We start from the raw sequence: 57,671 nt of genomic DNA, 5'->3' as shown, positions 1-57,671 counted from the left end.
GAGCGTGTCCCAGCCGCCGGGGGCGTAGCCGCAGCCGAACTGGCGGGCGGCGTTGTGGTCGAAGTTGCGGTCGGTGAGGTACTTACGCGCGGCTTCCGCGCCGGGCTCGCCGAGCTGGGAGACGTAGAACTCGTGCGCGGCGGCATTGGCGGCGACCAGGCGGGAGCGGGTGCCGCGGTCGCGCTGCACGGAGGTGCCGCCACCCTCGTAGTTGATCTTGTAGCCGATGCGGTCGGCCAGCTGCTCGACCGCCTCGACGAAACCGACGTGCTCGATCTTCTGCAGGAAGGCGAAGGCGTCGCCACCCTCACCGCAGCCGAAGCAGTGGAAGACGCCGTGATTGGGGCGCACGTGGAAGGACGGGGACTTCTCGTCGTGGAAGGGGCACAGGCCCTTCATGGAGTCGGCGCCGGCGCGCTTGAGAGTGACGTACTCACCCACGACATCCTCGATCCGGACACGTTCACGAATCGCCGCGATATCGCGGTCAGGAAGTCGGCCTGCCACGGAGCGAGTCTAGCGCTCCCCCACCTCTCCGCGATTCGGCGCACAATCCCGCCTCCCCGAAACTTCAGCGCACAATCCCGCCTCCCCGAAACTTCAGCGCACAACTAGGAGCCGTTGCCGGTTCCACACGCGTGCCGGCGGTCAGATACTACGAAAATTTCGGACGTACCCGACGAGTTACCCCACTCGCAGCGAGATCAGTTGTCCCGTCCCCAACGACCAACTATAGAACCGGGGTGCGAGGATCTACCGGGTGCTCAGCCTCTATCACGACGCCCGGACGCCGGTGCACGACGTGCCCGCCGGGGTGAAAGTGCTGGTGCTGGCGGTCGCGGGGACGGCGTTGTTCTTCGTGCCGTCGATCGTGTGGGTGGCGCTCGCGCTGGCGGTGGTGCTGGGTTTGTATGCGGTCGCGCGGATTCCGTGGCGGACGACCGGGCGGCAGGCACTCGGGCTGGCACCGTTTCTGGCGTTGATCGTGGTCGCGCAGGTGATCTTCACCGGCTGGCACACCGCCATCCTGGTCGGCGAGCGACTGCTCACGCTGGTCCTGCTGGCCAATCTGGTGACGCTCACCACACGCACCTCGGCCATGGTCGAGACCATCGAACGGGCGCTCGGTCCGCTGCGGCCGCTGGGCGTCCGTCCCGAGCGCGTGGGCCTGCTGGTCGCCATGACCATCCGATTCATCCCCGTCATCCGTGACCAGGCCGAACTCGTCCGCTCGGCGCAGCGCGCCCGTGGCATCGAGCGCAGCACGGTCTTCCTGGTTCCGCTACTGATCCGCACACTCCGCATGGCCGACGGGGTCGGCGAGGCGCTGGACGCCCGCGGCCTGGACTGAAGAGTCCGAACCGGGGCCATTTAGGATGCCTCGGTGCGTAGTAGGGATTTGGCGCAGATCGCGCTGTTCGCGGCAATCATGGTGGTGTTGGGATTCTTCCCGCTCGTTCAGCTGCCGGGAGCCTTCGCGCCCTTCACTTCGCAAACCCTCGGCGTCATTCTGGCGGGGTCGATTCTGGGCGCCAAGCGCGGTGCGCTGGCCATCCTGCTGTTCGATGTGCTGGTCTTCGCCGGCCTGCCGGTGCTGCCGGGCGGACGCGGCGGGCTGTCGGTGATCATGGGCCCGACGGGTGGCTTCGTGATCGCCTATCCGATCGGCGCACTGGTGATCGGGCTGCTCACCGAACGCCTGTGGCGGTACTACAACCTGCCCATCGCCCTGCTGATCAACTTCCTGGGCGGCGCGATCGTGCTGTACGTCATCGGCATTCCGTGGATGGCCGCCGCCGCGCACATCGCCCTGGGCAAGGCGATCACCACCTCGGTGGCGTTCCTGCCCGGCGACGTGTTCAAGACCGTGGTCGGCTCGCTGGCCGCGGTGGCGGTCCGCAAGGCGTATCCGATGATTCCGGCGCGGGCATGATCGAACTCGACGGCGTCTCGCATCGGTTCGGGGAGCGCGCGGTGCTGCGCGACCTCCATCTGCGCCTGGGCGAGAACCGGATTGCCGTCATCGGTTCCAACGGGTCCGGCAAGTCCACGTTCGCGCGGCTGCTCAACGGGCTGCAGGTGCCCACCGACGGCCGCGTGCGGGTCGACGGGCTCGATACCCGCAAGCAGGGCAGGGCCGTTCGCAAACTGGTCGGATTCGTCTTCCAGGATCCGGATGTGCAGATCGTCATGCCGACCGTCGCCGAGGATCTGGCCTTCGGGCTCAAGCACCACGGCGTCGCCAAATCCGAGATCCCGGACCGCGTCGCCGCGACCCTCGCCGAATACGGTCTCACCGAATTCCGCGACCACCCGGCGCATTTGCTCAGCGGCGGGCAGAAGCAGCTGCTCGCGATCGCCGCGGTGCTGTCGGTGGGACCGAAGTACGTGGTGTTCGACGAGCCCACCACGCTGCTCGACCTGCGCAACACCCGCCGCATCTCCCGTCTGCTGCACGAACTTCCGCAGCAGCTGATCGTGGTCTCACACGATCTGGACCTGCTCGCCGACTTCGACCGCGTGCTGGTCTTCGACGAGGGCCGCATCGTGGCCGACGGCCCGCCGGGCGAATGCATCGCGCACTATGTGGCCATGCACGCCGCGAACTGATCAGCGGGACCACCCGATTCGGAGCGAGTGCGGACGCGTCCCACGATGGGTCGGTTCACTCTTCGCGCCCGAACAGATGCCGCCGCACATGGGCATTGAGCCGTTGCCCCGGCCGCGAATTGAACGCCATGTGCACACTCACCCGCGGAATCTCCCCCTGCACCGGTGTCACCCGATGCCGTGATCGCCGCCCGGCGTGCAGCACCAGCGTCCCCGGCACGGTCGGCAGCATCTTCACCATGTGCCGGTGCCGCATGGGCAGCCCGCCCCCGCGCTCGATGAAAGCCCCGGGCAGCGGAATGTATTCGAGCGCCCCGCCCCGCTCCGGCGCGACGATGTGCAGCATCACCGTGTAATCGGACATGTCGTAGTGCCAGTCCTGCACATCCCCGTTCTCGTGGATCTGCACCGTCATGGCCCCCAGCTCGTCGGCCGAGCGGTAGGCCTGCTCCCCCACCAGGTGGGACACGAACTCCCGCAGTGGTTCCCAGTGGTAGAGCGCCTTCAGCGGCGAGGAATCCGGAATCCGGTCGCACGCGACCGTGTACTCGAACCGCATGGCGTCGCCCAGCCCGTCGGAGAGCACATCCGCGGCCATCTCGGTCACCGCGGCGGGGCGCAGGAATTCGGGCAGCACGGTGACACCGCTGACCAGGAAGTCCGCCTGCGCCCGCTCGATCACCTCGCGCAGCCGTGCCACCGACCTCCGGTCCAGCGGGTACCGATCCAGGTCGACTATGCCGTCCACCTCGCGGGTCATCGCGCCCCCTGCCGCCGGTTCCACCGGATTCAGGGTATCGCGGCGGCGACCCGTTCCAGGCGGCTCTCGGTATAGGACGCGATCTGGTCGACGATCACCCGCACCCGTGCGGTGTCGTCGCCGGCCGCCTCCCACCACGGCAGCAGGAGCCGGTCCAGCCCGTGCGGGGCGGCCTCCAGCAGCCGGTTGGCGACCAGCAGGATGCGTTCGCGCTGCCCGGCCTGGCGCACCCGGTGGATGGGGTCGGAGAGCACGTAGCGCAGCGCCATGGTCTTGAGCACCGCGACCTCGGCGGCGGCGATGCGCGGCACCTCCAGATCGGCGGTGTAGCGCGACAATTGGCGGCCGCCCCAGGCGGCGCGGGTGGCCTCGACCGCGGCGGTGGCGAAACGGCCCACCAGGTCGCTGGTCAGTCGTTTCAGGGCCACGGAGGCACGCAGGGAGCCGTCGTATTCGGCGGCGGCGGCGACCACCGGCATCTCCGAGAGCCGCTGCGCGGCGGCGACCAACTCCTCCAGCGCCAGCGAAGGATGCTGGCGCGCACCGAGTTCCGCGAGCGCGACCTGTTCGACCGGGTCGGCCAGCGCCCGCAGGTCGATGCGGCCCACGATCACCCCGTCCTCGACATCGTGCACGGAGTACGCGACATCGTCGGACCAGTCCATGATCTGCGATTCCAGGCACTGGCGGCGATCCGGCGCACCCTTGCGGACCCAGTCCAGGCGGTCCATGTCGATGCCGTACGCGCCGAACTTGGAGCGGGGACCCGTTCTGCCCCAGGGATATTTGATGACGGCGTCCAGTGCGGCCCGGGTCGGGTTGAGCCCGAAGCTGACGCCCTGATCGTCGATGACCTTCGGCTCCAGCCGGGTGAGGATGCGCAGGTTCTGCGCATTGCCCTCGAAACCGCCGTGCGCGTCGGCGAATTGGTCGAGCGCCTGCTCGCCATTGTGGCCGTAGGGCGGATGCCCGATGTCGTGCGCCATCCCGGCCAGATCCACCAGATCGGGATCACAGCCCAGGCTGTCGGCGATACTGCGGCCGATCTGGGCGACCTCCAGCGAATGGGTCAGCCGCGTGCGCGGAGTGTCCCCGTCACGCGGCCCCATCACCTGCGTCTTGTCCGCCAGCCGTCGCAGCGCCGCGGAATGCAGCACCCGCGCCCGATCCCGCGCGAATTCACTGCGCCGGGCCGGGCACGGCGACCAGCTCAGTCCCGCGGTCCGCTCGGTTTCGGGCACCATGCGCTCCCGATCGGCCTCGGAGTACACACCGTCATAGTCGATACGTGCGTTCATCGCTCACTGATCCGCCGTGTATTTGAAATCCGCCGAGAAATGGGTCAGCTGGTACCAGAGCAGGGCGAAGGTCTCCCGGAAGATGCCGTGCGCCTGCGATTCCCGGGTGTACACCGCCGGGCCGGTGCGGGTGGGCGCGGTCCAGGCGGACAGCCCGGCATCACGCATCATGGTGCGGGTGCGCAGCGAATGCCACGGGTCGCTGACCAGCACCACCGACGACTTGCCGCGCGCCCGTAGCGCTCTCGACACCGCCTCCACGCTCTGCAGGGTGTCGGAACCGGTTTCGACGGCCAGGATCCGATCCTCCGGCACGCCACGGTCTTTCAGGTAGTTCTTGCCCGACGCGGCCTCGGTGTAGTTGTCACCGACCTGCTTGCCGCCCACGGTGACGATCATGGGCGCGATCTGCTTGCGGAACAGCTTGTACGCCTGGTCGAGTCGCGCCTCGAACACCGAGGACGGCGTGCCGTCGTATTGAGCCGCGCCCAGCACCACGATGGCGTCGGCCGGGGAGTAGTCGTCGATGCGGGCCACCTGCCAGACCCGCACGGCGGTACCGCCCACCACCAGGACGCCCATGAGCAGCGAGCCGATCAGCAGTCGCCGGGCCCAGCGCAGCACACCGTGTCCGCCCGCGGGGTTGACGGAGGTGATGTCCCGGACCGGACAGTCCGGTTCGGTTGGGCGGTTCCGGAGTTTCACCAACCGCGTCGCCGCCACTCGGGCAACTGCGGGCGCTCCACTCCGAGGGTGGTGTCGGCGCCGTGGCCCGGGTACACCGCGGTGTCGTCCGGGTAGCGGCCGAAGAGTTTGGTCTCGACATCGCCGAGCAGCGAGGTGAACTGCTCGGGCGAGAGGGTGCGGCCCACGCCGCCCGGGAACAGCGAGTCGCCGGTGAAGAGGTGCGTGCGGCCGGCCCCGTCGGTGAGCGCCAGCGCGACCGAGCCGGGCGTGTGCCCGCGCAGGTGGATGGCCTCCAACTCCAGCTCACCGACCTGGACACGGTCGCCGTCCGCGAGCAGCCGGGCCGGGGTGACGGGCAGCGGGTCGGCGTCCAGCGCGTGGGCGGCGGTGGGAGTCTCGATCGCCTTCACGACATCCAGCAGCGCGATCCAGTGGTCCCGGTGCTGATGCGTGGTGACGATGAGTTCCACCCGGCCCGGCGCCTCCTGACCGATGAGCTCGAGAATCCGGTCCGCCTCATTGGCGGCATCGATGAGCAGCGTCGCGCCGGTGGCGGCGCACTGCACCAGATAGGTGTTGTTGTCCATGGCGCCCACCGACATTTTCACGATGCGCGCACCCGGCACCTCACGCTGCTGCGGGTTGGAGCCGGGCGAGACGTGTCCCGTGTAGGGCGAATCGATCGTGATCACTCCCCGATCGTAGTCATGGCCCTCGACACAGTGTGCAGAAGAAACCGACCCTCAGCGTTCCGGAGTTAGATTCGGAGCATGCGGCTATCGAAGCAGCTGTTCCTCCTCGTGATCGGCTTGCTCCTGGCCTCGGCCCTCGTCGGCGGGTGGGCCGCACCGGCCACGGCCGACGCGCCGCTGCGGTTGCCCGGCTATGTGACCGACAATGCCGGCGCGCTCGATCCGGGGCAGACCGCGGAACTGCAGCAGGCCATCGACTCGCTGTACTCGCGCGACCGCGAGCGGCTGTGGGTCGTCTACGTGCGCAATTTCAATGGGATGGACTCACATTCGTGGGGTGAGCAGACCGCGGGGCTGTCCGGGTTCGGGGATCGGGACGTGCTGCTGTCGGTGGCCGTGGACGATCGGGCCTACGCGTTCACGGGCACGCTGCCCAAGTCGGTCAGCGACAAGGACCTGGACAAGCTGCTGATCGACCAGGTCGAACCCAAGCTGCGGGCCGGGGATTGGGCCGGGGCCGGGCTGGCCACGGCGAGCGGGCTGTCGCACGCCATGAGCGGGTCCGGCGGTGTCGGTCTCGGGCCGCTGCTGATCCTGGCGCTGGTGGTGGTGCTGACGATGCTGGGTGTGTGGCTGTGGTCACGGCGGCGCAAGACGCGGCGCGAACGCGCGGTGATGGAGTCGGCTCGCAAGACCGATCCGACCGATACGGCGGCCTTGGAAGCCCTCCCCCTCGTGGTCCTGGACGCGCTGTCCAAGGAAACCCTCGTCGACACCGACAACGCCATTCGCACCAGCACCGAGGAATTGCGGCTGGCCACCGACGAATTCGGGACCACCGCCACCGCGCCGTTCACCGCCGCGCTCACGGGCGCGAAGAACGCGCTGGCCAAGGCCTTCTCGATCCGCCAGCAACTCGACGACGACATTCCCGAGACGCCCGACCAGCAGCAGCGCATGCTGGTCGAGCTGATCAGCAGCTGCGGCAGCGCGAATCGGGAACTCGACGCCAAGGTCGGTGAATTCGACGCCATGCGCGATCTGCTCATCAATGCCGGGGAGCGGCTGGACGCGCTGACCCGGGCCATGGTGGAGCTGACCGCGCGGCTGCCGAAATCGCAGGCCACGCTCGCTCAGCTGGTGGCCGGCCACCCGGCCTCGGTGCTCGCGCCCATCCGCGACAACGTGAGCATGGCGCAGGAGCGAATCGGGTTCGCGGAGAAGACGATCGAGGACGGCCGGGCCGCGGTCGCCAAACCCGTCGGCCAGCAGGGCGCGGCGGTCGCGGACATCCGCACCGCCGAATCCGCCGTGGACGCCGCGCGCACGCTGCTCGACGCGGTCGACACCGCCGCCACCGATATCGACCAGGCCCGCGCCGGATTGCCCGCGATCATCGAGGAACTGCGCCGCGACCTCGCCACCGCGGCCGGACTCTCCGAACACGGCGGGACCGAATTGCCCAGCGCCACAGCGGCCGCGCGCACCGCGCTGGACCAGGCCACCGCCGACGCCGCCACCAACCCGCTCGGCGTCTTCCGGCAGGCCATCGCCGCCGACACCGCCCTCGATCAGGCCATCGCGTCCGCCACCGACCGCAAGCGGGCCGCCGACGACCTACGCCGCCGCCTCGACCAGACCCTCACGGCCGCCCGCGGCCAGATCAACGCCGCGGCCGACTTCATCAGCACCCGCCGCGGCGGCGTGGACGCCGAACCCCGTACCCGCCTCGCCGAGGCCCAGCGCAGCCTCGAGCAGGCCGAGCAGCTCGCGCCCGCCGATCCGGAGCGCGCACTGCAATCCGCCCAGCGCGCAGCCGAACTCGGCGCCCGCGCCCTCCACACCGCCCAGGCCGCCGTCCGCGACTGGCAGGCCCAGCAGCAGCGCGTCAGCTCCGGCTCCCAAACCGGCGCCATCCTCGGCGGCATCCTCATCGACGGCATGCTCCGCGGCATGGGCAACGAATACCGCCGCGGCGGAGGGGGTTTCGGAGGAGGAGGTTTCGGCGGCGGGGGCAGCAGCTACGGCCCGGGCTCCTTCGGCGGCTCCGATGGCTCCCGCCGCATCAGCCGCGGCGGGAGGTTCTGAGGTCTGGCAGTACGCCACCACAAAGCGCGGACCGCTGGCCCGGCTTCCACTCGACCGCCCGCATGCGCGTGAATCGGCTGCTCGCAGCATCGCCCGCGCAGCCAGCTTGATCGACGCACCGTCGAAGATGCCGAACCTGTCCCGCCATAGGGAGATTCATCTAGTGGGCATACGGCTCGATCGGTCCGGGCGCGGACGCCAATGGCGCCGACTGATGCGCCCGTACGCCGGTCTTCAACGCGGGGCGAGCGCGAGTCAGAGCCAGCCGAGGCGTTCGGCGGCGCGGACTGCTTCGGCGCGGGTTCGGGTGCCGGTTTTGCCTATTGCGGAGGAGAGGTGGTTGCGGACCGTGCCTTCGGACAGGTGGAGTTGTTTGGCTATCGCGCCGGCGGTTGCGCCGTTTGCAGCAGCGGCGAGGACTTCGCGTTCGCGGGCGGTCAGGGGTGAGGTTCCGGCGGTGAGGGTTTCGGTGGCGAGAGCGGGGTCGACGACGCGCAGGCCCATGTGGACGCGGCGCACGGCATCGGCCAATTCCCGGGCGGGCGTGTCCTTGACGACGAAGCCCGAGGCTCCGGCGTCGATGGCGCGGCGGAGGTAGCCGGGCCGGCCGAAGGTGGTGACCATGAGGATACGGACTTCGGGGTGGGCCGCGTGCACCTGCGCCGCGGCCGAAATGCCGTCCTGGCCCGGCATTTCCACGTCCAGCAGGGCCACGTCCGGGGCGGTGCGCGCGACGGCCGCGAGGACCTCGTCGCCCCGGCCCACCTCGGCGACCACCTCGAGGTCGGGCTCGAGGCTGAGCAGGGCGGCGAGGGCGCCGCGCACCAGGGCCTGGTCGTCGGCGAGCAGCAGTTTGATCATTCCGGCTCCTTGATGGTCGCCGGAAAGCTTGCCAGCACCCGCAATCCGCCCTCCGGCCGGTTGGCGAGGGTGAGCGTGCCGCCGGTGGCCTGCACCCGCTCGCGCAGGCCGGCCAGGCCGGAGCCGGTGCGCGCCGAATCGCGCATGCCGACACCGTCGTCGGACACCTCGATACTGGTGGGGGTGACCCGCACCCGGCAGTGGGCGGCGCCGCTGTGCCGCACCACATTGGTGACGGATTCGCGCAGCACCCAGCCGAACACCACGCTGTGGCGGATCGGCAGATCGTCGGAATCCGGTAGCTCGGCCTCGATCTCGGCGGCGCGCAGCGCGGTGCGGGCATTGGCCAGCTCACCCGCCAGCGACATCTCACGCAGGCCGCCGACGGTGGTGCGCACCCCGGCCAGCGCCTCCCGGGCCAGCCGCTCCACATCGGCCATCTCGGTTTTCGCCCGGTCCGGGTCGAGATCGACGAGTCGTTGCGCCAGTTCGGTTTTCACCGTGATGACGGTCAGCGAGTGGCCGAGGATGTCGTGCACGTCGCGCCCGACCCGCAGCCGCTCCTCCGCCACGGCCAGCTCGGTGAGCTGCTTGCGGGCCAGGTACAACTGGTGATTGCGCACCAGGATCACGCGAATCCCGCCGACCGCGAAGCCCGCCAGCGCGATCGACTGGATGAGCCCCCAGTCCGGTGGCCGGCCGGCGGCCAGCTGCGGTGCCACCCCGAACGCCACGATCAGCGCCAGCTCCAGCGGGATCGCCAACCGGACCGGCGCGCTGAAGCCGATGTAGGAGGCGAGGTAGACGCTCATGCTCAGCACCGAGGAGTGCAGCGTGACCGCGGCCGCCAGGATCAGCGCCGTCTGTGCGACCAGGGGAATCAGGACCGTCCGCAGCTCGGGGTCGGGCGGCCACGCCCCGCCGACCGGCCGGCTGCCCCGCACCAGCGTCCAGTAGGACCAGATGTAGCAGGCGCCGAAGGCCACGATCACCGCGAGCGTGTACGCCCGGGCCACCGGATTCTCGAGCTCCCAGCCCCGGCGCAGCGGCTCGATCAGATACACCGCCCACACCGCCGCGAACAGCGACCCGAACCGCCGCCGTCGCCGAATGCCCTCTTCCTCCGCGTCCACAGAGCCGGACGCTACACCGAACAGGACCGGTCGCGGCGACAGTCGCGGACCGCCTGGGCCGCGGACGGCTCGCTCCGTGTCCGGGCCGCCGTGATCCTGGGAGCCGCTCCACGCCGCGCGGACAGACGCGCCGAGGCCCGGCCGGGCGGTGCGCTCGGCCGGACCAGCGGGGCCGAATCGTTCAGCGGGCGGTGTCACGGCGGAAGAGGTAGGCGGAGCCGAGGGTGAAGACGGCCGCCCAGGTCAGGACGTTCACGATGGCCAGGACGATGCCCGCGGCGCTGGGCTGGGCGAAGGGGGCGCGGGCGAGGACGGCAATTCCGTTGGTGGGCACCAGTTTCGAGACGATCTCCCCCGGCCGCACCGTCAGATCCAGTCCGTCCACGGCGCGCACCGTCCCACCGGGCGCGGCGAAAGTCTTGGCCAGTCCGCGTATCTCGATGGCCGGGGCAGTCCCGTGCCCGCGCCGCTGGACCGCGATGCCATCAGCAGTAGCGTTCATAGCTCTACTGTCGGCAGCCGGGGTCCACGGCACCTCCGTCGTCCGTCACGACTCGGCCATGACAGATGTCATGGCCGGTGCCCGTGGTGGACTACGAGGTGACCGTGACCGTGTGCAGGCCGCCCGGGCCGAACGGGAAGGGCGGACGTTCGGCCGAGTCCTGGACCTCGCCGGAGCGGCTGATCACGCGAGCCTGCAGGGTGTGGGTGCCCGGTGGGAGATCGACGAGGGTGCGCCAGCGCCGCCAGGCGGCCGGCGCCAGCTCGGAGCCGAGTTCGACCGGGAGCCATTCGGTTTCGTCGATGCGGATCTCGACGCCCGCGACCCCGTGGGGCGGGGCCCAGGCCACGCCCGCGACCGTGAACTTGCCGGAATGCGTGCCGCCGCAGGTCGCCACATCGATGCGGGCCTGCGGGCGCACCCACAGCGGCTCGACCGGCCAGCCGCGCTTGCACCAGTAGTCGACATGGGTGTCGTCGGCGAGTTCGAGCTCGGTGATCCACTTCGCCCCGGAGTACTGCCCGTAGATGCCGGGCACGAAAACCCGTGCGGGGAAGCCGTGTTCGGGCGGCAGCGGTTCGCCGTTCATGCCGATGACCAGGTAGCCGGGCCATTCGCTGGTGCGCAGCGGTCCCAGCGGCAGCGAGATGGTGTAGCCGTCGGCGGCGCGGGTGACCAGCCGGGTCGCCCCGGCTTCGGGGACGGCGTGGTCGAGCAGCGCGGTCAGCGGGACACCGAACCAGCGGGCATTGCCGCAGCGGCCCGAGCCGGCCGTATTGTGCACGCACACCATGACGGCATCGAATTCCACGGCCTGCTCGGCCAGATCGGCCAGCGACAGCCGCAGGTGATGGGCCACCCGGCCCCCGATGGCCAGCCGCCACTGGGCGGGATCGATGCGCGGCGGCCGCGAATTCACGTCCGCCACATAGAATTTGCCCACGGTTGTGATCAGGGGCGACAGTCCCGGTTCCGGCCCGAGGCCGTCCTCGGGGACAGGCGCGTGCGCACCCCACGACCCGGCCCGCCGCGCCACCTCGCGGTACCGCAGGTCCTCGCGGCGCACCAGCACCTCGGCGGCGGCGAGCATGCCGGTTCCCGCTGCCGCCCACAGCAATCCGTGACGGGGCGCGGTGGAGCGGCGCAGTCCCGCGCGCAGTAGCGCCGCCGCGGCCACGCCACCGGCCGCGCCGGGCACCGACCGGTTGGCGCTGCGCAGTGCCGCGGCCGCCGTTCCCGCGCCGAAGGCCACCGCCGCGGGGGTCCGCAGCCGCGGCGGCAGCAGGGCCATCCCGGCGGCCGCGGCGACCCCGCCGAGGGCCACCCCGAGCCGGGTCATCTCCTTGTCGTGCTCCCCGGCCTGCGCCACCATGGTCTCGACCACCGGCACGGGCGCGTAGTCGGCGGCCAGCCGCCCGATTCCGTCGAGCACGGACCCGCCCCTGGCCGCGGCGAGCAGCTCACCCGCGCCGAGCGCACCCAGCCCCACCGCCGCCGCGCCCAGCAGCCGCCGTTTCCCGTTCACCGACACTTGCCCGAACCTTCCGTAGCCGACCGGGTTTTCCAGCGCCCATTCTTCCCCAGCGGCGGCGCGAGATCGCGCGCTTTGCGCGGCATCACCGCCGCAGGTAGGCGTCCACGAGGGGTCCGATGACGGCCAGCGCCTCGGCGGTGATCATCTCGTTGTGGCCGTACGGGAGCGGCCGGTCCTCGATGCTGCCGCCGATATACGGCCGCCAGGTGGTGACGTTCGGGATGGCGTCCGGGTTGTGGGCGGCGGCGAAGAAGAGCAGGTCGCCGTCGAAGACCTCGTGCTCGTGGGCCGCGATCTGGCGCAGCAGGTGTTGCAGATCGCTGTAGAAGTTCTCCAGATCGGTTGCGGTGAAGGCGATTCCGGACGCGGCCAGCAGATCCGCCGCCTGGGCGGGCGTGAGGTGCTCGAGCTCCGGCGGGATGTCGATCCCACCGAATTCGGCCAGCAGCATCGACAGCGGCGGGAGGGCGCTGTCGTCGGGCACCGCGACGTCGGCGCGCGCGTCGATCATGACCAGGGACGGCACCTCCGCACCGCGGCGGCGCAACTCGACGGCCATGGCGTGCGCCAGCGGGCCGCCCGCCGAGTACCCGAGCAGGTGGTACGGGCCCTCGGGCTGGACGTGGAGGATCTCCTCGACGTACCGCACGGCCAGTTCGCGCACGGTGCGGTCGGCGGTGCCGCCGTCGGTGACGCCCGGCGACTGGATGCCGTAGATGGGGCGGTCACCGTCGATGTACTGCACCAGTCCGCCGTAGCACCAGGCCAGTCCGATGGCCGGGTGCACGCAGAACAGGGCCGGCGCGTCGCCCTGCGGGCGCATGGGCAGCAGCACCCGCATGGACGCCTCCACCCCCGGCTGGTCGGCGGCCGCGACCAGGCGCTCCGCCAGCGCGGCGGGCGTGGGGTCGAGGAACATCCACTGCAGGGGCATGGGGATGCCGGTGTGTTCGCGCACCAGGGTGACCAGGCGGACCGCGCCCATGGAGTTGCCGCCGATATCGAAGAAGTTGTCGTCCACGCCGATTCGCGGGGATTCCAGCACGCTCTCGAAGGCGTCGACGAGCGTGCGTTCGGCGTCGGTCCGCGGGGCGCGGTAGGCCCGGCGGGCAGGTGCGGGCTGCGGATTCACCACGACGGTGGCTTCGTCGTGGGGATGCGCGGTGAGCGCGGGCAGCGGGGTGCCCCCGGCGGGCGTCACGACAAGCGTGCCGATCGCCGCCGCCGGGGCACCGGTTGCCGCGTCCAGCAGCGCGAGGAAGCCGTCCACCATGGTGGCGGCGGTACCGCGGTCGAACAGGTCGGTGGTGAAGGTGAGGGACGCGGTGATGCCCGCCGGTTCCCCGGCCGCCCCGAACTGTTCGGCCAGCATCCATTCCAGATCGAACTTGGAACCGGGCGCGGGCGCTTCCAGGGGTCGAATCTCCAAGCCGGGCAGCGTGGTTGCCTCGGTCTGCAGGTTCTGGAAGGCGAGCAGCACCTGGAACAGCGGGTGGTGCGCGGTGGAGCGGGCCGGCGCCAGCGCCTCCACCAGCCGCTCGAACGGCAGGTCCATATTGCCGTAGACGGCCAGGTCGGCCTGCCGCACGGCGTCGAGGGTGTCGGCGAAACCGGCGGCGGGATCGAGCTGCGAGCGCAGCACCACGGTATTGACGAACATGCCGACCAGGTCGTCGAATTCGCCGTCACCGCGGCCCGCGACCACCGAGCCGATGGCGATGTCGGTGTGGCCGGACAGCCGCCCCAGCAGGACGGCCAGCGCGGTGTGCACCACCATGAACGGGCTGGCGCCGTGGCGGCGGGCGAGTACCTGGATGCGGTCGTGAACCGGTGCGGGAATGGTGAATTCGATGCGGTCGCCGGACCCGGAGGGAGCCTCCGGGCGCGGGCGGTCGGCGGGCAGCGCGTGGACCTCGGGCATACCGGCCAGGGTGGTGCGCCAGAACTCCAGCTGACGGCCGGCCAGGCTGTCGGGATCGCGGTCGGAGCCGAGCAGTTCGTGCTGCCACAGCGCGTAGTCGGCGTATTGCAGCGGGAGCGGAATCCACTCGGGCGCCACCCCGGTCGAGCGAGCGACGAAGGCGTACATGACATCCCGGGCCAGCGGGGCCATGGACCAGCCGTCCGCCGCGATGTGGTGCACGGCCATGGCCAGCACCGTGCGGTCCGGTGCGACGCGGAGCACGCAGACCCGCAGCGGCGTCTCGCGGGTGATGTCGAAGCCGCGGGACAGCTGGGCGATCAGCGCCGCCGCGATGTCCGCCTCCGCCACCTCGAGTTCGGTGATCGGCAGCGAACCCGCTGTCGCGGGCAGGATCTGCTGGTACGGACGCCCGTCCGGCCCCACCGGGTAGATGGTGCGCAGTGTCTCGTGCCGGGCGATGACATCGTCGAGCGCCTCATGCAGCACCGAAATATCCAGTGCACCAGTGATTTCGAAGGCGCCGGGGATGTTGTAGAGCGGCGAGGCGGGGTCGTAGCGGTTGAGGAACCACATGCGCTGCTGTGCCGCCGACAACGGGACGCGCTCCGGGCGCGGGCGCGGTCCCGGGCGCGGACGATCCGACGCGCCACCGGAGGCGACCAGCGCCGCCAGCTCGGCCACCGTCGGGGCGTCGAACAGGGCGCGCACCGGGACGGCCGTGTCGAGCGCCGCTCCGAGCCGCGCTACCACCCGGGTGGCGATGAGCGAATTGCCGCCGAGGGCGAAGAAATCGTCGTCACGCCAGACCTGGTCGACGCCGAGGACCTCGGCGAAGGCCGCCGCCACCGCGGTTTCGACGGACCCCTCGGGCGGTCGCTGCTCCCGTGCCACCAGCTGCGGTGCGGGCAGGGCATCGAGGTCCAATTTGCCGTTGGCGGTGCGCGGCAGGTCGGGCAGCACCGTGATGGCGGCCGGCACCATGTAGGACGGGAGTCGTTGCGCGACCGCCTTCTTCAGAGCCGGCGGTTCGGGTTCCGTGCCGTCCGCGGCGACCACGTAGGCGGCGAGCATGCCGCCGCGCCCGTCGTCGCGGACCACCGCGACCGCGCGCGCGACCGTGGGCTCCGCGGTCAGCGCCGCCTCGACATCGCCCAGCTCGATGCGCAGGCCGCGCAGTTTGACCTGGGTGTCGGTGCGGCCCAGGTATTCCAGGTTCCCGTCGCGTCGCCGCACCAGGTCGCCGGTGCGGTACATGCGCCGGCCGACCGGGCCGTGTGGGTCGGCCACGAATCGGGCGGCGGTCAGGTCGTAGCGGTCGAAATAGCCGCGCGCCAGGCCGATTCCGGCGAGGTACAGTTCGCCGACCACGCCGTCCGGAACCGGGCGCAGCCGGTCGTCGAGGACGAGGGCTCGCATGCCGGGTGCGGCCCGGCCGATGGTGACCGGCGTACCGGGATGCACGGGCGCGCCGGCGGCCGTCACCGTGGCCTCCGTCGGCCCGTAGTCGTTGAAGTGGTTGCGGCCCTCGGCCGCCCACGCGGCCACCAGCTCCGGCGGGCAGGGTTCGCCGCCGGTGACGATCAGGCGCAGATCGTCCAGGCCGGACGGATCCACGGTCGACAGCGCCGAGGGCGTGAGTGCGATGTGTGAAACCCGTTCGCGTGACAGCAGTTCGCCCAGCTCGGGCCCGGCGAAGACGGTGGGGGGCGCGATCACCAGAGTGGCGGCCGCGCCCACCGCCATCAGCAGTTCCACGACGGAGGCGTCGAAACTCGGTGACGCCACGTGCAGGACCCGGGAATCCGAGGTGAGTGCGTCCCGGTCCCGCTGCGCGGCAGCGAGATTCGCCAGACCCGCGTGGGAGACCACAACCCCCTTGGGCGCGCCCGTCGATCCCGAGGTGAAGATGACGTACGCCGGATGGGCTGTGTTCCTGCTGATTTCATGAACCGCGACCGGATACTCCTCCGCGTCGCGGTCGTCCAGGCACCACCATTCCACCGTGCCCGGAAGTCGGTCCCACTGCGAGCGCACGGTGAGACCGAGACATACCCCCGAAACGTCGATGATCCGGGCGATCCGATCCGGCGGATAGGCCGGATCCACCGGGACGAAGGCCGCCCCGGCCCGCGCGACGGCCCAGACCGCCAGCACCGATTCGATGGACCGCGGAATGCCCACGGCCACCAGTGTTTCCGGTCCGGCGCCGGCCGCGATCAGCCGCCGCGCCAGCTGCCCGGCCCGGGCGTCGAGCTCACGGTAGGTGAGCCGGCGGTCCCCGCAGATGACGGCGAGGCCGTCCGGATTCGCCGCGACCGCGTCGGCCATGAGGTCGGCCAGCATGCGCGGGGACGCGACGGGTTCGGCGTCCGCGTGCAGCCGCTCGTGTTCCGTGGCGGTGAGCAGGTCGAGATCGCCGACCGGGCGGGCGGGTTCGGCCGTGATCTCGGCCAGCACACGCACCAGCCGGCCGGTGAAGTCCGCCATGGTCGACGCATCGAAGAGGTCGGTGGCGTAGCAGCACCGCAGTTCCATGCCGTCGGCGTCGCCGATGACCGTGAGACTCAGGTCGAAACGGCTATTCGTCTGCGGCAATTCGAGCGGGGACACGGTCAGCCCGGGCAGCTGGAGCTCCGGCATGGCCAGGTTCTGGAACACCAGCATGACCTGGACGAGCGGGTGCCGGGACTCCGATCGGGCCGGGGCCAGCACCTCGACGAGCCGCTCGAACGGCACGTCCGCGTGTTCGAAGGCGGCGAGATCGGTATCCCGAACCCGATCGAGCAGCGCGGCGAAGCCCTCCTCCGGGCGAATACCGGTACGCAGCACCAGCGTGTTCACGAACATGCCGACCAGGTCGTCGAGTTCGCGCACGCCGCGCCCCGCGACCGGGGTGCCGACCACCACGTCCGTGGTGCCGCTGAGGCGGGACAGCAGCAGGGCCAGTGCGGCGTGCACCACCATGAACGGGGTTGCCCGATGCGCGCGGGCGCAGCGGTCGATCGCGGCGGTCAGATCCCGGTCCACGCGGGCGGCGCATTCGGCCGCCCGATGCGAGGCGCGGGCCGGACGCGGCCGATCCGTCGGCAGCTCCAGGTGATCCGGCACCCCGGCGAGGGTGTCCGACCAGTACCCGAGCTGCCGGGCGGTCAGCGAGTCCGCGTCCGCCTCGGCGCCGAGCCGATCCCGCTGCCACAGTGTGTAATCCGCGTACTGGACCGGCAGCGGCTCCCACGCCGGCGCCTGCCCGGCGGCCCGCACCGCATAGGCGGCGGCCACATCGCGGGTCAGCGGGGCCATCGAGAAACCGTCCGTCGCAATGTGATGCGCGACCAGCACGACCACGTGCTCTTCGAACCGGCCGTCCATCGTGGCGCGCGGGCCATAACTCCGTGCGGCCGAGCTGATTTCGCGGTCGTCGACGACGAAGACCCGGACCCGGAGCGGGACCGCCGCGGTGACGTCGAACCCGCGGCCGATGGTGTCCGCGACGACCTCGGGTAGCCGGTCGAGGGACACCGGCACCGGGTCCAGGTCGAGCGGGACGTCCTCGGCGGGGAGCACCCGCTGCATGCCGACGCCGTCGACATCGGGGTAGACCGTGCGCAGCGTCTCGTGGCGGGCCAGCACATCCCGCAGCGCGGTGCGTAGGGCGTCCTGGTCCAGGTGGCCCGAAAGACGCAGCGCCACCGGCACGTTGTAGGCCGGGGAGGCGGGGTCGTAGCGGTTGACGAACCACATGCGCTGCTGGGCCGGGGAGAGCGGGACCAGGTCGGGACGCTCGGTCCGAGTGAGAGCGGGTGCGGCGGTGCCGATCTCGGCGGCCGACAGCCGCACGGCCAGGTCGGCGACCACCGGAGCCTCGAAGAGCAGACGGACCGGAACGGTGCGGCCCAGGTGCGCGGTGAGACGGGCGGCGACGCGGGTCGCGATGAGCGAATCGCCGCCGAGCGCGAAGAAGTCGTCACGGGCGCCGACGCGATCCAGCCCCAGTACCTCGGCGTAGGTCTCGGCGATAGCCACCTCGGCACCCGCCGGGACGACGTATTCGGCCTGTACCAGCTGGGGTTCGGGCAGGGCGCGCAGGTCCACCTTGCCGCTCGCCGTCAGCGGCAGCTCCGGCAGCACCTGCAGGCCGGCGGGCATCAGGTAGCGCGGCAGCCGGCCGGAAGCCCAGGCCAGCAGCTCCGGCACCGAAGCCGGATCCGACAGTGCGACATACGAGCACAGCGTCATCGCGCCGGCGGGATTGCGCCGGGCGACGGTCACCGCCGCCTCGATGCCCGGATGCGTCAGCAGGACGGCGTCGACCTCACCCGGCTCCACCCGGATGCCGCGGATCTTCACCTGGAAGTCGCTGCGACCGGCGTACTCGAAACCGTCCGCGGTGCAGCGCATCAGATCGCCGGTCCGGTACATGCGCTGCCCGGCGGTGAACGGGTCGGCGACGAACCGGCTCGCGGAAAGCGCTGCGCGACCGGCATAGCCGCGCGCCAGCCCCGCACCGCGCACATACAGTTCGCCGACCGCGCCCAGCGGTACCGGGCGCAGCCAGGCGTCCAGCACGAGCAGGGTCGTCCCCGGCACCGGGTCGCCGAGCAGGGTCGAGGTACCGGCCGTCATCGGGTCGCCGAAGCTCGCGGCGATCGTGGTCTCCGCCGGGCCATAGGAATTCACGAACGCGCGACCCTGGCCCAGGCGTGTCACCAGCGCGGGCGGGCAGGGTTCGCCACCCATCACGACCGTCCGCACACCGTGCAGGTCCGCGGCATCGAGGGTCGCGAGCACGCTCGGCGTACAGGTCAGGTGGGTGGCAGCGCCCGCGCGGACGGCGGCCGCCAGCTCCGCACCCGCACTCGCCTCCGGCGGTGCGACGACCAGCGTCGCGCCGGCGGCGAACGCGGACATCCACACCAGCATGGCCGCGTCGAAAGCCGGGTTGAGGCAGTGCATCACGCGCGAATCGCGATCGATGCCACCGCGTTCCGCCATGGCCGCCGCCATATTGGCCAGCCCGGTGTGCGAGACCACGACACCCTTCGGCGTGCCCGTGGACCCCGAGGTGAACACCACGTAGGCCGCATGCTCCGGGCGCAGGGGCGCGAGCCGGTCGGCATCGGTGACCGGCTCGGCGGACATCGCCGCGCACTCGGCGACCAACGCGTCGCTGTCCAGCCGCAGCCATGCCACGTCGCCGGGCAGATCCGTCACCTGATCCGAGGTGATCCCCAGCACCGCACCGCATTCCGAGGCGATGGCGCTCGTCCGCGCCGCCGGCTGCGTGACATCCACCGGCACGAACGCCGCCCCGGTCTTCGCCACGGCCCATACCGCGACCATCGACAGCACCGATCGCGGCAGAGCCACCAGCACCGCCCGCTCGGGCCCGGCACCTGCTTCGATCAGCCTACGGGCCAGCCGATTCGACACGGCCGCCAGCTCGGCGTAGGTCAGCTCGGCAGCGCTGTCGGCCGGTGAGGCGGCGCTGACGATCGCCGGTGTGCCCGGGTATCCGTTGGCGGACAGGAGATCCGGGAGGAGCTGCACCTCACGGGACTCGGTCCCGGGCCGGATCGAGACCAGCGCATCGGGGTCCGTGCCGCGCAGCCCGGCGGCGCGGCGGCGCGAGTCGCCGGTGAGGTCGGTCAGCAGGCGGGACAGCGCCGCTGCCAGCGCATCAGCCTCGGAGGCATCGAAATAGTGTGGGGAGCGGGTCAGTTCGAGGCGAAGGCCGTTGTTGGCGTAGGCGGCCAGCGAGAGGGGGTAGTGGGTGCCGTCCTGGGCGCGCAGGGACGTGACGGTGAGATCGGCCTGGCGGGTGGCGGCGGTGAGGATCGCGGCGTCCACCGGGTAGGACTCGAAGACGGTGGCGGTGTCGAAGAGCGGGCCCAGGCCGGTGGCGGCCTGGATCTCGTCGAGGCCCAGGTGCTGGTGGTCGGCGAGGGCGGCCTGCTCGCGCTGCACGCGGGTGAGCAGGTCGGCGATCGATTCGGCCGGGTCCAGGGCGATGCGGACCGGGACGGTGTTGACCAGCATGCCGACCATGCGCTCGGCGCCGGCCAGTTCCGGCGGGCGGCCGGACACCGTGGCGCCGAAGACGATGTCGGAGCCGCCGGTCTGCTCGGCCAGCAGCAGCGCCCAGGCCACCTGCACGAGGGTGTTGACGGTGACCTGGCAGGCCGCGGCCGTGCGGCGCAGGGCGTCCGGCAGATCGTCGGGCAGGGGCACCTCGTGGGCGACCGGGGCGGTCGCGGCGTCGGCGCGCGGCGCGGTCGGGGCGATCAGGGTCGGGCCGTCGAGGCCGGACAGGGACCGCGCCCAGGCTTCCCGGGCCAGGTTGTCGTCGCGGGCGGCCAGCCACTCCAGGTGCGTGCGGAAGGGGGCCGGGGTCGCGAATCCGGTGTCGTCGCCGGAGGTTTCGTAGAGGGCGATGAGTTCCGCGAACAGCATCGGCATGGACCAGCCATCGAGGATCAGGTGGTGGTTGGTGATGACCAGCCGGAAGCGCCGCTCCCCCGCCGCGATGCACAGGAATCGGATCAGGGGCGGGTGGTCGACCGAGAACGGCTCACGCAGTTCCGCCGCCGCGATCTCGTCGAGCTCCGCCGGCGTGGCGCCGACTGCCTCCCGATAGGCGCACGGCACCGCGACCTCGGCCGGAATCACCTGCACCGCACCGGTATCCGAGGCCAGGAAGCCGGCGCGCAGCACATCGTGGCGGCGGACCAGCGCCTCGGCGGCCGCCGTCAGCCGATCGCGATCGAGGTCGGCCTCGACATCGATGATCGCCTGCACCGAGTAGCCGTCCGGGCCGCCCGCGGCCAGTTGTGCCTGGAACAGCAGGCCGCGCTGCAGTGGCGTCAGCGGCCAGGCATCGGCCAGACGGCCGAAAGCCCGCTCCCACGACTCGATCTCCGGCTGCGCGACGGTCAGCAGCGGCAGATCGGCGGGGGTGAGGCCACCGGCGTCGGGCCGCCGCACCAGCTCGGCGATCTCACCGACGGCCGAAAGCCATTCCCGCGCGAGCGCTTCCACGTCCCCGGCCGCGATCGCGTGGCCGGCGAACTGCCACACCGCCCGGATCCGCGGCCCGCTCCCCGACTCCAGCGTGACCGCGTCCACCGAGATGACCGCCGCCAGCGGCATATCCGGATCCGCGTGCCCGCCCAGCCGATCCCCCATCGCGACCGGCAGCCAATCGCCCGCGGCGAGCTCGGGAATCTGCCCGAGGTAGTTGAATCCGATCTGTGGATCCGGCAGTGCCGCGAGCTCCGGGGCCGTCCGTGTGTTCAGGTAGCGCAGCAGCCCGTAGCCGAAGCCGCCGCGCGGCACGGCCCGCAGCTGTTCCTTGACCGTCTTCAACGCGCAGTCCACGTCGGCCGCGCCCGAATCTCCGTCCACGGCAACGGGTCCCAGCCGCACCGGCACCTGCGTGGTGAACCAGCCGACCGTCCGCGACAGGTCCGCCCCCGGCACCGCGGCCTCGTCGCGGCCGTGCCGCTCGACCGTGACCACGGTGCCGGCGGCCACCGCCTCTTGCCCGTCCAGCCAGCGCGCCAGGGCCAGCGCCAGCGCCGCCAGCAGCGCGTCCTCGACGCCGCAGCGGTGGGTGCCCGCGAGCCGGGCGATGAGCGCCGCCGACACCTCGCCCGGCACCTCGATATCGATCCGCCGGGCGGTCCGATGGGTGTCCACCGCCACGTCCAGCCGGCGCCGCCCGATCAGGGCATCCGGGGCCAGCACGTCCCGCCAGTACCCGAGTTCGCTGACCGGCCAGGGTGATTCGACGGCGGCCGAGTCATCGGCCGGCACGCTCGGGATGTCCGGTGACGCCAGCGCCTCCAGCGCATACGCCCAGGTGCGCATCGAGGTCCCGGTCTCCCGCAGCTCGGGTTTCGTCCCCGCCGCGGTCTGCGTCCAGGCGGACATCAAGTCGGGCAGCAGAATTCGCCATGAGACCGCATCACAGGCCAGGTGGTGCACCGCGATCGCCAACCGGCCCGGCCGCGCCGGACCGGCGTCCAGCCAGTTCAGTGCGATCATCACGCCCGCACGCGGATCCAACCGACCGGCGGCATCCGTCAGCGCTCGATCGACCGCCGCCCCGGACACATCGGCCGCCGTCCACTCGAAGTGTGTCAGCAGCGTCGCCGCCTCGGTGTCATCGGCCGGCGGAACGTCCAAGCGGAGCCCATCGTCGGTGTCGACCAGGCGGGCGCGCAGCACATCGTGGCGGTCGAGCAGCGCCTGGACGGCGCGCAGCAGCACCGGGAGTTCGACCCCGGCCGGCACCTGGACCACCATCGACTGGGCGAAATGCCGCCAGCCGGGACGGCCGAGCAGCCAGGCCGCGATCGGCGTCAGCGGCAGGCGGCCGACGCCACCGCCCGCCAGTTCGGGCAGCCGCTGCGGACGGTCCTCCAGCCGGGTGACCACGGCCGCCAGGGCGGCCGGGGTGCGGTGCTCGAAAACCTCACGGGCGGAGAAGACCAGGCCCGCGGCGCGAGCGCGCGACACCAGCGTGATCGCCATGATCGAATCGCCGCCCAGGGCGAAGAACGAGGTGTCCGGACCGGCCTCGGTCCCGAGAACCTCCGCGAACAGGCTGCAGAGCAGGCGTTCGGTGGCGGTGGCGGGCGCGCGCCCGGACGTCGATTGCGCGACCACGGGTTCCGGCAGCGCCCGGCGATCCACCTTGCCATTGGCGGTGAGCGGCAACGCGCCCAGCACCGTGACGGTCGCGGGCACCATGTACGGCGGCAGGCGGTGGGTGGCGTGGTCGAGCAGCTCGGGCTCGGTGATCACCTGACCGGCGTGCGGAACCACATACGCGGCCAGCACGGTGCCGCCGCCGGGACCGGGCCGCGCCACCGTGACCGCGATCTCCACCGACGAGTGCGCGTTGAGCACGGCGTCGATCTCACCCAGCTCGATCCGCATACCACGCAGCTTCACCTGGAAGTCGCTGCGACCCACGTACTCGAGCACGCCGCTCTCGGTCCAGCGCACCAGATCTCCGGTTCGGTACATGCGGGCCCCGGCCGGACCCGAGAGGGCGGGCACGAAGCTCTCGGCGGTCAGCCCGGGACGGCCGACGTACCCGCGCGCCACCCCGGGCCCGGTCACGTACAGCTCCCCGGCCACCCCGATCGGCACCGGCCGCAGCCAGCGATCCAGCACCAGCATCCCGGCGCCCGGAATGGGGTCGCCGAGCCCGGCATTCACGCCCGGCACCAGCCCCCGGGTGTAGGTGACGGCCACCGTGGTCTCGCTGGGACCGTACGAATTCAGCAGCTCCCGCCCGATCCCGAAGCGCGCCACGATATCCGGCGGCGTCGGCTCCCCGCCCGACGACACCGCGCGCACCCCGTCGAGCGCGTCCGGCTCCAGCGTGGACAGCACCGCGGGTGTCGAACAGACCTGGGTGATGCCGAAATCCCTGACCAGTCCGGCCAATTCGGCGCCCACCACCGGATCCGATTCGGCCACCACCAGGGTCGTGCCCGATGCGAACGCCATCAGCCATTCCAGCACCGACGCATCGAAACTCGGGTTCAGGCACTGCAGGACCCGCGCACCCGGCGCGACCCGGTACGCCGCCACGATCGCCGCGGCCAGTCCGGCCAATCCGGCGTGGGTCACCGCCACACCCTTGGGCACCCCGGTCGATCCGGAGGTGAACACCACGTACGCCGGATTGCCGGCCCGCGGCCGCCCCCGCACCTCCTCCGGGGTGAGCGGCGGATCGGCCGGCGCCACGTCCTCGTCGAGCAGGTCGTCGAGGGTGATCCAGTGGACCGAATCCGGTAGCGCGGCAGTCGATTCCGTGAGGGTCAGGCCGATCGTCGCGCCCGCGTCCGCGGCAATGCGCGCCATGCGGTCGGCGGGCAGCGCGGTACCCAGCGGCACGAACGCCGCGCCGGTCTTGGCCACCGCCCACAGCGCGACCATCGCCTCGATCGAACGGGGAAGTGCCAGCAGCACGGTCGATTCCGGTCCGACGGCCGCGGCCTCCGATATCCCGGAACCGGATTCGGCAGCTGTCGCCCGCACGATCCGGCGCGCCAGCCGATTCGACAGCGCGTCCAACTCGCCGTAGGTCAGCCGCCGGTCGCGGCCCATGACGGCGACCGTCTCGGGTCCGGCGCGGCGCAGGCCGTCCGCCAGGATCTCCGGCAGCAGCCGCGGCCGCGGCGCCGCCGGCCCGTGCGCGCCCGCCAGCACCGGCTGCTCGTCCGGCGCCGTGTAATCCAGTGCCGCGACCGGTGTTCCGGCCCCCGCCTCCAGCAGCGAATCCAGCACGGCGAGGAATCGCCGGTGATGCCGGTTCAGCGAATCCGCGTCGTACAGGCGCGGATTCGCGGCGAAGTCGACATGGATCGGCGCGCCCGCACCGTGCTGGTAGAAGTTGACGAACAGGTCCTCGATCGGGCCCGAGGTGACCACGTGCAGGCTCGACTCCAGGCCCTCGAAGTCGATCCCGGCCGGGAACATCATGATGTTGATGACCGGCCCGGTCATGCCGCGCCCGAAGTCGTCCCGGTCGCCCTCGTCCCGCATGTCCTCGTGGCGGAAGCGCTGATGCCGCAGGGCCCCCGACGCCGCCACCCGCACGGCATCCAGGACCTCCCCGACCCGTCCCTCGCGCGGCACCGGCACCCGCAGCGGCACCACATTGGCGATCATGCCGCCGGAACGCCGCAGCACCGCGGTGGTGCGGCCGGACACGGGCAGGCTCAGGACCACTTCCTCGGTGGCCGTGAGCCGGGCGTAGTACAGCGCGACCGCGGCCATCACCACGCCCGCCGCACTGGTGTCGAAACGGCGGGCCGCGCTCGCCAGCCGCTCGGCCGTCCGCTCCCCCAGCTGGGCGCGCGCCTCGCGGGCCAGCGCGCTCGCGGGCGCGGTGGCCCCGACCAGGCTGCACCGGTCGGGCATGCCCGCGGTGACCTCGCGCCAGTAGCGCTCGTCGGTGGCGTACCGGCTCGATTCCCGGTACGCCATCTCCGACTCGTGCACGTCCAGCAGCGAGGCCGCGGTGCCGGGAGGCGCCGTTTGCCCGCGCACCGCGGCGTTGTACAGCTCGGCGACCCGATACAGCATGGTCATCGAGCCGAATCCATCGATGAGAAGGTGGTGTGCTCTGGTGTACCACAGGTGATGGGACTCGCCGACCCGGATCACGGTGGAAATCCCGGCCTGTGCACCGAACAGCTCGATCGGCGCCGCCACATCCGCGCGCATCCACTCCAACGCGTCCGCAACCGGGTCCGGTCGGTCCTGGAAGTCCAGGAAGCCGACCATGGCGTCCAGTTCGGTATCGACCACCTGATACGGCCGATCCTCGATCTCGACGAATCGCAGGACACCGGAACCGAATTCCCGCGCTGCCTGTGCGCCCACGAGCCGCAGCACCGCGATATCCAGCGGTCCGTGCATCTCGATGTACTGGGCCTCCGACAGCGGTACCGCCGGATCCAGTTGCTGCGCATAGAACATCCCCAGCTGAGCCGGGGAGAGCGGGAAGACGGTGGCGGTGCGATCCGCCGCGATCTCACGCGTCATGAGAACTACCTAACTGCCGGCCGAGCAGGATGCGTCGTCGTCGGCGCCCAACTCGTAGGCGGGCACCAAGGCGGGATGAGATGTCAAGCGCTCCACCATGACCGAGCGCACGTGCGCGGGCAGCCCCGGCGCGAACTTGCGCACGAAGGCGTCGGCCCACTCCGGCCTGTCGAGCAGGAACGGAAAATCGGTCGTCATCATGCTGCGCACCACCAACATCGGCATCGGTGCGTCCAACGGCCGAAAATCCTTGTTCCACAGGCCCGCTTGGTCACAGCCCGGATAGAATTGCCCGAGCATGATGCCGCGTTCCACGAATTTGGTCTTGAATTCATCGTGGATCTCATCGATCAGCGAACAATCCGTCAAATTCGGGAATACGGTGATCAATGCGCGCAGCACGGAGGTGGAACTGCCGTTCCCCGTGGGCAGTCCGGAATAGACCTCCAGCGCGTCACGGATGATCGCGCGCACCGACGTCGGCCGCGGCTCCACCGCTGGAACCTGAGCCAGCCACATCAGGTCTCGCCGCATGGCCGGCCGGACATACGGGCAGACCGGCCCGTCGCGGCCCAGTTCGTCACTGGGTCGGGTCAGATAGGACTCGGCCCATGATCGAAATGCCGCCACCGTGGATCGGGCGGCAGGGCACGATGATCCGGTGTCCCCCAATGAGACCCATTGCAGCCCCGAGCGGGGGCCGATAACACGCTCGCTCATGACTCACCTCGGATGATCGAGCTACGGCAGAGATGCGCCGTTGCCCACATCCTTAAATAGTGCTCCGGTCATGGGCCGTTAACGTGAGTAGTCGGTTACCCAATTTCGTGACACCGCCCCGGATTTCGGGGGCAATGGAATAAAGAAAAGACCGGTCAGGCATTGACCGGTCTTTCCTGTGAACCTGGGATCAGGCGCCGATGAGGCGCGCCGCCAGGTAGCCCTCCACCTGGTCGAGAGCGATGCGCTGCTGGGCCATCGAGTCCCGCTCGCGCACGGTGACGGCCTGGTCCTCCAGCGTGTCGAAGTCGACCGTGATGCAGAACGGGGTGCCGATCTCGTCCTGACGACGGTAGCGGCGGCCGATCGCCCCGGCGTCGTCGAAGTCCACGTTCCAGTTCCGGCGCAGCTGCGCGGCCAGGTCCTTGGCCTTCGGCGACAGGTCCGCATTACGCGACAACGGCAGGACAGCCGCCTTGACGGGCGCCAGGCGCGAGTCCAGGCGCAGGGTGGTGCGAGTCTCCATGGTGCCCTTGGCCGTCGGCACCTGCTCCTCGTGGTACGCGTCGACCAGGAAGGCCATCAGCGAGCGGGTCAGGCCGGCCGCCGGCTCGATCACGAACGGGATGAAGCGCTCGTTGGTGTTCTGATCGAAGAAGCTCAGATCCGTGCCGGAATGCTCGGAATGGGTCTTCAGGTCGAAGTCGGTCCGGTTGGCGACGCCCTCGAGCTCACCCCACTCGGAGCCCTGGAAGCGGAAGCGGTACTCGATGTCCACCGTGCGGGTGGAGTAGTGCGAGAGCTTGTCCTTCGGGTGCTCGAACAGCCGCAGGTTCTCCGGGTCGATGCCCAGGTCGGTGTACCAGGCCAGGCGGGTGTCGATCCAGTACTGGTGCCACTGCTCGTCCTCGCCCGGCTTGACGAAGAACTCCATCTCCATCTGCTCGAACTCGCGGGTGCGGAAGATGAAGTTGCCCGGGGTGATCTCGTTGCGGAACGACTTACCGATCTGCGCGATGCCGAACGGCGGCTTCTTGCGCGCGGTGGTCTCGACGTTCTTGTAGTTCACGAAGATGCCCTGCGCGGTCTCCGGGCGCAGGTAGTGCATGCCTTCTTCGGATTCGACCGGGCCCAGGTAGGTCTTCAGCATCATGTTGAAGTCCTTGGGCTCGGTCCACTTGCCCACGGTGCCGCAGTCGGGGCACACGACGAGCTCCATGGACACCGAGTCCGGGTCGTCGATCTTGTTCTTCTCGGCGTACGCCTCCTGCAGGTGGTCCTGCCGGTGCCGCTTGTGGCAGTTGAGGCATTCCACCAGCGGGTCGTTGAACACCGCGACGTGGCCCGAGGCCACCCACACCGGACGCGGCAGGATGATCGACGAGTCCAGGCCGACCACGTCGTCGCGGCTGGTCACCATGGACCGCCACCACTGCCGCTTGATGTTCTCCTTGAGTTCGACGCCCAGCGGACCGTAGTCCCAGGCCGACCTCGTTCCGCCGTAAATCTCACCGCTCGGGTACACGAGACCCCGACGCTTGGCGAGATTGGCGACGGTGTCCACCTTCGACTTGGGTGCCACTGAACAGTTCTCCATCCGTGTCCGGAAGATTGCAAAGGATTCGGTCCAGACTATCTGCCGCGTGCTACGGGTTTAACACCGTGTCGCGTTTGACATGCGTACACATGCATATAAGAATGGCATCGGTTTCCAATAAGGAGTTGGTTCGATGACCACGGACAGCGGCGCGCCCCTGCGGCGCTCCCACGTCGCGACGGAGACCCCGGCCGCGATCCCCCACGACCCGTACCCCTACCGGTCGCCCCAGCCGCCGGCCGTACCGTCGCGCACCATTCTGGACTCCGCCGGAGAACTGTTGCGCGCACTGGCGGCGCCCGTCCGCATTGCCATTGTGCTCCAGCTCCGGGAGTCGCCGCGCTGCGTGCACGAACTGGTCGATACCCTCGGAGTGACCCAGCCGCTGATCAGCCAGCACCTGCGCATCCTCAAGTCCGCCGGGGTGGTGCGCGGTGAGCGCACCGGCCGCGAGGTCATCTATGAACTGGTCGACGAACATCTCGCGCACATAGTCATCGACGCGGTCGCACACGCCGAGGAAGGGTGATCCGTGGGAACAAGCGAGAAGACCGTTGGGGTCCGCAGCACCCGTCAGCGCAGTGCAATCGCCGCCCTGCTCGCGGACATCGACGAATTCCGCTCCGCACAGGAGCTGCACGACGAACTTCGCAAGCGCGGTGAGGGCATCGGGCTGACCACGGTGTACCGCACCCTGCAGTCGCTCGCCGACGCCGGGATGGTCGACGTGCTGCGCACCGACACCGGGGAATCGGTGTACCGGCAGTGCTCCACCGGGCACCATCATCACCTGGTCTGCCGCCAGTGCGGCCGGACCGTCGAGGTGGAGGGGCCGACCGTGGAGGCCTGGGCGGACTCGATCGCCACCGAGCACGGGTTCACCGATATCAGCCACACCATGGAGATCTTCGGCACCTGCCAGAACTGCTGCCACAAGAGCTGACAGCGAGAAGCCGCGCGCCCCTTGCCCATTGGGCGGGAGGCGCGCGGCTTTTGCTGTCCGGATGCCGAGTTCAGGCCGCGGGCACCAGGTCCGGGGCGAGAGCCGGGACGGTCCGCCGAGTGCGGGCGATCCCCGCACCGAGGAGAGCGAGACCGGCCGCGGCCCAGCACAGCAGGACCGTCAGCGGGCCCGCGATGGCGGCGTCACCGAAGAAGGCCGTCGAGCGGAGCAGGGTGGCGGCGGCGCCGGGCGGCAGCAGCTGGCCGATCTCGCCCCACGGCTTGGGCAGCAGTTCGGGCGCGGAGGTGGCTCCGGAGAAGGGGTTTCCGACCAGCAGCATGGTGAGCGCGCCCAGGCCGATGCCGGCCTGACCGAGCACGGCGGCCAGACCGACCACGGTGCCGGCGACGGCGAGAGACACCAGTCCGCTGATCGAGGCCATGGTCAGGTACGCGCCGGGCAGCAGATGCAGCCAGCCCTGGACGATCGACATGCTCAGCAGCCCACCGGCGATCGCGAAGACGGCCAGGCCGAGAGCACGGGCGCGCAGCGACGGCACCAGCAGGGTCAGCAGCACGCCGCCGGCCAGGCCGGACATCACCAGCGGGAGAACCATTGCACCGAAACCGCTTCCGCGCGGATCGTGGACGTCGGCGGCGACCACGTCCTGCACCGGTGCCGCCTGCGTGCCGTTCAGCTGTTGCGCGAAGGCCGAGAGCTGCTGGGCCACAATCGGACTCGCGGCCGATGCGATCAGCACCCGGGGCTGCCCACCGGTCAGGATGGCCCCGTATACATCTCGATGCTCGATGGCGTCGCGAGCGGTGGATTCGTCTGCGACGGTGCGGATGTCGAAGCCGCCGGGCTCGCGATCGGTCAGCTGCCGGGCAACCGCGGCGGCCTGCGGGCCGGTGATGGCGATGGGTAGATCCCGGGGCGCGACCCGGGCGGCGGGCCAGGCGAAGGCGATGAGCATCAGGGCCTGAATGGCGGCCGCGGCGAGACCGAGGGCGAGGGAGCGCTGGACTGTGTTCATGACCCATCCAAAGAAAGCGAAGGTTCGTTCTTTTATTGGGGACAAGGCTGACATCCCAATGTCCCCTTGTCAAGAACGGATATTCGTTTTACTTTGGGCGCATGCCCAGAGTCAGCGAGGAACACCTGGAACGCCGCCGGCAGCAAATTCTCGACGCCGCGCAGACCTGCTTCGCCCGCAAGGGCCTGCACGCCACCACCATGCAGGACGTCTTCGCCGAATCCGGACTGTCGGCCGGGGCGGTCTACCGGTACTTCAAGTCCAAGGACGACATCATCAAGGACCTCGCCACCGACGCCACCGTCGACCTGCGCGCGGCCCTCAGCGAAGCCGTCTACAGCGACCCGCTCCCCACGCCCCCGGACCTGGTCCGCATCATGTGCGAGGCCATCGTCCGGCTCAGCGTCCCCGGCGGGCCGGTCCGCATCATCCCGCAGGCCTGGTCGCTGGCCCTGACCGACGCCAATATCGCCGACTACGTCCGCACCAATATCCTCGGCATCCGCCGCCTCTGGTTCGACTACGCCGAGCGCATGCGCGACGTCGGCTGGCTCCCCCCGGACGCCGACACCGACGCGGTGGCCAAGATCTTCCTCGGCCTACTACCCGGCTTCATCCTGCAGCACCTCATCCTCGGCGACGTCGACCCCGACACCTTCGCGCGCGGCATCACCGAGATCCTCCCCGACCACCGTCGCGCCGCCGAGGCCGCGACCGAATCCGCCCGAGCCTGAACCGATCCCGGGCGGCACCGGGTACCGACGTCAGGGCAGCAGGCCCTGGCGGGCACGGCCCGCCCCGGAGAGGGTCAGCAGCAGGATGGTGGCCAGAGGCTCGTCCTCGAGCCCCGCGGCCGGGAAGGTGTAGCGCAGGATGACATCCGCGAGCTTCTCGCGGGACGCCACGGTGAGCGTGCCGAACTGGAGCGCGGCATTGCGTTCGGCGACCCGCTTGTGCAGCTGCGGTTTCACCGGGCGATCCCAGGCCAGGATGCACATGAGCGCCAGCACATCCAGGCCGGGCGAGAGGTTGACGCCGCGCAGCGAGCACAGCGCGCCCTCGTACTCGAAGCCGAGGCCGCCGTCCTCCTCGCGAACCTCCACGCCGTAGCGCAGCAGCAGGGCGCGGGCGCGGTCCTGGAGCGCCTCGGCCGGGGTGAGCTGGTCGGTCATTTCACGCCTCCGAAGCGACGGTCACGCTTGGCGTACTCCAGGCAGGCGTCCCAGAGGTTGCGGCGGTCGAAATCGGGGAAAAGCGTTTCCTGGAACACGAATTCGGCGTACGCGGCCTGCCAGATCAGGAAGTTGGAGGTGCGCAGTTCACCCGAGGGACGCAGGAACAGGTCCACGTCCGGCATATCGGGTTCGTCGAGGTAGCGGGCCACGGTGGCCTCGGTGATCTTCTCCGGGTCGAGTTCCCCGGCGGCCACCCGGCGCGCGATTTCCCTTGCGGCGTCGGCGATCTCGGCGCGGCCGCCGTAGTTGACGCACATGGTGAGGGTCATCACCGTATTGTCCCGGGTGAGCTCCTCCGCGATCTCCAATTCCTTGATCACGCTGCGCCACAGGCGCGGTCGGCGGCCGGCCCAGCGCACCCGCACCCCCATCTCGTGCATCTCGTCGCGACGGCGGCGGATCACATCGCGATTGAAGCCCATCAGGAAGCGCACCTCGTCGGGGCTGCGCCGCCAGTTCTCGGTGGAGAAGGCGTAGGCCGACAGCCACTTCACGCCCATCTCGATACAGCCCTCGACGGTGTCCATGAGCACCGCCTCGCCGCGCTCGTGGCCCGCGGTGCGGGGCAGCCCGCGCTCCTGGGCCCAGCGGCCGTTGCCGTCCATCACCAGCGCCACATGCCTGGGCACGAATTCCGCCGGAATCGCCGGCGGCTTCGCCCCCGACGGATGCGGCGACGGCGGCCGCACAACACGCTGCTCAGTCGATGACTTCCGGTTCCCGATCACGACCACCATCCTGCCCGACGCTCCGCGAGGCCGGACGGCGCCCACACCATTGCCACCGGACCTCCACATTTCCTCCACCGGACGGCGTACGGCGGCGGGGAAACCGGCATTTCCCCGCCGCCGAGCGCCCGGCCGGTCAGCTGGGGAGACTATCGAGGTAGGCGCGGTAGCTGCCGAAGGGCAGGACGGCGTCGTAGACCAGCTCGCCGCTCGGGGTGAACTCCGAGATGCGGGGCGTCATACCCCAGCTGACCAGGGTATTGCCGTTCGGCAGGGCCTGGGCGTTGCCCATGGCGGGGGTGACCAGACCGTCCGGGTGCTCCTGATTGCGCACCAGGGTGGCGCGCCCCGCGGCCGGGTCGAGGTGGATCCACTCCACGCTCGACTTCCCGCGCGATTCCACACCGCTGGAGTTGTTGTCGAACAGCCGCAGCGTCGAGGCGTCGGCGAACTCGGCATCGTGCTGGAAGGCGAACTGCACGTCCGGATCGGCGATCAGGGTCGGATGCTTGCCGCCGAGCTGCCACCGGATATCGCCGGTATTCGGGTCGACATCGTAGACAGCGGACGTATTGCGCAGGGACACAACCAGATTCCCGGACGGATCCTGGCTGATCGAGTTCATGTGATACGGGTCGTAGACGTCGCCGGACAGCTTGCCCGAGGTCTCCGAATCACTCAGTGGCACGTGCTCGGCCGCGCTCCAGCGGAACAGCTGCCGGCCCGAGGCGACATCGATCACCAGGGCGACGGTGTCGAACATCTTCCCGTTCGCCGGGCCGCCGATGGCGGTGAGATCGGCATCGACCTGCGGGTACGAGGTGAGCAGCGCGTGACCGTCGGGGGTCAGCCGGAATTCGTGCACATCCGCGCCCGCCCCACCCGGGTCGACGGTCGCCAGCACGTTGAAGTCCCCGTCCGCGATGATTCCCACACCCGAGCCGTGGCCGGCGACCGTGCTGCCCTGCCACCAGGTGAGCACCTTGCGCCCCTGGTAGATCTGCGTCCGGAAGTTCGAGACATCCTGTCCCGCAGGCGGTTCGTAGCGTTTGATCTCCTTGCCGGACCGGTCGGCAATGACGTTCGCGGGCTTCCCGCCCGGCAACACCTGGGCCACGGTACCCAGCCCCGGCACCAGCGCGGCGGCGCTCACGCCGGTGGTGTAGTAGATGAATCCGTCGCTCTCGCCGGGCTTTTCGACCTTCACCGTGTACGCGAGCCCGCCGAACGGCGAACTCGGCAGCACCGGCTGGGCCGCGGCGGTCGCGGTCGCCGAGGCGGCCAGCACGGCGGCGACGGCCAGCGACACCGGCAGGCGGCGGACGGCCGCGGGCGAGGACTTTCGATGAGGAGAACCCGACACGCCGTGAACTTTAGGCTCCCTAACGTTCGATGGCTCTGTATCGAATCTCACTGATCCGGACCCGCTTTCCCGCGCCCGCTCACCGGGACTCCCAGGGTGATTCGCCCAGGCGTCAGCCGATGGCGGCACGGGGACGCTCGGCCACCGCGTCGCGCTCGACGGCCTCGTGCGGGCGGGTGCGCTCGATGAGCGGCAGCGTGCGCAGCTGCCGTTCCAGGTGCCACTGCAGATGCGCGGCAATGAGACCGCTGGCCTGGCGGCGCATGGCGTCGGAGACGGCGTCGACGCCGGACCAGTCGCCCCGATTGAGAGCGCTCATGTGGTCGAGAACGCCGACCATGGGCGTGGCCGCGCCGGGCGGACGGCAGTGCACGCACACCGCGCCGCCCGCGGCCACATGGAAGGCGCGGTGCGGGCCGGGGGTGGCGCAGCGGGCGCAGTCGTCGAGGGCGGGCGCCCAACCGGCGAAAGCCATGGCGCGCAACAGGTATGCGTCCAGGATCAGTTCGTGGGGGCGGCGGCCCAGCGCGATGGCGCGCAGCGCGCCGGCGGTGAGGGTGTGCAGGCGGGCGGCGGGTGCGCCCTCCTCGCCGGCCAGGCGCTCGGCGGTCTCGAGCACGGCACAGGCGGTGGTGTAGCGGCCGTAGTCGGCGACGATGTCGGCGGCGAAGGTCTCGACCGTGTGCACCTGGGTGACGGTGTCGAGATTGCGGCCCGGATACAGCTGTATATCCACGTAGGCGAACGGTTCCAGCCGCGCCCCGAATTTGGAGCGGGTGCGCCGCACACCCTTGGCGACCGCGCGCACCAGGCCGTGCTGGCGGGTCAGCAGCGTGACGATGCGGTCCGCCTCGCCCAGCTTGTGCTGGCGCAGCACCACCGCCTGATCCCGATACAACCGCACCGCAACAGTCTCGCACGCGCGACCGACCGGACCACGACGAGTCACCGGGTGTGTGCCGATTAGAAGTTCGTTGGCCGGCGATTGGCCGCGCGGCGCACGCTGAGCGCGACCCTCGGACCGAGGATTCGGATGCGCTGCACCGGTACGCCGCCGGTGTGGATCGCCGTGGGACACATCGGCCGCGCCCTCGCCGCCGATGAGGCGTGATCGGCCACTGCCCGGTCGATCACGCCGCCACACGTTGGACGTGTGACCAGAATCGCGCTAGGTTACTCCCGAGTACGGGAGAGACGGGATTCACATGACACTGGCGTCGGTTGGCGAGCTCGGGCTGGCGGAACTCGCGGCGGCACTGGCGGCAGGCACACTCACCTCGGTCGAGGCGACCAGCGCGGCGCTCGACCGGATCGAGGCCGGCCAGGGGGCGCTCAATGCCTTCCGGATCGTGCGACGGGCCGAAGCGCTCGCCGAGGCCGCCGACGCCGACCGCAAACTCGCCGCCGGGCACCGCGAGCCCCTGCTCGGAGTGCCACTGGCCATCAAGGACGACACCGACTTGACCGGCACCCCAACGGCTTTCGGCTGCGGCGGCGAATTCCCCGCCAAGACCGAGGACGCGGAGTCGGTGCGGCGGCTGCGTGCGGCCGGGGCGGTCATCGTCGGCAAGACCAATACCTGCGAGCTCGGGCAGCTGCCGTTCACCAGCGGAGACGCCTTCGGGCACACCACGAATCCCTGGAGCGCCGGGCACACGCCGGGCGGGTCGTCCGGCGGATCCGGCGCGGCGGTGGCGGCCGGATTGGTGCCCGCCGCACTGGGATCCGACGGCGCGGGCTCGGTGCGCATCCCGGCCGCCTGGAACAACCTGGTCGGCATCAAGCCGCAGCGCGGCCGCATCTCCACCTGGCCGCTGCCGGAAGCCTTCTACGGGCTCACCGTGAACGGCCCGCTGGCCCGCACCGTCGCCGATGCGGCGCTCCTGCTGGACGCCGCCGCCGGACCTCATCCGGGCGACCGGCACACCCCGCCCGCCCTGCGCGTCTCCGACGCCGTCGGCCGCGATCCCGGCCGCCTGCGCATCGCGCTCTCCCTGCGAATCCCGTTCACCGCCACCAGGACCACGCTCGACCGCGAGGTGGAGGCCCGGGTGCACGCCACCGCCGCCACGCTGCGCCGCCTCGGTCACGAGGTCACCATCGCCGACGTCCACTACGGCGTGCTGATGGGTGCGACCTTCCTCCCGCGCTCCATGGTCGGCATCCGTGAGGCGCTGGACCGCCTCCCCGGCGCGCAGGTGGATCCGCGCACCACCCACAATGCCGCCGTCGGCCGCATCCTCTCGCCGCTGCTGTCCGCCGCCCGCCGCGCAGAACCCCTGCTGCGCATGCGAACCGGCCGCATCTTCGACGACTTCGACCTGGTGCTGGCCCCGACCACGGCCACCCCGCCCCCGGGCGTCCACGAGATCGACGACATCGGCAGCTGGGCCACCGACGAACTCATCACCGCGGCCTGCCCCTACACCTGGCCCTGGAACGTCCTCGGCTGGCCCGCGGTCAACATCCCCTCCGGCTTCACCGCCGCCGGCCTCCCCGTCGGCTCCCAGCTCATGGGCCCCGCCAACTCCGAACCGCTCCTGGTTTCCGTTGCGGCCCAATTGGAATCGGAGCTGGAATGGCACAAGCACCGCCCGACACCCTGGTGGCCCCAGCCCTGACCCGCGGCCAGGAGGCGACCCGTCCGATGCGCTGACAGCCTGGACTACGCGCGGACGCGTCCGTCCCACAGGGACCTACGCCCAGCCGACACCTGGCCCCGAGCCGCGGCGATGGCGAAATCGCCGACAGCACAGGGTGATCCGCTGAATCTGCCCGCGGCCGCTCAGGTGGCCGCGGGCAGGCAGCAGGTCAGAAGCCGAGCTTGCCGAGCTGCTTCGGGTCGCGCTGCCAGTCCTTGGCGACCTTCACGTGGAGGTGGAGGTAGATGCGGGTGCCGAGGATGTGCTCGATCTGCTTGCGGGCGTTGGTGCCGACCTCCTTGAGGCGGGCGCCGCCCTTGCCGATGACGATGGCCTTCTGGCTGGGGCGTTCCACGTAGAGCAGGGCGTGGACGTCGAGCATGCCCTCGGCGGAGCGGCGGCCGTCGGTCTCCTGGTCCTCGTTCTCCTCGCGCTCGAGGACCTCCTCGATCACCACCGCCAGCGAGTGCGGGAGCTCGTCGCGGACGCCCTCGAGGGCCGCCTCGCGAATGAGCTCGGCCATCAGGACTTCCTCGGGCTCATCGGTGAGCTCGCCGTCGGGGTAGAAGGCGGGGCCCTCGGGCATCTGGGAGGCGATGACGTCGACGAGCACCTCGACCTGCTCGCCCTTGACCGCGGAGACCGGGACCACCTCGGCCTCGGGGCCGAGTAGCTGGGACACGGCCATGAGCTGGTGGGCGACCTGGTCGCGACTCACCTTGTCGATCTTGGTGACCACACCGAGCAGGGTCGTCTTGGGCGCCATGGTCTTGATCTGATCGACGATCCAGCGGTCACCCGGGCCGATCTTCTCGTCCGCCGGAATGCAGACGGCGATGACGTCGACTTCCGAATACGTATCGCGCACCAGGTCGTTGAGGCGCTGGCCGAGCAGCGTGCGCGGCCGGTGCAGACCGGGGGTGTCCACCAGGATCAGCTGCGCGTGATCGCGGTGCACGATGCCGCGAATGGTGTGCCGCGTGGTCTGCGGCCGCGAGGAGGTGATGGCGATCTTCTGCCCCACCATGGCATTGGTGAGCGTGGACTTGCCGGTGTTCGGCCGGCCCACGAAACATACGAAGCCGGACCGGAATTCACCGCTGTCCTGACCCTGGCCGCTCACTCGAAAACCTCCGATTCGGTCTCCACATCGAAGCCCGCCGGGACCTCGCGCTCGCCGGCCGCGTCGCCCGCCGTGGGCTGCTGTGCCGCAATGGGATTCTCGACGCCGTAGTCCGCGGGCGCACCGGCCTCCAGCACGTCGAACACCGCGCCCTTGGCATCGGTGAAAATGATGCGCGCCGACGGCGAAACCTCACGCACGGCCGACACCCCGGGATCCGACAGCTTGCCCGCGACCACCACGGCCGCCTCGAAACCGCCTGCGCCACTGGAGATCGCGGCCGCCACCGCCGACTGCAACGCGGTCAGCTTCAGCGCGGTCAGCTCCACGGTTCCGGCCGCGTAGGTGCGGCCGTCCGAATCACGCACGGCCGCACCGCCATTGCCGCCGGTGCGGCCCATGGCGCCACGGGCGAGGACCAACAGCTTGTTGTCCTCCGCATCCAACTCAATCATCGGCCTCTCCATCCTCGTGTGTGTCGTCGGCCGGTTCGTTTTCCGCCGGTTCGGTTCTCGTCTGCTCCGGGCTCTTGCGCACCACCACGGTGTGGATCCGCATGCGGCCGCGGGCGTCGGCCGCGCCCTCCCCCTTCAGTTGCAGGCCGTGGATGACGGCCTTGGAGCCGGGCAGCGGGACGCGGCCCAGGGCGTGGGCGAGCAGACCGCCGACGGTGTCGACGTCCTCGTCCTCGATCACCGTGTCGAACAGCTCGCCCAGGTCGTCCACCGGCAGTCGCGCCGAGACCCGGAACTTGCCCGGGCCGATCTTCTCGATCGGCGCGATCTCGTCCTTGTCGTACTCGTCGGCGATCTCGCCCACGATCTCCTCGAGGATGTCCTCGATGGTGACCAGCCCGGCGATGCCGCCGTACTCGTCCACCAGCACCGCCATATGGTTTCTGCGCCGCTGCATTTCGTCCAGCAGCGCGTCCAGCGGCTTGGAGTCCGGCATGAACACGGCGGACCGCATGACCTGCCGCACCTTCACCTTCCGGCTCCGATCCGCGTACGGCACCAGGTCTTTCAGATAGACGACGCCCAGAATGTCGTCGACGTTCTCGCCCACCACCGGAATTCGCGAGTGCCCCGACCGCACCGCCAGCGACATGGCCTGCGCCGCAGTCTTCTCCGCCTCGATCCACACCATCTCGGTGCGCGGCACCATCACCTCGCGGGCCGGGGTGGTGTCGAGCTCGAAGACCGACTGGATCATGCGGCGCTCGTCGGCATCCACCACGCCGCGCTCCCCCGCCAGATCCACCACCTCGCGCAGCTCGATCTCGGAGGCGAAGGGACCGTTGCGGAAACCCTTACCGGGGGTGATCGCATTACCGATCAGAATCAGCAGCCGGCTGATCGGGCCCAGCAGCGAGCCGATGGCCTGCAACGGCAGCGACGCGCCCAGCGCCAGCGAATACGCGTGCTGGCGGCCCAGCGTGCGCGGCCCGACACCGATCACCAGATAGTCGACCAGCACCATGATCGCCGCGGTGATCAGCAGCGCCGGGCCCTCGTCCAGCCAGTCCATGAGCACCGCCGCCAGCAGCACCGTCGCGGTGATCTCGCACGTGAGACGCAGCAGCACCATGAGATTCACATAGCGCGGCCGATCCGCGATGATGCGCGCCAGCCGCGCCGCCCCGGTCCGGTCGGCACGCACCAGATCCTCCACGCGCGCAGGCGAAATCGTGTTCAGCGCCGAATCCAGCGCCGCGAACACGCCACCGGCGGGGACCAGGACGATCGCCAGCAGGAGCAGAACGAATGAATTCACGCCGGGCCCAGCGGATCACCGGTGGTATCGGTGAATCCGGTCTTGCCCAGCAGCCGCTGGTCGCGCTCGGCGAGCTCCGCGCGGCGCATTTCCTGGCGCACGTTCTCGTACCAGCCCTCCAGCAGGGAGGCCTGCAGCGCGAACATCTCCTTCTCCTCCTCCGGCTCGGCATGGTCGTAGCCGAGGAGGTGCAGGACGCCGTGCACGGTCAGCAGCGCCAGCTCGTGATCCATGGAGTGCCCGGCCTTCTCGGCCTGCTGGGCCGCGAACTCGGGGCAGAGCACGATGTCGCCGAGCATGGAGGGGCCGGGCTCGGCGGCATCGGGCCGCCCGCCCGGCTCCAGCTCGTCCATGGGGAAGGACATGACATCGGTGGGACCCGGTAGGTCCATCCAGCGCATGTGCAGATCCGCCATGGTGTCGAGATCGACCAGCACCATCGACAGCTCGGCCGCCGGATGCACATCCATCTGACCGATGACGAACCGCGCGACGCTGACCAGTTCTTCTTCGGATACCTCGATACCCGATTCGTTGGCGATCTCGATACTCACCCGATCAGCCTAGAGGGAGAGGTCAGTGTCGCTCTCCTCGGCTCGCGGCACGTCGCTGTGCCCGATTGCCGGGATAGTGGACCGCGGCCGGGGGCCGCGACTCCGCCTCGAACCGGTCGTAGGCGTCGACGATCTCCCCGACCAGCCGGTGACGGACCACATCGGCGCTGGTGAGCTCGGCGATATGGATGTCGTCGATGCCGTGCAGGATCTCCGTCGCCGCGCGCAGACCCGAGCGCGCGCCGTGCGGCAGATCGACCTGGGTGATGTCACCGGTCACCACGATCTTGGACCCGAAGCCCAGGCGGGTGAGGAACATCTTCATCTGCTCGGCCGTCGTGTTCTGCGCCTCGTCCAGAATGATGAACGAGTCGTTGAGCGTGCGACCGCGCATGTAGGCCAGCGGGGCGACCTCGATGACACCGGCCTGCATGAGCTTCGGGATCGCCTCCGGATCCATCATGTCGTGCAGGGCGTCGTAGAGCGGGCGTAGGTACGGGTCGATCTTCTCGTTCAGCGTGCCCGGCAGGAAGCCCAGCCGCTCGCCCGCCTCGACCGCGGGCCGGGTCAGGATGATGCGGTTGACCTGCTTGGTCTGCAACGCCTGCACGGCCTTGGCCATGGCCAGATACGTCTTGCCGGTACCGGCCGGGCCCACCCCGAACACGATGGTGTGCGCGTCGATGGCATCGACATAGCGCTTCTGATTGAGCGTCTTGGGCCGGATGGTCCTGCCGCGCCGGGACAGGATGTCCAGGCTCAGCACCTCTGCCGGAGAATCCGAGGAGCCCTCGGTGAGCATGGAGTAGGTGTGCCGCACGGCCTCGGGCGAGACCACCCGATTGCGCGCGGTGAGCGCGACCAGCTGCGCCACCACTCGTTCCGCCAGCGCGACATCGGCCGGTTTGCCGGTCAGCGTGACGGAATTGCCGCGAACGTGGATGTCGGCATCGAGGAGGCGCTCGAGCTCACGCAGGTTCTCGTCAGCCGAACCCAGGAAACCGAACACCGATTCCGGTGCCAATTCGATGCTGGAACGAACGGTCCGCCCCGCCGGTCCGGAACCGTTGACGCCGGCGCCGATGCCGGCAATGGGTGTGCTCTGATCGCCGATTTCGCCTGGTGTTCTCAAAAGTGGCTATGGCCTGCTTTCCGGTCTCGATGCCGTTTTCGTTGACAGAAGTTTACCGCCGCCCACCGACACCGCCCAGTGAATAGACGGCTACCAGCAGGGGCAACACACCGGTGTCATCCAACTGCCGCACCCCCGAATCCATTCCGTGGCGAACCGGCGCGGGCGGCCTACCAGCGCGGGGTGAGCGCGCCCAGCGCGCCGAGGGCGACGGCGGCCGCGGTGGAGGTGCGCAGCACGGTCGGACCGAGCAGGACCACGTCGGCGCCGGCATCGGCGAGGGCCTTCAGTTCCGAGTCGTCGAGGCCGCCTTCGGGGCCGACGATCAGGACCACTTCGGGGACACCGGCGAAAGAAAGGTCGGTCAGGCGGGATTCGCCGGACTCGTGGAGGGCGGCGACGATCGCGCCGTTCGCCTTCGCGGTGCGGACCAGGTCCAGGAGGTCGCGGGTGGTGTGGAGGTCGGCGACGTCCGGGATGTAGGCGCGGCGGGATTGGCGGGCGGCCTGTCTGGCGGCGGCACGCCACTTCTCGACGCCCTTGCGGGCCTTGGCTTCCCAGTTGGAGACGCAGCGCAGGGCCTGCCAGGGGACGATGGCGTCGGCGCCCGCCTCCGTCATGAGTTCGACCGCCAGTTCCGAACGGTCGGACTTGGGCAGGGCCTGGACCACCGTCACCTGCGGGGTCCAGGGCGCGGCCACCCGTTTGGCCAGCACCTTCAGTTCGAGGCGATCCTTCTGGGCCGCAACCACTTCCGAGTCGGCGAGAATCCCGTGCCCGTCGGAGAGGGTGATGGGTTCCCCGACCCGGATGCGGCGCACCGTGGCGGCGTGGCGCCCCTCGGGGCCGTCCAGCACCGCGGTCGCACCCGGTTCGGGAATGTCGTCGAGGTAGAAGACGGTGGCGGCCAACGGATCAGCGTCCGCTGAAGGAGGCGCGCAGGCGCGCGAACAGGCCCGAGTTGTGCTCGGACTGCGCCGAGAGGACCTCGGTGTGCTCGTTCGCCCGCATGCCCTTGTACTTGCGCAGCAGGTCGGCCTGCTTGGAGTCGAGCTTGCTCGGCACCACGATGTCGAGGTGCGCGATCAGGTCGCCGCGCGAGTTGGCGCGCAGCTTGGGCATGCCGTGGCCGCGCAGCACCGACGCCTCGCCGGGCTGGGTGCCCGCCGGGATGGTCAGCTCCACCGGGCCGTCGAGGATGGTGTCGATGACGACGGTCGTGCCGAGCGCGGCGTCCACCATGGGGACGCGGATGGTGCAGTGCAGGTCGTCGGCGTCGCGCACGAAGGTGTCGTGCGGCTGCTCGACGATCTCCACATACAGGTCGCCGGCCGGGCCGCCGCCGGGGCCGACCTCGCCCTGCGCAGCCAGCCGCACCCGCATGCCGTTGGCGACACCGGCCGGGATGGGCGCGGCGATCTCGCGGCGCGAGCGCACGCGGCCGTCGCCGCCGCACTTGCGGCAGGGGTCGGGGATGGTCTCGCCCGCGCCCCGGCAGGTGGGGCAGGGGCGGGAGGTCATGACCTGGCCGAGGAAGGACCGCTGCACGGTCTGCACCTCGCCGGCGCCGCCACAGGTCTCACAGCGCACCGGCTTCGAATTGCCGTTGGTGCCGGAGCCCTGGCACAGGTCGCAGAGGATGGCGGTGTCGACGGTCAGGTGCTTGGTGACACCAACCGCGCACTCCTGCAACGACAGTCGCGTGCGCAGCAGCGAATCGGCGCCCGGCTGCACGCGGCCGCGCGGCTTGCGGGTGCCGCCGGAGGCGTTCATGCCGCCGAAGAATGCCTCGAATACGTCGCCGAGGCCACCGAATCCGGCGCCGGAGAAGCCGCCGCCCATGCCGCCGGCGGATTCCAGCGGGTCACCACCGAGGTCGACGATGCGCCGCTTCTCCGCGTCGGACAGCACCTCATAGGCCGTGGAGACCTCGCGGAACTTCTCCTGGGCCTCCGGGTCCGGATTGACGTCGGGATGCAGTTCACGCGCCAGCTTCCGGTAGGCGCGCTTGATCTCCTGGTCGGTCGCACCGCGTGCGACTCCGAGCAGTGCGTAATAGTCCCGTGCCACGTGCGCTCTCTAGTCCTGTTTCGTCTTCTGGGCCTGCTCACCGTTCGGCGAGCACCTCACCGATGTATCGGGCGACAGCCGCCACCGAGGCAATCGTCCCCGGGTAGTCCATGCGGGTCGGTCCGAGCACCCCCATACCTCCGAGCACCGTACCGGTCAGCCCGTAACCGGTGGACACCACGGCCGTCCCGCGCATCTGCTCGACCTTGGTCTCCTCGCCGATCTGCACCGTCACGGTACCCGGGACCTGTGCCGCGGCCAGCAGCTTCAGCACGATCACCTGTTCCTCGAGGGCCTCCAGGACCGAACGCAGCGAACCCGGGAAACCGTTCCCGGCGAAGTCGGAGGCATTGCGGGTGAGGTTGGCGGTGCCGCCCAGCACCAGGCGCTCCTCCGGATGCTCGACCAGCGTCTCGACCAGCACGGTCGAGACGCGGATGAGCACATCGCGGAGTTTGGGCGACGGGGAGTGTTCGGGGAGTTCGGCGACCGACACGGACGCGGCGGCCAGGCGCTTGCCGTCCATGGCCTTGCCGAGCATGCCGCGCAGGGCGGCCAGATCGTCCTCGCTGACGACGGTGCCCAGATCGACCAGGCGCTGATCGACGCGGCCGGTGTCGGTGATCACGACCAGTAGCAAGCGGGCCGGGTTGAGCGCGACGACCTCGATATGGCGCACGGTGGACGCGGACACGGTCGGGTACTGGACCATGGCGACCTGCCGGGTCAGCTGGGCCAGCAGGCGGACGCCGCGGCGCAGCACGTCGTCGAGATCGACGCCGCTCTCCAGGAATTCCATGATCGCGCGGCGTTCCGCGCCGGACAGCGGCTTGACCTCGGAGATGTGGTCGACGAACTGCCGGTAGCCCTTGTCGGTGGGGATGCGGCCGGAGGAGGTGTGCGGCTGGGCGATGTAGCCCTCGGCCTCGAGCACCGCCATGTCATTGCGGACGGTGGCGCTGGAGACACCCAGATTGTGCCGCTCGACCAGGGTCTTGGACCCGATGGGCTCCTTCGTCGCGATGTAGTCCGCGACGATGGCCCGCAGGACCTCGAGCCGTCGTTGCTCGGTGCTCGACATGATGGCCCCACCTCCTTGCTCGCCCTCGGGTACGCCTCGTGCACGCCCGAGCCCTCCGCGGCAGGAAGCAGCCGATCATTCGGCACCGGCCACGCGGATTTCCCGGATTATCTCCTCCAGTTTAGTGTCCCCGACGCAAGTCGCTGTGCCACCGCCCGCCACCTGGGCGGAGTCGGCGCACGCGCGGTGCCGGGTGTCCGCCCGTGCCGTGTCCCGGTGTCACTGACCGGCGGCGGCCTCCACGACTGCGGCCACGTCGGCCGGGTGGGAAACGAGGCTGGCGTGGGAGGCGTCGATCGAGGAGGTGTGGGCGTTCATGCGCTTGGCCATATCCCATTGGGACGCAGGGGGAATCACGCGGTCCGCGGTGCTGACCAGATACCAGCTCGGCGTGGCGGCCCAGGCGGGCGAGCCCGAGGGTTCGAGGTTGGCCGACAGGGCCAGGGAGTGCTGGCGGGCGGCCATGGCGGCGGCGGTGGCCGGATCGACGTCCTGGGCGAAGACGTCGGGGAAACTGGCGGGGTCGATGTAGGCGTCCACATTCCTGTCCGCGATCCCCTGCTGGTCGGTCACCACCTTCAGCCGCAGGGCGAGGGTGAGTTGCGAGCCGGGGTACTGGATCGGATTCAGTTCCAGCAGTGCGGCTTCCCCCTGGGTCGGCGCGAAAGCCGAGATGTAGACCAGGGATTCGATCTTCGAGTCGTGCACGTTGCTGATCACGGTGCCGCCGTAGGAGTGGCCGACCAGCACGATCGGACCCGCGATGCCGTCGATGGTGTGCTGGATCGCCGCCGCGTCGTAGGCGGGACCGCGCAATGGATTCTCCGGCGTCACAACGGAATAGCCGTCGGCGCGCAGCTGGGCAGCGACCCCGTCCCAGCTGGAGGAGTCGGCGAAGGCGCCGTGCACCAGCACGATCGTGGGCAGGGCCGCGGCCGTGACCGGTGCGGCGGCGAGCGGGGTCACGGCCAGCGCCAGGGCCACCCCCGCCGCGCACACGGTTCGGGAGGCCGCGCGACCGGCACGGATACGGAGGCGATTCAGAAGCTCGACGTGTCGCACAGGTGGCTTCACCATGAGATGTCCTCGGGCCGAAGGTTGTTCGGGGCGCTGCCGTAGGTTGCTCCGGGGCGCTACGGGCCGCGGCCGAGGCTCCGACCGCGATACAGACCGGCTGTACGAAATCTCCGTCCGTCAATCTAGTCCGGACCGACCGGTTCTACCCGTTGTTCGCCGATCTCCGCAGGTCACAGCCCGAGTCCGACCGCGATCCGGAACGCAAACGATCAGTCCGGCCGGCCCCATCGGGCGACGGCGCCGAATCAGCCCAGGAGGGTGCGGACAACACCGTCCGCGAGCAGCCGGCCGCGGTCGGTGAGAATCAGATGGTCGCTCACCCGCTCGGCCAGGCCATCGGCGATCACGCCGTCAGCGGCGGCGCGGCCGTCGACATCGAGATCGGCCAGAGGGAGGCCCGTCCGGAGCCGGACGGTGAGCATCACGCGCTCGGTGTAGCGCTCCTCGGGCGTGAGGGACTCCCAGCCCGCGGCGGGGAGGGCGCCGGTGGTCACCCGATCCGCGTAGCGCGCCGGGTGTTTGACGTTCCACCAGCGGACGCCGCCGATGTGACTGTGCGCGCCCGGCCCCGCGCCGAGCCAGTCGCCGCCGTCCCAGTAGCCGAGGTTGTGGCGGCAGCGGGCCGCGTCGGAGGCGGCCCAGTTGGAAACCTCGTACCACTGCAGGCCGGCCGCGCCCAAGCGGGTGTCGATGCGCTCGTAGCGGGCGGCGAGCACGTCGTCGTCGGGGGCGGGAAGTTCGCCACGCCGGACCCTGCGGGCCAGGGCGGTGCCGTCCTCGACGATGAGGGAGTAGGCCGACACGTGGTCGACCCCCGCGGACAGCACGGCATCGAGGCTGACGTCGAGGTCGGCGTCGGTTTCCCCGGGCGTGCCGTAGATGAGGTCCAGATTGACGTGCTCGATGCCCGCGGCACGAGCTTCCTTGGCGGCGGCCACGGCCCGGCCGGGCGTGTGGGTCCGGTCCAGGATCCTCAGCACGTGCTGGGCGGCGGACTGCATGCCCAGCGAGACACGGTTGTACCCGGCCGCGCGGATGCGATCGAAGAATTCGGGCGAGGTGGATTCCGGATTGGACTCGGTCGTCACCTCGGCCCCGGGCGCGAGCGTGAAGTTCTCGCGAATGGCGTCGAGCACCCCCGCGAGCCCGTCCCCACCGAGCAGCGACGGTGTGCCACCGCCCACGAACACGGTCTCCACCGCCGGCGTGGCGGACGGCAGCCCGTCGAATTCCCGTGCCGCCGTGGCAAGTTCACCCTTCAGCGCCTCGAACCACGACTGCGGTGACGACGAGCTCCCCAGCTCCCCCGCCGTATAGGTGTTGAAGTCGCAGTACCCGCACCGCGTCGCGCAGAACGGCACGTGGATGTAGATCCCGAACGGCCCGCCCCCGAAATCGCGCAGCACCGGCACGTCGGCGACGGCCGCCGCGGCAGTGCCGGAGGTCTGTTGGGGAGCAGTCGAGGTCACCCATCCAGTGTGACCGGTTGCCCCGGTCACAGCGCACCCGCCCGCGCGGGGACGCTGCTCGGACTGCGGGGCACGTCGAATCCGGATACATTCCAAGGGATTTCGGCGAGCCGCGCGATCGGCTCCAGGTGCGGACGGGGACGGGCCGATGATCGAGGTACCGCGGCACGGGGTCGATGCCAGGTCGATCAGGGAGGTCGACGAGGGCTCCGTGGCCCCGGTGGTCTATCGGTCGCGGATGCCGGTGCGGCCGGAGGGCCCGAACTTCTCGCGTTCGATGGACGGTGTGCTGCTGGCCACCATGCTGATGTCGGATCCGCCGGCGTTCCGGGCGCGGACCTGGTATTTCGCGCATTCGACCGAGCAGACGGTGACGCGGCGGTTCCGGGCGAGCGGCATCGAATCCGGCTTCGACAAGTACGACCGGGTGGCGGGCTGGCGGGCGGCGTTCTGGTGGACGCTCATCGCCCGCGACGCCGAGGCCATGGGTGAGCTGGTCGAGTATCCGATCGAGCGGCTGCGCGAGTTCGGCGACGGCGCCTTCGACGACTTCCAGTACGAGTGGGTGCGGCTGCTGCAGACGGCCTGGCGGTTCGGCCCGAAGAGCGTGTACGAGGCGGCCTGGGCGCTGGACACCACCAGCCGGGTGGGTGCGCAGCGGGTGACGGACCTGCTGTTCCGGCCGGCCGTGGAGGTGTTCCTGCGCCTGGCGGACGGTGATTCCGAGGGCTTCGACTGGGAGATGACGAACGCGCTGCGGCTGCATCGCGCCTTCTTCGACAACGACACCTGGCGCAACGATCCCGAGGGCGTCCTGGCGCTGCCGCTGCTGGCTCTGGCCTGCTGGGCGCGGGATCTGGGCTATCGGACGGCCATTCGTTCGCCGTACCTACCGGCCGGATTCATCGATCGCCCGGACTGGGCGATCTCCCCCGAACTGGCCGATGAGCTGGGCCGGCTGGCGGCGGCCAAGGCCCGCCTCGCGGCATCCGATGCCGATCGGATGGCGTAGCCTCACCGGCACAACTGTTCAGGTCAACCGCCCAAAGGTATGCCGGGCGTTGATCTATGATGCCCGTCACAAATCGGACAATATATCCAGGGGATTTCCCGGGAAACTGCGGAAAATTCGATCCGGCAGTCCGAACGACCCTGCTGACGTGGCACAATAAGCCCCATGACTGGACTTGGAGTGCGACTCGTGGCGCGTCGCCATGTCGACTTCAAGCGTGTCTGCAGCGCGAGCTGTCTGCCGGGAAGCCTCCGGTAGATCGGCTCCCATTCTCCCGGAATCCGGCGTCCACCTGACGCCGTAAGAGCCGGTTCTCTGATATCGGAGGCGTGAGCCAGCCCCTCCCGCCTGCCCGCAAGACCCTTCAGGAGCGACCCCCATGACGTCGAGCACCGACGCCACCAGTTCCGATAACGCTCGATCCGCCCGGCCCGAAAAGCCCGCCGCGGAGCGACGCGTGCGTCCGGATCGCCCGCGGTCGGAAGCGCCCGTCGCGCCGCGGGAGCGCACCGCGCGACCGGTGAAGCGCAAGTCCGAGGGACAGTGGGCGCTCGGGTACCGCGAGCCGCTCAATGCCAACGAGCAGAGCAAGAAGGACGACAACCCGCTCAACGTGCGGGCGCGCATCGAGAACATCTACGCCAAGGGCGGATTCGACTCGATCGACAAGAGCGATCTGCGCGGCCGCATGCGCTGGTGGGGTCTGTACACCCAGCGCGAGCAGGGCTATGACGGCACCTGGACCGGCGACGAGAACATCGACATCCTCGAGGCCCGCTACTTCATGATGCGGGTGCGCTGCGACGCCGGCGCGCTGAACCTGAAGCAGCTGCGCACCCTCGCGCAGATCTCCACCGAGTTCGCGCGCGACACCGCGGATCTGTCCGACCGCGAGAACGTCCAGTACCACTGGATCGAAATCGAGAACGTGCCGGAGATCTGGCGGCGGCTCGAAGCGGTCGGCCTGCAGACCACCGAGGCGTGCGGCGACTGCCCGCGCGTGGTGCTGGGCTCGCCGCTGGCGGGTGAATCCCTCACCGAGATCATCGATCCCACCTGGGCCATCGACGAGATCGTCAAGCGCTACATCGGCAAGAAGGAATACTCCAACCTGCCGCGCAAGTTCAAGACCGCCATCTCCGGTCAGCAGGATGTGGTGCACGAGATCAACGACGTCGCCTTCGTCGGCGTCGTGCACCCCGAGCACGGACCGGGCCTGGACCTGTGGGTCGGCGGCGGCCTGTCGACCAACCCGATGCTGGCCCAGCGCGTCGGTGTGTGGGTACCGCTGAACGAGGTGCCCGATGTGTGGGAGGCGGTCGTGTCGCTGTTCCGCGACTACGGCTACCGCCGCCTGCGCACCAAGGCCCGCCTCAAGTTCCTCGTGAAGGACTGGGGCATCGAGAAGTTCCGTGAGGTGCTCGAGACCGAGTACCTGAAGCGGAAGCTCATCGACGGCCCGGCTCCGGAGCAGCCGAAGCGGCCCATCGACCACATCGGGGTGCAGAAGCTGCGCAACGGGCTGAACGCGATCGGCTTCTCCCCCATCGCCGGCCGCGTCTCGGGCACCATCCTGAGCCGGGCGGCCGACGCGATCGAGCGCGCGGGCTCCGATCGGGTCCGTTTCACCCCGTACCAGAAGCTCATCGTGCTCGACGTCCCCGACGACAAGGTCGAGCAGCTGATCGAGGAGCTGGAACCGCTGGGCCTGCACGGCCGCCCGTCGCACTGGCGGCGGAACCTGCTGGCGTGCAGTGGTATCGAGTTCTGCAAGCTGTCGTTCACCGAGACCCGCAAGCGGTCGCAGGTGCTGGCGCCCGAGCTGGAGACCCGGCTCGCGGATATCAATGCCGACCTGGACGTGCCGATCACGGTGAACATCAACGGCTGCCCCAACTCCTGCGGCCGGTCCCAGATCGCAGACATCGGTTTCAAGGGCCAGCTGGTCGACGACGGCGACGGGAATCAAGTGGAGGGTTTCCAGGTTCACCTGGGCGGCTCCCTTGGCCTCGACTCCGGCTTCGGCCGAAAGCTCCGGCAGCACAAGGTGACCAGCGAAGAGCTGGGTGACTACATCGAGCGCGTGGTGCGCAACTTCATCAAGAACCGTGATGAGGGTGAGCGTTTCGCGCAGTGGGCGGTCCGAGCCGATGAAGCAGACCTGCGGTAGTTGGGAGAAACATCAATGACCACAACGAAACTCGCGGAATCCGAGCTGCGCGCCCTGGTCGAGATGGGCAATGCCGAGCTCGGCCCGAACGCGACCGCGCAGGAACTGCTGCAGTGGACCGAGGACACCTTCGGCGCGAATTACATCGTGGCGTCCAACATGCAGGACGCCGTGCTGGTGCAGCTGGCCGCCCAGGTGCGCCCGGGTGTGGACGTGCTGTTCCTCGACACCGGTTACCACTTCGCCGAGACCATCGGCACCCGGGACGCGGTCGAGCTGGTGTACGGCGTGAACATCGTCAATGTGCAGCCGGAACACAGTGTGGCCGAACAGGATCAGCTGCTCGGCAAGGACCTGTTCGCGCGGGACGCCGCCGAATGCTGCCGCCTGCGCAAGGTGGTGCCGTTGAAGAAGTCGCTGACCGGGTACAACGCCTGGGTCACCGGCATCCGCCGGGTGGAGGCGCCCACCCGCGCCAATGCGCCCTTGATCTCCTTCGACGAGGGCTTCGGCCTGGTGAAGATCAACCCGATCGCCGCCTGGTCCGACGACGAGATGGCCGCCTACATCGAGGCGAACGGCATCCTCGTGAATCCCCTTGTCGAAGAGGGATATCCGTCCATCGGTTGCGCTCCGTGCACGCGGAAGCCGGAACCTGGATCCGATCCGCGATCCGGCCGCTGGGCCGGGCTCGCCAAGACCGAATGCGGGTTGCACGCATCATGACTTCCATCGCTGCATCTGATCTTCTCGCTCCGCTCGGGGCAGAATTCGACACTCTGGCCGCCCTGGAGTCCGAGTCCATCCATATCTTCCGTGAGGTAGCGGGCGAGTTCGAACGCCCGGTGATCCTCTTCTCGGGCGGTAAGGACTCCACGGTGCTGCTGCACCTGGCGATCAAGGCCTTCTGGCCCGCACCGCTGCCGTTCGCGCTGTTGCACGTGGACACCGGGCACAACCTGCCCGAGGTCCTCGACTTCCGCGACAAGGTGGTCGAGAAGTACGGCCTGCGCCTGCATGTCGCGTCGGTGGAGGACTACCTCGCCGACGGCCGCCTGCAGGAGCGCCCGGACGGGATCCGCAACCCGCTGCAGACCGTGCCGCTGCTGGACGCCATCAACGAGCACCGCTTCGACGCGGTCTTCGGTGGCGGCCGCCGCGACGAGGAGCGGTCGCGCGCCAAGGAGCGCATCTTCTCGCTGCGCGACGCCTTCGGCCGCTGGGACCCGAAGCGGCAGCGGCCCGAGCTCTGGAACCTGTACAACGGCCGGCACGCTCCGGGCGAGCACGTGCGCGTGTTCCCGATCTCGAACTGGACCGAGCTCGACATCTGGCGCTACATCGCCCGCGAGGACGTGGAGCTGGCCAGCATCTACTACGCCCACGAGCGCCCGGTGTACCAGCGCGACGGCATGTGGATGACCCCCGGCGTGTGGGGCGGCCCGGCCGACAACGAGGAGCTGCTGATCAAGTCGGTGCGCTACCGCACCGTCGGCGACGGATCCACCACCGGCGCGATCATTTCCGATGCCGCCGACAATGACGCGATTCTGGCCGAGGTCGCCGCGTCCCGGCTCACCGAACGTGGCGCGACCCGAGGCGACGACCGCGTCTCCGAAGCCGCCATGGAAGACCGCAAGCGAGAGGGTTACTTCTGATGTCCGACCTATTGAGACTGGCCACCGCCGGATCGGTCGACGACGGCAAGTCCACCCTGGTCGGACGGCTGCTGTACGACACCAAGTCCGTACTGGCGGACCAGATCGACGCGGTGACCCGCGCCTCGGTCGACAAGGGTCTGTCCACGCCGGACCTGTCGCTGCTGGTGGACGGCCTGCGCGCCGAGCGCGAGCAGGGCATCACCATCGACGTGGCGTACCGCTACTTCGCCACGCCCAAGCGGTCTTTCGTGCTCGCCGACACCCCGGGCCACGTGCAGTACACCCGCAACACGGTGTCCGGCGCGTCCACCGCGCAGCTGGTGATCCTGCTCGTCGACGCCCGCAAGGGTGTCATCGAGCAGACCCGCCGGCACGCCGCGGTCATGGCGCTGCTGGGGGTGCCGAAGCTGGTGCTGGCCGTCAACAAGATCGACCTGGTGGACGATCCGGCCGGCGTGTTCGACAAGATCACCTCCGAATTCGCCGAGCTGACCGCCAAACTCGGCTGGTCGGCCGACGATGTGCAGGAGATCCCGGTCTCCGCGCTGCACGGCGACAATGTCGCCTCGCGCTCGGAGAACACCCCGTACTACGACGGGCCCTCGCTCATCGAGCACCTGGAGTCGGTGCCGGTGGACGCGGACGTGCACGGCCGCCACGAGGTGGGGCTGCGTTTCCCGGTGCAGTACGTGATCCGGCCGCGCACCGCCGAGTACCCGGACTACCGCGGCTACGCGGGTCAGGTCGCGGCGGGCGTGGTGTCCAAGGGCGACGAGGTCGTGGTGCTGCCGTCCGGCACCCGCACCACGGTCGAGCGCATCGACACCCCGAACGGGGAACTGGGTTCGGCCCAGCCCGGCCGCAGCGTGACCCTGATCCTGGCCGACGACGTGGACGTCTCGCGCGGTGACGTGATCGCCGCCGCCACCGGCGCTCCCGAACCGATCGAGGCCTTCGACGCCACCGTCTGCTGGCTCGGCGACAAGCCGCTGCGCCCGGGCGCGCGCCTGCTGCTCAAACACGGCACCCGCACCACGCAGGCTATTGTCGGCGCGCTGCTGGAGCGTTTCGACGAGCAGCATCTGGCCGCCGATCCGGCCCCGGAGTCGCTGTCGCTCAACGACATCGGCCGCATCTCGGTGCGCGTGGCCGACCCGATCGTGGCCGACGACTACAGCGTCAACCGCCACACCGGTTCGTTCCTGCTGATCGACCCCGCGGGTGGCAACACCCTGGCCGCGGGCCTGGTCGGCGACGCGCTGACCGCGGTCGAGGTCGGGGCCTGAGATGAATCCGCCCGGCAACGGCGCCGTTCCGGCCGTCCCGCCGGGCGGGGCGGCCGCTCACCGCGCACCCGGGACACTGTCCACGGTGCGCGGCGGCCCGGCCCGCCCCTTGCGGATCGAGGACGCGCCCGCGCTCATCGCCGTGGCGCACGGCAGCCGGGATCCGCGCTCGGCCGCGACCATGCGGGCCGTGGTCGCGCGGATCGCGGCCCAGCGGCCGGATCTCGATGTGCGCCTGGCGTTTCTGGATCTGAGCACGCCCTCGGTGGATCAGGTCGTGGATGCGGTTGCGGCCGACGGGCATTCGCATGCCATCGTGGTTCCACTGCTGCTGGGCAGTGCCTTTCATGCCCGGGTGGACCTGCCCGGGATGCTGGAGGCCGCTCGCGCCCGGCATCCCCGGCTGCGGCTGACCCAGGCCGAAGTGCTCGGCCCCGATCCGCATCTGATCATCGCCCTGCGCGATTGCATCGTCGCGGCCGTGAGCGCGGACGCCCCGCCCGCGACGTTGACCGACGTCGCCCCCAGCGCGAGCCGGCCCGCCGGTCCACGCTGGGGCATTGCCGTTGCCGCCGTGGGCTCCTCGTCCACGGCCGCCAATACCCGCACCGGTGACGTGGCACGGCTGCTGACCGCGATGACCGGCTGGGACACCGAAATCTGCTTCGCCACCACCGAACCCACGGTGCAACGGGCGTTCGCCCGGCTCCGGGCCCGCGGCGCGGACCGCGTCCTGGTCGCGCCCTGGTTCCTGGCCCCGGGCCTGCTCACCGACCGGCTGCACGACGCCCTGCCGCAACTGCCGCACGCCGAAACCATCGGCGCACACCCGCTCTTGGCCGAAGTGGCCCTGGACCGCTACGCCACCGCCGCCCTCCCCCTCGAACTCTCGGCCTGACGTCGTCAGCGCTGCGGGGCGCCGACGTCCGGGATGGGCAGGTACGGGATGAGGGAGTGGGCGAGGTTGGTGATGGTCAAGGACTGCAACCAGACTCGGCCGGGGCCGGTGAGGGCGGCGAGGAAGAGGCCGTCACCGCCGAAGAGCACATTGCGGATGCCCTTGACCATGGTGATGTCGAAATCCACCGAGGCATCGAACAATCCGATGTGGCCGGGGTGGACGCGGAGGGTCTCGCCGGGGGCCAGATCGTATTGGACCACCTCGCCGGAGAGCTCGACCCAGGCGTAGCCGTCGCCGCTGAGTCGCTGCAGCGTGAATCCGGTGCCCCCGAAGATGCCCGCGCCCAGGCGGCGCTGAAAGCTCAGAGCGACGCGGACATCGCCTGCGGCGCAGAGGAATCCGTGCCGGTGCACCAGGTATTCGCGCCCCTTGCCGATCTGTACGGGCAGGATCTGGCCGGGGAGTTTGGCGGCGAAGGCGACCCGGCCGGGATCGCGGTGGGCGGTGTACTCGGTCATGAACAGGCCCGCGCCCGCCATGGCGCGGCGGACCGCGCCGAAGACGCCGCCCGCGGCGCCGCGGGTGGAGGTGCTGAGGCGGATGGAGTCGGTCATCCAGGAGAGCTGGCCGGCCTCGGCGATGAGCCGGTCACCGGGGTCCAGTGCGACCTCGAGCACCGGCATGACGGTTCCGCGAATCCTGGCGTCCATCAGGTTCTCCCCTCCCGCGCACGACAACTCACACCAGTGTGCCTCGATGCGAGCCGCCACGGGATCGTTGCCGACTTGCCACCGGGACGACCTTCTTAGTAGTTTAGGATTCCCTTACCTAACAGAAGGCTAGGCCATGCTCCAGACCAGTGACGCCCGGCATCACACCGGGACGGCGGGACTCCCGCACGATTCGTGGCGGATCGTGTCCGCCACGGCGCTACTGGCCACCGGCGCCTTCGCGGCCGCCGTCTGGATCGCCGCCCACGTCACCACCAGCCCGGCCGTGCACACCGGCGGGCTGTTCGTCCATCTGGCCTCGCTGGTGGTGGGTTTCGGCGGGGTACTCACGGCCGATTCCTTCGTTCTGCGATGGGCCGCAGGAGGTCTCGGACTGGCCGAGACCCTGCGGGCGGTCGGCCGCCTGCACGTGCCGATCTGGCTGGGCCTGGCCGGGCTGGTGGCCAGCGGCTGCGTGCTGGAACCGAATCTCGCCTCCACCATGACCCGCACCAAGCTGGCGCTGGTACTCGTGCTGACGCTCAACGGGATTCAGGCATGCGCGCTCAACCGCCGCCTGCAGGCCCGCGGCGAGCACCCGCTGACGCCGCGGCTGCTGGCCTGGGGCGCGGCCACCGGACTGGTGTCGCAGCTGTGCTGGTGGGGCGCGACCGTCATCGGCTTCCTCAACGCACAACGCTGAACCACCGCCCGATACGCTGGGCGAATGATCAAGGCTGCGGTATTCGATGTGGGCGAGACGCTGATCGACGAGACGCGCATCTGGTGCCGATGGGCCGACCGGTTCGGCGTGCCACGCTTCGCGTTCCTGGGCGTGATCGGCGGCATGGCGGCCACCGGGCGGCCGCTCACCGACGCCTTCGAATTGGTGCGGCCGGGCATCGATATCGAGGCCGAGCAGGTCGCGTGGGCCGCCGAAGAGCCGGAGAGCCTGCGCAACAACTTCGACGCCGACGACCTGTACCCGGATGTGCGGCGGGCGCTGGGCGAGCTGCGGGCGCGCGGCATCAGCGTGATCATCGCGGGAAACCAACCGCCGCAGGCGAAATCGGCACTGGAGCGGATGGAGCTGCCGGTGGACGCGGTGTACACCTCGGCCGAATGGGCGCTGGAGAAGCCGGATCCCGAGTTCTTCGCGCGGGTCGCGGAGGTGGCGGGGGTCATGCCCGGCGAGATCTGCTATGTCGGGGATCGGGTCGACAATGACGTGCTACCGGTCCTGGCGGCGGGCATGATGCCGGTGCTCATCCGGCGCGGGCCCTGGGGGTACCTGACCGCCGAGCAGCCCGACGCCGCGCGGGCGACGATCGTCGACGGACTCGACGAGCTGCCGGATCTCCTCGCCCCCGCCTGATTCCGGTTAGATGACATATCAAGTGTGACGGCCGTTTTCCGCCAGCGGCCACCCCCCTCGCGGCGTTGACTATGACATGTCAACGAAATCAGCTCTACCGCAAGGGGAATGCAGTCATGACGGATGCTCGATTCGAATCCAAGGTCGTTCTGATCACCGGCGCCACCTTGGGGGTCGGCGCGGCCGTAGCGCGGCGGATCGCCGCCGAGGGCGGGGCCGTGGTGCTCGGGGCACGCGGCAAGGACGCCGGTGACCGGATGGTGGAGGAGATCCGGGCCGCGGGCGGACGCGCGCTGTTCGTGCCCACCGACGTCACCGTCGAAGCCGACGTGGAACGGCTGACCGGGGCCGCCATCACCGAATTCGGCCGCCTGGACGCGGCTTTCAACAATGCGGGCGCGGTCAATGCCTTCGGTCCGGTGCAGGACATCGACGAGACCGGGTGGCGCGCGGATCTGGAACTCAACCTGACGGCCGTCTATTACGGCCTGCGCCACCAGGTTCCGGCGCTCGCGGCCGGCGGTGGCGGCGCGATCCTCAACAATGCCTCCAACCTCGGCGTCGTCGGTATGGCGCAGGTCGCGCCCTATGTCGCCGCCAAACACGGTGTGGTGGGCCTGACCCGGGCCGTCGCCATGGAAGCGGCCGACCGGTCCATCCGGGTCAACGCCCTGGTCTCCGGCGCGGTCGACACCCCCGCCTTCCGCGCCTCCATGGGCGCCACCCCGGAGGGCGAGGCCGCCATCGCCGCCCTGCACCCCCTCGGCCGCATCGCGCGCCCCGCGGAAATCGCCGCCTTCTGCGCCTACCTGCTCAGCGACGAGGCGAGCTTCATCACGGGCGCGGCCCTCGCCATCGACGGCGGCTTCACCGCCCGCTGAGACGCGACTGGCCCACCACCGCGCCCGGGCACAGGAAACGCGAGGTGGGCCGGTCACTTTCGACGATGGGGACGCGGACGTCGCAGGTCCGCCACGCCCTCATCGCCGGTCCGTGCGGGCGAGCTGCCGCTCGCCCGAGCCCGGGGACGAGGTGGGGCGGGTTGGTCAGTCCCGCCGGCCACCTACGTCACCGTGGGGAGCGGGCCGATGGTGGGACGCCACCGCCCGATCTCCCCCGCAACCCCCACCGGCGTGCGGGAGCACACGCCCGATGGGGGATTCGCCGAAAGGCCTTCGCCCACAACGAATCGAGGCCACTACAGGTCCGGCATCCGACCGATGCGGGCGCCCGGCAAAGATCCATGCGACCAGGACCGTCGCGGCGGGATCCGCGGTGCGGCCGAACGACCCCGGCCGACGGGATGCACAGTGCCGCGGGGAATCAGTGGTGGCCACGACAGGTCCGGCGTCCGAACGATGCAGGCGCTCACCGAAGATCAGCGCCGCCAAGACCGCCGCGGCCGGATCGGCGGTACGGCCGGACGAGCCCGGCCGACGGGATGCGCAGTGCCGCAGGGGATCAGTGGTGGCCACCGCCGCCACCTCCGCCCTTGCCACCGCCACCCATACCGCCGCCCATGCCTCCGCCGCCGCCCATCCCGCCGCCACCCATACCGCCGTGGCTGCCCATGCCGCCGCCGAGGCCGCCACCCTTGGGGAAGCCGCCGCCTGAGGCGTTGCCGCCGGTGTTGGCGCCGCCGGTATGGGTGCCGCCGCCGATCGAGCCAGGGGAACCGCCACCGGGGGTCGAGCCTCCGGGAGAGGTTGCGCCCGTTCCGGTTCCGCCGGGCTTCGAGCCGCCGGGGTTGGAGCCGCCGGGGTTGGAACCACCCGGGTTCAAGCCGCCAAGATTTGAACCACCCGGGTTCGAACCACCCGGGTGCGAGCCGCCAGGGTTGGAGCCACCCGGGTTGGAACCGCCCGGAGAACTGCCCCTGTTGGCTCCCGCCAGGTCGCCGGTTGCGCCGCCCGGAGTGCTGCCGCCACCGCCTGCTGGGGTACCACTGCCGGGGGTCGAGGTGCCGGGATTTCCGCCGGCGTTGGTTCCGCCGGTGGAGGTGCCCGGGGTGGAACCGCCTGGGTTCGAACCGCCTGCGGCTCCGTTTCCGGGCGTGCCACCTCGGGTGCCGGGTTGGGTTCCGCCCGAAGTACTTCCGGGAGTTGTGCCACCAGGCTGGCCTGCGCCGGGTTGACCGGTGCCGGGCTGGCCACTGCCGGGTTGGCCCGCGCCAGGCTGACCCGCGCCGGGCTGACCGGTACCGGGCTGGCCCATGCCGGGTTGGGTTCCGGGTTGCGTTGCGCCGGGGATGGTTCCGCCGGGGAGGGTGCCGAGGACGCTGATCTTGGGGACGTGGCCGGAGTACGAGCCGACGGTCCAGCCGCCGAGGGCGGGGTTCTGGAACGGGAGGGGGTTGGTG

46 protein-coding genes and 1 pseudogene (2 of these 47 cut by a window edge) are annotated in these 57,671 nt (G+C 70.2%); 18 read left to right on the top strand and 29 right to left on the bottom strand.

The features are described from left to right. Positions 1-507: the beginning of a DNA primase gene (gene dnaG, locus ACWEKS_RS19370; protein WP_452341361.1), read on the bottom strand. It extends 1,407 nt beyond the left edge of the window; only the first 507 of its 1,914 coding nucleotides appear in the window; its start codon is at positions 505-507; its stop codon lies off the left edge, out of view. Between the two features lie 253 nt (positions 508-760). On the opposite strand from dnaG, the gene ACWEKS_RS19365 reads away from it, so the two are divergent. Genes ACWEKS_RS19365 through ACWEKS_RS19355 form a run of 3 tightly spaced genes read left to right on the top strand, consistent with a single transcriptional unit; the run spans position 761 to position 2,610 of the window. Then, positions 761-1,351, top strand: coding sequence for an energy-coupling factor transporter transmembrane component T family protein (locus ACWEKS_RS19365; protein ID WP_452341360.1), 591 nt, complete (start codon positions 761-763; stop codon positions 1,349-1,351). A 33-nt stretch (positions 1,352-1,384) separates the two neighbouring features. Further along, entirely contained in the window at positions 1,385-1,933 is a 549-nt protein-coding gene (locus tag ACWEKS_RS19360) for a biotin transporter BioY (protein WP_452341359.1), read from the top strand. Beyond that, complete coding sequence (locus tag ACWEKS_RS19355; RefSeq protein ID WP_452341358.1) at positions 1,930-2,610, top strand: energy-coupling factor ABC transporter ATP-binding protein; 681 nt, start codon at positions 1,930-1,932, stop codon at positions 2,608-2,610. The genes ACWEKS_RS19360 and ACWEKS_RS19355 overlap by 4 nt, the downstream gene beginning before the upstream one ends. Before the next feature lie 55 nt (positions 2,611-2,665). Here ACWEKS_RS19355 and ACWEKS_RS19350 read toward each other — a convergent pair whose 3' ends face one another. Genes ACWEKS_RS19350 through ACWEKS_RS19335 form a run of 4 tightly spaced genes read right to left on the bottom strand, consistent with a single transcriptional unit; the run spans position 2,666 to position 6,047 of the window. After that, positions 2,666-3,394 (bottom strand): HalD/BesD family halogenase, encoded by a 729-nt coding sequence (locus ACWEKS_RS19350; protein WP_354835423.1) that lies wholly within the window; start codon positions 3,392-3,394, stop codon positions 2,666-2,668. Positions 3,395-3,399: 5 nt separating this feature from the next. Beyond that, positions 3,400-4,668 carry a deoxyguanosinetriphosphate triphosphohydrolase gene (locus ACWEKS_RS19345; protein WP_452341357.1) on the bottom strand — a complete coding sequence of 423 codons (1,269 nt, stop codon included), beginning with the start codon at positions 4,666-4,668 and terminating at the stop codon, positions 3,400-3,402. A 3-nt stretch (positions 4,669-4,671) separates the two neighbouring features. Further along, positions 4,672-5,325 carry a YdcF family protein gene (locus ACWEKS_RS19340; RefSeq protein ID WP_452341385.1) on the bottom strand — a complete coding sequence of 218 codons (654 nt, stop codon included), beginning with the start codon at positions 5,323-5,325 and terminating at the stop codon, positions 4,672-4,674. Between the two features lie 44 nt (positions 5,326-5,369). Continuing rightward, positions 5,370-6,047, bottom strand: coding sequence for an MBL fold metallo-hydrolase (locus tag ACWEKS_RS19335; RefSeq protein ID WP_452341356.1), 678 nt, complete (start codon positions 6,045-6,047; stop codon positions 5,370-5,372). A gap of 78 nt (positions 6,048-6,125) precedes the next feature. Here ACWEKS_RS19335 and ACWEKS_RS19330 point away from each other — a divergent pair, with 78 nt between their 5' ends. Further along, positions 6,126-8,135: a TPM domain-containing protein gene (locus ACWEKS_RS19330; protein ID WP_452341355.1), complete on the top strand. Its 2,010-nt coding sequence runs from the start codon at positions 6,126-6,128 to the stop codon at positions 8,133-8,135. Positions 8,136-8,390: 255 nt separating this feature from the next. On the opposite strand, the gene ACWEKS_RS19325 is transcribed toward ACWEKS_RS19330, so the two are convergent. The 7 genes from ACWEKS_RS19325 to ACWEKS_RS19295 form a co-directional block, all read right to left on the bottom strand. Then, positions 8,391-8,996, bottom strand: a complete 606-nt coding sequence (locus ACWEKS_RS19325; protein ID WP_379378751.1) for a response regulator — start codon at positions 8,994-8,996, stop codon at positions 8,391-8,393. Beyond that, entirely contained in the window at positions 8,993-10,129 is a 1,137-nt protein-coding gene (locus ACWEKS_RS19320; protein WP_452341354.1) for a sensor histidine kinase, read from the bottom strand. Before ACWEKS_RS19320 ends, ACWEKS_RS19325 begins: the two co-directional genes overlap by 4 nt. Positions 10,130-10,310: 181 nt before the next feature. After that, a complete protein-coding gene (locus ACWEKS_RS19315; protein ID WP_452341353.1) occupies positions 10,311-10,631 on the bottom strand; it encodes a hypothetical protein in 321 nt (106 codons plus the stop codon). A gap of 91 nt (positions 10,632-10,722) precedes the next feature. Beyond that, positions 10,723-12,162 (bottom strand): molybdopterin-dependent oxidoreductase, encoded by a 1,440-nt coding sequence (locus ACWEKS_RS19310; RefSeq protein WP_452341352.1) that lies wholly within the window; start codon positions 12,160-12,162, stop codon positions 10,723-10,725. 85 nt (positions 12,163-12,247) lie between these two features. Next, a complete protein-coding gene (locus ACWEKS_RS19305; protein ID WP_452341351.1) occupies positions 12,248-25,654 on the bottom strand; it encodes an amino acid adenylation domain-containing protein in 13,407 nt (4,468 codons plus the stop codon). A 9-nt stretch (positions 25,655-25,663) separates the two neighbouring features. Continuing rightward, a complete protein-coding gene (locus ACWEKS_RS19300; RefSeq protein ID WP_452341350.1) occupies positions 25,664-26,284 on the bottom strand; it encodes a DUF6875 domain-containing protein in 621 nt (206 codons plus the stop codon). Positions 26,285-26,564: 280 nt separating this feature from the next. Further along, positions 26,565-27,956 (bottom strand): glycine--tRNA ligase, encoded by a 1,392-nt coding sequence (locus tag ACWEKS_RS19295; RefSeq protein WP_452341349.1) that lies wholly within the window; start codon positions 27,954-27,956, stop codon positions 26,565-26,567. 148 nt (positions 27,957-28,104) lie between these two features. Between ACWEKS_RS19295 and ACWEKS_RS19290 the strand changes: the two genes are divergently transcribed. Then, entirely contained in the window at positions 28,105-28,500 is a 396-nt protein-coding gene (locus ACWEKS_RS19290) for an ArsR/SmtB family transcription factor (protein ID WP_040861788.1), read from the top strand. Between the two features lie 3 nt (positions 28,501-28,503). Then, positions 28,504-28,914, top strand: coding sequence for a Fur family transcriptional regulator (locus ACWEKS_RS19285; RefSeq protein WP_354835448.1), 411 nt, complete (start codon positions 28,504-28,506; stop codon positions 28,912-28,914). A 70-nt stretch (positions 28,915-28,984) separates the two neighbouring features. Here ACWEKS_RS19285 and ACWEKS_RS19280 read toward each other — a convergent pair whose 3' ends face one another. Further along, on the bottom strand, positions 28,985-29,950 hold the full coding sequence (locus ACWEKS_RS19280) for a hypothetical protein (RefSeq protein ID WP_452341348.1): 966 nt from the start codon (positions 29,948-29,950) through the stop codon (positions 28,985-28,987). 101 nt (positions 29,951-30,051) lie between these two features. Here ACWEKS_RS19280 and ACWEKS_RS19275 point away from each other — a divergent pair, with 101 nt between their 5' ends. After that, a complete protein-coding gene (locus ACWEKS_RS19275) occupies positions 30,052-30,684 on the top strand; it encodes a TetR/AcrR family transcriptional regulator (protein WP_452341347.1) in 633 nt (210 codons plus the stop codon). 30 nt (positions 30,685-30,714) lie between these two features. Here the strand turns inward: ACWEKS_RS19275 and ACWEKS_RS19270 are convergent, their stop codons facing one another. The 4 genes from ACWEKS_RS19270 to recO form a co-directional block, all read right to left on the bottom strand. After that, positions 30,715-31,122 (bottom strand): hypothetical protein, encoded by a 408-nt coding sequence (locus ACWEKS_RS19270; RefSeq protein ID WP_452341346.1) that lies wholly within the window; start codon positions 31,120-31,122, stop codon positions 30,715-30,717. Next, a complete protein-coding gene (locus tag ACWEKS_RS19265; RefSeq protein ID WP_364617730.1) occupies positions 31,119-31,922 on the bottom strand; it encodes an isoprenyl transferase in 804 nt (267 codons plus the stop codon). The genes ACWEKS_RS19270 and ACWEKS_RS19265 overlap by 4 nt, the downstream gene beginning before the upstream one ends. A gap of 127 nt (positions 31,923-32,049) precedes the next feature. Then, positions 32,050-33,276, bottom strand: a complete 1,227-nt coding sequence (locus ACWEKS_RS19260) for an arylsulfotransferase family protein (protein ID WP_452341345.1) — start codon at positions 33,274-33,276, stop codon at positions 32,050-32,052. A 112-nt stretch (positions 33,277-33,388) separates the two neighbouring features. Continuing rightward, a complete protein-coding gene (gene recO / locus ACWEKS_RS19255; protein WP_452341344.1) occupies positions 33,389-34,180 on the bottom strand; it encodes a DNA repair protein RecO in 792 nt (263 codons plus the stop codon). A gap of 301 nt (positions 34,181-34,481) precedes the next feature. On the opposite strand from recO, the gene ACWEKS_RS19250 reads away from it, so the two are divergent. Continuing rightward, complete coding sequence (locus ACWEKS_RS19250; RefSeq protein ID WP_452341343.1) at positions 34,482-35,897, top strand: amidase; 1,416 nt, start codon at positions 34,482-34,484, stop codon at positions 35,895-35,897. 190 nt (positions 35,898-36,087) lie between these two features. Here the strand turns inward: ACWEKS_RS19250 and era are convergent, their stop codons facing one another. The 10 genes and pseudogenes from era to hemW all read right to left on the bottom strand — a co-directional run bounded on the left by era (position 36,088) and on the right by hemW (position 46,134). Then, a complete protein-coding gene (gene era / locus ACWEKS_RS19245) occupies positions 36,088-37,041 on the bottom strand; it encodes a GTPase Era (RefSeq protein ID WP_452341342.1) in 954 nt (317 codons plus the stop codon). Positions 37,042-37,190: 149 nt separating this feature from the next. Further along, positions 37,191-37,496, bottom strand: a pseudogene (locus ACWEKS_RS19240) (cytidine deaminase); the annotation flags it as partial. Then, entirely contained in the window at positions 37,489-38,814 is a 1,326-nt protein-coding gene (locus tag ACWEKS_RS19235) for a hemolysin family protein (protein ID WP_452341341.1), read from the bottom strand. The gene ACWEKS_RS19235 and the pseudogene ACWEKS_RS19240, both read right to left, overlap by 8 nt. Continuing rightward, positions 38,811-39,368 carry an rRNA maturation RNase YbeY gene (gene ybeY / locus ACWEKS_RS19230; protein ID WP_357004316.1) on the bottom strand — a complete coding sequence of 186 codons (558 nt, stop codon included), beginning with the start codon at positions 39,366-39,368 and terminating at the stop codon, positions 38,811-38,813. Before ybeY ends, ACWEKS_RS19235 begins: the two co-directional genes overlap by 4 nt. 22 nt (positions 39,369-39,390) lie before the next feature. Further along, positions 39,391-40,461: a PhoH family protein gene (locus tag ACWEKS_RS19225; RefSeq protein WP_379380332.1), complete on the bottom strand. Its 1,071-nt coding sequence runs from the start codon at positions 40,459-40,461 to the stop codon at positions 39,391-39,393. Positions 40,462-40,670: 209 nt separating this feature from the next. Further along, on the bottom strand, positions 40,671-41,411 hold the full coding sequence (locus ACWEKS_RS19220) for a 16S rRNA (uracil(1498)-N(3))-methyltransferase (protein WP_452341340.1): 741 nt from the start codon (positions 41,409-41,411) through the stop codon (positions 40,671-40,673). A gap of 4 nt (positions 41,412-41,415) precedes the next feature. Further along, on the bottom strand, positions 41,416-42,570 hold the full coding sequence (gene dnaJ / locus ACWEKS_RS19215; RefSeq protein WP_452341339.1) for a molecular chaperone DnaJ: 1,155 nt from the start codon (positions 42,568-42,570) through the stop codon (positions 41,416-41,418). Positions 42,571-42,607: 37 nt separating this feature from the next. After that, complete coding sequence (gene hrcA / locus ACWEKS_RS19210; protein ID WP_379399297.1) at positions 42,608-43,651, bottom strand: heat-inducible transcriptional repressor HrcA; 1,044 nt, start codon at positions 43,649-43,651, stop codon at positions 42,608-42,610. Between the two features lie 219 nt (positions 43,652-43,870). Beyond that, positions 43,871-44,728, bottom strand: coding sequence for an alpha/beta fold hydrolase (locus ACWEKS_RS19205; RefSeq protein ID WP_452341338.1), 858 nt, complete (start codon positions 44,726-44,728; stop codon positions 43,871-43,873). 245 nt (positions 44,729-44,973) lie between these two features. Then, entirely contained in the window at positions 44,974-46,134 is a 1,161-nt protein-coding gene (gene hemW / locus ACWEKS_RS19200; protein ID WP_452341384.1) for a radical SAM family heme chaperone HemW, read from the bottom strand. Between the two features lie 211 nt (positions 46,135-46,345). Here hemW and ACWEKS_RS19195 point away from each other — a divergent pair, with 211 nt between their 5' ends. The 7 genes from ACWEKS_RS19195 to ACWEKS_RS19165 all read left to right on the top strand — a co-directional run bounded on the left by ACWEKS_RS19195 (position 46,346) and on the right by ACWEKS_RS19165 (position 53,224). Beyond that, a complete protein-coding gene (locus ACWEKS_RS19195) occupies positions 46,346-47,209 on the top strand; it encodes an immunity 49 family protein (RefSeq protein WP_452341337.1) in 864 nt (287 codons plus the stop codon). A gap of 165 nt (positions 47,210-47,374) precedes the next feature. Beyond that, positions 47,375-47,467 (top strand): Ms4527A family Cys-rich leader peptide, encoded by a 93-nt coding sequence (locus ACWEKS_RS19190; RefSeq protein ID WP_354835468.1) that lies wholly within the window; start codon positions 47,375-47,377, stop codon positions 47,465-47,467. A gap of 121 nt (positions 47,468-47,588) precedes the next feature. Next, positions 47,589-49,379, top strand: a complete 1,791-nt coding sequence (locus ACWEKS_RS19185; protein WP_364617707.1) for a nitrite/sulfite reductase — start codon at positions 47,589-47,591, stop codon at positions 49,377-49,379. Between the two features lie 15 nt (positions 49,380-49,394). Continuing rightward, a complete protein-coding gene (locus ACWEKS_RS19180; RefSeq protein ID WP_452341336.1) occupies positions 49,395-50,105 on the top strand; it encodes a phosphoadenylyl-sulfate reductase in 711 nt (236 codons plus the stop codon). Beyond that, positions 50,102-51,037, top strand: a complete 936-nt coding sequence (gene cysD, locus ACWEKS_RS19175) for a sulfate adenylyltransferase subunit CysD (RefSeq protein ID WP_452341335.1) — start codon at positions 50,102-50,104, stop codon at positions 51,035-51,037. Before ACWEKS_RS19180 ends, cysD begins: the two co-directional genes overlap by 4 nt. Further along, positions 51,037-52,326: a sulfate adenylyltransferase subunit 1 gene (locus tag ACWEKS_RS19170; protein WP_452341334.1), complete on the top strand. Its 1,290-nt coding sequence runs from the start codon at positions 51,037-51,039 to the stop codon at positions 52,324-52,326. Before cysD ends, ACWEKS_RS19170 begins: the two co-directional genes overlap by 1 nt. 1 nt (position 52,327) lies before the next feature. Next, positions 52,328-53,224, top strand: coding sequence for a sirohydrochlorin chelatase (locus ACWEKS_RS19165; RefSeq protein WP_452341333.1), 897 nt, complete (start codon positions 52,328-52,330; stop codon positions 53,222-53,224). 5 nt (positions 53,225-53,229) lie between these two features. Here the strand turns inward: ACWEKS_RS19165 and ACWEKS_RS19160 are convergent, their stop codons facing one another. Then, positions 53,230-53,937 (bottom strand): TIGR00266 family protein, encoded by a 708-nt coding sequence (locus tag ACWEKS_RS19160; RefSeq protein WP_452341332.1) that lies wholly within the window; start codon positions 53,935-53,937, stop codon positions 53,230-53,232. A 136-nt stretch (positions 53,938-54,073) separates the two neighbouring features. Between ACWEKS_RS19160 and ACWEKS_RS19155 the strand changes: the two genes are divergently transcribed. The 3 genes from ACWEKS_RS19155 (at position 54,074) to ACWEKS_RS19145 (ending at position 56,193) form a co-directional block, all read left to right on the top strand. Then, a complete protein-coding gene (locus tag ACWEKS_RS19155; protein WP_452341331.1) occupies positions 54,074-54,640 on the top strand; it encodes a hypothetical protein in 567 nt (188 codons plus the stop codon). 24 nt (positions 54,641-54,664) lie between these two features. Next, complete coding sequence (locus ACWEKS_RS19150; protein WP_452341330.1) at positions 54,665-55,312, top strand: HAD family hydrolase; 648 nt, start codon at positions 54,665-54,667, stop codon at positions 55,310-55,312. A 116-nt stretch (positions 55,313-55,428) separates the two neighbouring features. Next, positions 55,429-56,193 carry an SDR family NAD(P)-dependent oxidoreductase gene (locus tag ACWEKS_RS19145; protein WP_452341329.1) on the top strand — a complete coding sequence of 255 codons (765 nt, stop codon included), beginning with the start codon at positions 55,429-55,431 and terminating at the stop codon, positions 56,191-56,193. A gap of 580 nt (positions 56,194-56,773) precedes the next feature. Here ACWEKS_RS19145 and ACWEKS_RS19140 read toward each other — a convergent pair. Continuing rightward, on the bottom strand, positions 56,774-57,671 hold the 3' end of the coding sequence (locus tag ACWEKS_RS19140; RefSeq protein WP_452341328.1) for an Hsp70 family protein. 1,274 nt of this gene lie beyond the right edge of the window; only the last 898 of its 2,172 coding nucleotides appear in the window; the start codon falls outside the window, past its right edge; the stop codon is at positions 56,774-56,776.

This window comes from Nocardia sp. NPDC004711 (genome assembly GCF_053601595.1).
This window is presented reverse-complemented; position numbering and strand designations above follow the sequence as displayed.

Coding starts and splice junctions, on each gene's coding strand:
- ACWEKS_RS19355 (WP_452341358.1), top strand. CDS start 1,930: ATGATCGAACTCGACGGCGTCTCGCATCGGTTCGGGGAGCGCGCGGTG.
- ACWEKS_RS19345 (WP_452341357.1), bottom strand. CDS start 4,668: ATGAACGCACGTATCGACTATGACGGTGTGTACTCCGAGGCCGATCGG.
- ACWEKS_RS19330 (WP_452341355.1), top strand. CDS start 6,126: ATGCGGCTATCGAAGCAGCTGTTCCTCCTCGTGATCGGCTTGCTCCTG.
- ACWEKS_RS19325 (WP_379378751.1), bottom strand. CDS start 8,996: ATGATCAAACTGCTGCTCGCCGACGACCAGGCCCTGGTGCGCGGCGCC.
- ACWEKS_RS19315 (WP_452341353.1), bottom strand. CDS start 10,631: ATGAACGCTACTGCTGATGGCATCGCGGTCCAGCGGCGCGGGCACGGG.
- ACWEKS_RS19305 (WP_452341351.1), bottom strand. CDS start 25,654: ATGACGCGTGAGATCGCGGCGGATCGCACCGCCACCGTCTTCCCGCTC.
- ACWEKS_RS19290 (WP_040861788.1), top strand. CDS start 28,105: ATGACCACGGACAGCGGCGCGCCCCTGCGGCGCTCCCACGTCGCGACG.
- ACWEKS_RS19280 (WP_452341348.1), bottom strand. CDS start 29,950: ATGAACACAGTCCAGCGCTCCCTCGCCCTCGGTCTCGCCGCGGCCGCC.
- ACWEKS_RS19275 (WP_452341347.1), top strand. CDS start 30,052: ATGCCCAGAGTCAGCGAGGAACACCTGGAACGCCGCCGGCAGCAAATT.
- ACWEKS_RS19270 (WP_452341346.1), bottom strand. CDS start 31,122: ATGACCGACCAGCTCACCCCGGCCGAGGCGCTCCAGGACCGCGCCCGC.
- ACWEKS_RS19265 (WP_364617730.1), bottom strand. CDS start 31,922: ATGGTGGTCGTGATCGGGAACCGGAAGTCATCGACTGAGCAGCGTGTT.
- ACWEKS_RS19250 (WP_452341343.1), top strand. CDS start 34,482: ATGACACTGGCGTCGGTTGGCGAGCTCGGGCTGGCGGAACTCGCGGCG.
- hrcA (WP_379399297.1), bottom strand. CDS start 43,651: ATGTCGAGCACCGAGCAACGACGGCTCGAGGTCCTGCGGGCCATCGTC.
- ACWEKS_RS19205 (WP_452341338.1), bottom strand. CDS start 44,728: ATGGTGAAGCCACCTGTGCGACACGTCGAGCTTCTGAATCGCCTCCGT.
- ACWEKS_RS19195 (WP_452341337.1), top strand. CDS start 46,346: ATGATCGAGGTACCGCGGCACGGGGTCGATGCCAGGTCGATCAGGGAG.
- ACWEKS_RS19190 (WP_354835468.1), top strand. CDS start 47,375: ATGACTGGACTTGGAGTGCGACTCGTGGCGCGTCGCCATGTCGACTTC.
- ACWEKS_RS19185 (WP_364617707.1), top strand. CDS start 47,589: ATGACGTCGAGCACCGACGCCACCAGTTCCGATAACGCTCGATCCGCC.
- ACWEKS_RS19180 (WP_452341336.1), top strand. CDS start 49,395: ATGACCACAACGAAACTCGCGGAATCCGAGCTGCGCGCCCTGGTCGAG.
- cysD (WP_452341335.1), top strand. CDS start 50,102: ATGACTTCCATCGCTGCATCTGATCTTCTCGCTCCGCTCGGGGCAGAA.
- ACWEKS_RS19170 (WP_452341334.1), top strand. CDS start 51,037: ATGTCCGACCTATTGAGACTGGCCACCGCCGGATCGGTCGACGACGGC.
- ACWEKS_RS19165 (WP_452341333.1), top strand. CDS start 52,328: ATGAATCCGCCCGGCAACGGCGCCGTTCCGGCCGTCCCGCCGGGCGGG.
- ACWEKS_RS19160 (WP_452341332.1), bottom strand. CDS start 53,937: ATGGACGCCAGGATTCGCGGAACCGTCATGCCGGTGCTCGAGGTCGCA.
- ACWEKS_RS19155 (WP_452341331.1), top strand. CDS start 54,074: ATGCTCCAGACCAGTGACGCCCGGCATCACACCGGGACGGCGGGACTC.
- ACWEKS_RS19150 (WP_452341330.1), top strand. CDS start 54,665: ATGATCAAGGCTGCGGTATTCGATGTGGGCGAGACGCTGATCGACGAG.
- ACWEKS_RS19145 (WP_452341329.1), top strand. CDS start 55,429: ATGACGGATGCTCGATTCGAATCCAAGGTCGTTCTGATCACCGGCGCC.